The sequence below is a fragment of the Pseudoalteromonas sp. ATL1 genome (assembly GCF_058933015.1).
The window spans coordinates 2,183,089-2,240,759 of sequence record NZ_JBZYXL010000001.1 but is presented as its reverse complement, the minus strand read 5'-3'; the positions used below and the strand labels follow the sequence as shown (position 1 = coordinate 2,240,759).

Sequence of the window (57,671 nt, the reverse complement as noted above, 5' to 3'; positions counted from 1 at the left end):
TTATACGGTGTATATTGCTTTAGATCACGACGCTTGATATCACCATCAAATTTCTCGCCAATGCCATAAATCACTGTTGGATCGGTTTGCAGTCGCATATTGGCTTTTAAGCGATTGACAAAGACAGAAGCGATCTTGCCTCTCTCTGGCGCATACCCCGTCTCTTTTTCGATAATAGAAGCCAAAATCAGCACTTCGTAAGGTGATTTAAGGGGGAGATCAGACGCACGGCTTTCCCATGCCTGATCTAACGCCTGCTGCATTTTTTGCTTGGCACGACTTAATAAAGTCACCGCATGTGTATACGCTTCATAGTGGTATGTTTCCGGTAAGAACCAGCCTTCTGGTTTATTATCCACCTCTAATGCCGCGATTAATGCCTCATCATTGTCTGGAAGTTGCAGATAAGGGCTAGTCTTAAGTTTTTCGAGCATATCTTTGAAAGTTTCACCTTCGATGATGGTAAAACTAAATTGTTGCTGCTTGCCGCTATGAATTTTATCAATCGCACTTAATACCGTTAAATTTGATAGGTCATATACACCCGCTTTCAGTTCAAAGCGCTCAGGCATCAATTTGGAGTATATTTGATAAGGTAAACAAGACTGTAAAAAACCTCGTTGCTGCCAGTCACGGCACAAACGATGAAACCCACTACCCACACTGACTTCATACAACGCAGCTTGTGCGCGCAAAGGCTCTTGTAACATCGCATTATAGCGCTGGTGTATTAAAACACTGCCAACGATGGCAATAAACAAAAATAAAATAAGGAGCTTTTTTATCATAACAAACCAGACTCTAAACGAGACTTGAAGTGTTTTGCAAGCGATACATCATAATGGTGCTGCAATACAGAAGCGACATGTACACACCCTAACAAGCTGTTGCAAACAAACAGTGCATCTAAATTCTTTAAATCATTGGCTTTAAGTTCTATGGCTTCAATTTTATTTATATTCGCCAAATGCGCTAAATACACCCCTGAAATGCCGCATTTATCAAGTAACGGTGTATAAGCAAGCCCATTTTTAATTGCAATCAAGTTGCCTACTGAAGTCTCTACAATGTGCCCTTCAATATCGCTGACCAATACATCGTCACAATCATAATGCTGTGCATCAAGTTTAATCATGACTTGTTCCAAACGATTCAGTGTTTTTAATCCCGCGAATAAAGGCTGGTGCCCAAGTTGGACTGCACTGTGATGTAGTTTGAGCCCACTTTGCTGTAATTGATGATATTGGTTGGGGTATGGACTCGTTTTGAGCATGATACGTGGCTGAGCTGACGAGTCTGGCAAGTATCCTCTTCCACCTACACCACGGGTGATCATCACCTTCAGCACCCCGGATTCTATGCCAATACACGCTTGCTGTACGTCCTCGGCTAGCCGTTCAAAGTCAATTTCAGGAAATAACAAACGTTGCTGACACGTCTGAAGTCTCTGTAAATGTAAACTCCAAAACTGTACTTGCCCTTGTTGAATTTTGGCCGTGGTAAAAAAGCCATCTCCATACGACAACCCTCTGTCTGCACTTGATATAAATTCTGACTGCTCAATATCCATGTATCACCCACAAAAAAGCCCGGCATTGCCAGGCTTTTTTAACTTTGCCTAAACGGCATTATACCTTTTTAAATAGTAACGAGCCATTGGTACCACCGAACCCAAAAGAGTTACACAGTGCATACTCAAACTTAGCGTCTCGAGCTGTGTGTGGTACATAGTCTAGATCGCACCCTTCGTCTGGGTTGTCTAAGTTAATCGTTGGTGTTACTTTTTGCTCTACTAGCGAAAGCGCAGTAATAATAGACTCAACAGAGCCTGCTGCCCCCAGCAAGTGACCCATCATTGATTTAGTCGAACTCACCATGACTTTGCTAGCCGCATCGCCAAATACAGATTTAACCGCTTGTGTTTCGGCCTTATCACCTGCATGTGTTGACGTACCGTGCGCGTTAATATAACCGACCTGATCGGCATTAATACCGGCATCGTTCAACGCATTACGCATTGCAGCGGCTGCACCAGCACCATCTTCCGGTGGCGAAGTCATGTGATAAGCATCACCACTCATACCAAAACCGACAAGTTCTGCATATATTTTCGCACCACGTGCTTTGGCATGTTCGTACTCTTCCAGTACCATCACACCAGCACCGTCTGCTAGCACAAAACCGTCACGGTCTTTGTCCCACGGACGAGATGCAGCTTGTGGGTCATCGTTACGTGATGAAAGTGCGCGAGCGGCGCAGAATCCACCCATACCAATTGGAGTTGATGCTTTCTCAGCACCACCAGCAACCATTGCGTCCGCATCGCCATAGGCGATCATGCGTGCCGCATGACCAATATTATGAAGGCCAGTTGTACATGCTGTGACGATGGAAATGTTCGGACCACGCAAATTATGCATAATAGACAAATGACCTGAGATCATATTGACGATAGTTGAAGGTACATAAAACGGCGACAACTTACGTGGGCCACTATTTAGCAATTTGATGTGGTTTTCTTCGATCAGCGTTAAACCGCCAATACCAGAACCCACTGCTACACCAATCCTATCGGCATTTGCATCAGTCACTTCCAAGCCTGAGTCTTTAAATGCCTGAGAACCTGCCGCAACACCATATTGAATGAACAAGTCCATTTTTTTGGTTTCTTTTTTCGGCATGTACAAAGTGGCATCAAAATCGTTGACTAGGCCCGCGAATTTGGTTCCAAAAGAAGATGTATCAAAGTGAGTGATGTTTTCGATGCCACTACGGCCATCTAATAAGCCCTGCCAGGTTGATGCAACATCATTACCCAGCGGCGTCAACATACCCAAGCCAGTTACTACGACTCGACGTTTAGCCACGGTTTCCTCCAAAAAGGGATTATTATTTTATGAGGGGGATATAAAAAACGAAGGGCAGCGTGCGCTGCCCTAAGTGTATACTTCGCTAATTACTCAGCGTGAGCAGTAACGTAATCGATCGCTGCTTGAACAGTAGTGATTTTCTCAGCTTCTTCGTCAGGGATCTCAGTATCGAACTCTTCTTCAAGAGCCATTACAAGCTCAACAGTATCTAGTGAATCAGCACCTAAATCGTCAACGAAAGACGCTTCTGATTTAACTTCTTCTTCTTTAACACCTAGTTGCTCGATAATGATTTTTTTTACGCGTTCTTGAATATCGCTCATTCTTCTTTCCTTTATTAAAACGCATTTGCGTTATTTTCAGATTGCGGCGTAGTTTACGGCGCATAATACTGTGATTCAAGGATTTGCTCAGATATTTTTGTCTGGTCAAACCTCTTTAGTTAAATTTGTTACTTTTATCGCCTATTTTAATAGCAATTTCAAGTAAGTTTGCAGCAAGATCACAAAAAATTAAAAGCTAGGATTGCGATCTTTGCAACTTTATACCATGTACATAGCACCATTTACGTGCAATGTTTCACCAGATACATAAGCGGCTGCATCCGATGCCAAATAGCATACCGCTGCCGCTATCTCTTCTGGTTGTCCAAGACGACCCGCAGGAACATTCGCAAGCGTTGCTGCTTTTTGCTCATCAGTCAACTCATTTGTCATATCTGTTTGGATAAAACCAGGTGCAATCACATTCACTGTAATACCACGAGATGCAACCTCACGTGCTAAAGATTTTGAAAAACCAATCACACCCGCTTTGGCTGCCGCGTAGTTTGCCTGGCCTGCGTTACCCATAGTACCAACTACAGAGCCAATGTTAATAATGCGACCACATTTTTTCTTCATCATAGGACGTAATACGGCTTTAGACAGACGGTAAATTGAACTTAAGTTCGTATCTATGATGTCGTCCCATTCAGTGTCTTTCATGCGCATCAACAAATTATCGCGCGTAATACCCGCATTGTTAACAAGCACATCAACATCACCTAAATCAGCTTTAATTGCTTCAAGTGTTTGTGCGATAGACTCAGCGTCAGTCACGTTCAGTGCATAACCTTTACCGTTCTCACCAAGGTATTCGCTGATCTTTTCAGCGCCACCTTCACTTGTCGCGGTACCCGCAACTTTTGCACCTTGCGCAACAAGCGCATTGGCAACTGCCTTGCCAATTCCACGACTTGCACCGGTCACTAAAACGACTTTACCTTCTAATGAAAATAATTTGTTCATGATCCTTTTCTTCTCTTATTTTGCCGCTGCGAGTGAGTCGCTGTCATTAACAGCACCACATGCAACAGATTTATCAATTCTTTTAGCTAAGCCCGTCAATACCTTACCTGGGCCAAATTCATATGCCTGAGTGATGCCTTGCTTGGCTAACGCTTGAACTGTCTCCGTCCAGCGCACAGGGCTGTATAGCTGGCGGATAAGTGCGTCTTTAATTTCTTGTTCAGTTGCAGCTACAGCAACGTCAACATTGTTGATCACATCACACTTAGCAGCATTCATTGGCAACGTGGCTAAGTCTTGTGCCAACTTATCCGCCGCTGGCTTCATTAGCTCACAATGTGATGGCACACTGACAGACAAAGGCATTGCGCGTTTCGCACCGGCTTCTTTACAAGCTTCAGATGCACGTTCAACAGCTTCTTTGTGACCAGCAATAACGACCTGACCTGGTGAGTTATAATTAACCGGAGAGACGACCTGACCTTGTGCTGAGTCTGCACACGCTTTAACAATCGCTTCGTCTTCTAGGCCAATAATGGCAGCCATTGAGCCAACGCCCGCTGGCACGGCTTCTTGCATGTACAAGCCACGATTCTCAACAAGCTTAACTGCTTGAGATAATGACAATACGCCTGCACATACCAATGCAGAGTATTCACCTAAGCTATGCCCTGCCATCACCACTTCTTGCTCTGCGTTGCTTGCAAGCCAATGACGATAGATAGCAACACTTGCCGTTAATAATGCAGGTTGTGTGCGGTGAGTTTGGTTTAATTCTTCTTCAGGGCCATTTAGCACTAACGCTGCTAAGTCGTAACCCAGTGCTTCTGACGCTTCAGCGAAAGTCTGTTTTACGATATCTGATGAATCTAGTAATTCTGACAGCATGCCAACGGCTTGAGACCCTTGGCCAGGAAATAAAAGTGCAATTTTCTGTGACATATTGTGCTCTTCTAGTAATTGTTACGCCACGTAAAATCGGTTACGACACTATGTTAGTTGCCGATTGACGATGGCGGGTGTTCTGATTTTGCTGCTATTATCTGCGCAAAAGTAGCTTGGATCTTTTCAGGAATACGACGTTCAACTTCTCTGGCGGCTTCCTCTATCGCTGCAAGAAATGCTTTATTCGAAGCATTTCCATGGCTTTTCACTACAATACCCCGCAATCCTACCAGACTTGCGCCGTTATACTGGTCGGGGTTCACCCTTTTATATAGTTTTTTTATTACAGGGCGTAATGCAATCGCTAATAAACGATAAAATAAATGCTTTTTCAACGCTTTTGTAAACTTATGCATGATAAGTTTAGCAATTCCTTCACAGGTTTTAAGTGCCACGTTACCAACAAAGCCCTCACAAACAATCACGTCGGCTTTGCCCGAAAACATATCACTGCCTTCACAATAGCCTTGATAGTTTAAATGGGGAGATTGTCGCATTAATTGCGCTGCTTGTTTTATATCTTCGTGGCCTTTAATGTCTTCTGAACCGATGTTCAACAAACAGACTTTTGGTTGTTCAAGTTGCAAAGCTTGACCAGCAACAATAGAACCCATAATGCCAAATTGGAACAAAGTTTCCGCATCACAGTGCACGTTCGCTCCAAGATCGAGTAAATAAACGGGCTGTTTCTTTTCTGTGGGTACTGAGGAGATGAGTGCTGGTCTTTTTATTCCGGGCAGCATTTTTAACACATGATGTGCCATGAAAAATAATGCACCTGTATTACCTGAACTAACGCAAGCCTGTGCCTGACCCGATTTAACTAAATCGAGGGCAACTCGCATAGAAGACGATTTTTTATTGCGCACCGCATGTGCAGGTTCACAGCAATTAGTGACAACCTCATCACAGTGTTTGATGACTAATCGAGGGTGATGCAAAGAATCAAGCTTAGTCAAACCTTCGCTGATAACAGCTTCATTACCGCACAAAAGCAGCTTAAGGTTTTGATGCTTGTTTACTGCAGCGACAGCTGCGGGGATAGATGAACGGGGGCCGTAATCGCCCCCCATCATATCTAACGCTATGGTTAGATGAGTCAGCATAAAGCAATCTCTTAGTTAGAAATTACTTTAACGCCTTTGTAGTAACCATCTGCAGTCACGTGGTGACGACGGTGAGTCTCACCTGAAACTTGATCTACAGTTAAAGCTGGTCCACTGATCGCATCGTGTGAACGACGCATGCCACGACGTGCGCGAGACTTTTTGCTCTTTTGTACTGCCATTAGCCTTCTCCTAAGAATCTTTCTTAAGTTGTTTTAAAATTTCAAATGGATTTGGTTTGTTCTCTTGTGTGTCTATTTCTCCGAAGCTGGCAGGCTCCTCAGAATAGGCACATGATGCTTCGTTGTGCATAGGAACAATTGGAAGCGCTAAAATTAATTCGTCTTCTATAAGTTGACGAAGATTAATTTCACCCTCTTCATTTAGCTCCACCACATCGTAGCATTCGGGAAGATCATCTGACTCTGAACCTAATCCAACTGGAGAGTAAGCAAAGTCTTGTACCAAATCCAACCCTAATTCATCATTACATCGCTGACAAATAACAGTAAGGTGTGCGCGAATGGTTCCGCTCACAACAACCAACCCTTGCTCGTCATTCTTGCAATGAATGTTTACCGCTATCTCACCCGATTGATCTTGTACAACTTGCTCTAAACGAGAAAGTTCTTCAAGCTGAACAACTCCGTCATAACTTAGACGACGCTGTGCGGCTCTACAAGGATCAAGGGTGATGGGAATTTTCACCTTTTGCATAGGGGCTGCATCATATAGATAGTTAGTGCCTTAGTCAAAATAAAAATCAAACTTTCCTTTGTTTTTCGCGTTATTGCGCCCTATCCTAGCTGCAAGTTTAAATTGACCCTCGAGTATTTATGAAAACCCCACTCATTTTAGCGTCAAGTTCGCCATTTAGGCAGCAAATTTTGAAAAAACTCAACTTACCTTTCGAGAGCTTTTCACCCAATGTTGATGAATCAGCTTTACCTAATGAAGCGCCAGAACAACTTGTTTATCGTCTCAGTGAACTTAAAGCAAAGTCAGCCGAGCAGTTTTTCTCCAAGGGACTCGTGATTGGCTCAGACCAAGTTGCGGTGTACGACAATACGATATTAGGTAAACCGCATACTAAAAAGAATGCAGTGGAACAATTAACTCGCTTCAGTGGCAATAAAGTCACCTTTTTAACCGGGCTTAGCTTATATGATATTGAAAGTGATTATGTCACAACGATCGTAGAGCCTTTTTACGTGCATTTTAGAACGTTAACCCAAACACAGATCGAAGCTTATTGCGATGCTGAAAAGCCATATCAGTGTGCGGGTAGCTTTAAAAGTGAAGGGCTCGGTATTTGCTTATTTGAAAAATTAGAAGGAGATGACCCGAACTCTCTGATTGGTCTTCCCCTTATAAAACTGACTAAGTTACTCGCAGAACGCGGGCTCGACGTGTTGAACGCGCAAGCTTTGCGCTAATTGCTGAAAATTAGCACACACAGCCAGCGCATTGCTTTGCAACAACTGCTCTTCGCTGGCAGCGCCACAACTCATGGCGATTGCATCCACCCCTGCATTCTGTGCCATTTGCATGTCTAAAAGTGAGTCTCCAATCATCACTGCATCTTCAGCCATTACATTAAGCTCTTGCAGTATTTGTTGGATCATATCTGGATGAGGTTTAGAAGATGCTTCATCCGCTGTACGTGTGGTTGAAAAATAATGGCCCACACCCGTTTTAGACAGCATCGCATTTAATCCCGAACGCCCCTTTCCTGTCGCTACTGCCAAATATGCACCACGATGTTTTAAATTCTCGAGCAGTGCTTGTGCCCCTTCAAAAAGTGGTGTTGGGATGTCATCCCCATATTTGTACTGGTGTTGATAAGCAGCCGCCAGTTCATTCCACAAAGGGGCATCGTTTGGAAACAAGGTCGCTACTGCAGTATCTAAAGATAAGCCAATTATTGATGCTGCTCGTGTTTCACAAGGTACCTCAACGCCAACCTGTGCTGCTGCCAGTTGCAACGTATTCACTATTTTTGGTACAGAGTCCATCACAGTGCCGTCCCAATCAAAAATAACCAGCTTATATTTCATTTACCTACTCCTTAAGGTTTTTAAACAATTCGTTAGTGCATTATCTAGTGGCGCTTCTACATACATGGTTGTTTCTGTTTTAGGATGTAAAAAGCGTAGATCATGAGCATGCAAAAATAGTCGCCCTAACCCTTGGTTGCGCATTTTTGCATCAAAAACCTGATCGCCATATTTATCGTCACATGCAATTGGATGACCTTTACATTGAGTATGCACACGAATTTGGTGTGTACGCCCCGTTACAGGTGACGCTTGCACTAAAGTACAACCTTCGAAACGCTCTAGCACTCTGAAACGAGTGTGCGACGGTTTGCCTTGCTCCTCGTCAACACGCACAACACGCTCTCCCGATTGCAGTGTATTTTTACGAAGCGGCTCAGTGACATTTTTGATTTTCGCAGCCCACTCACCCGACACCAGCGCCCAATAATTTTTTTCCATAGTCTTTTCGCGCAACTGCTCGTGTAAACCTTTTAAAATTGAACGACGCTTTGAAATCAATAAGCAGCCTGAGGTATCTCTATCAAGACGATGCACCAATTCAAGACTTTTCTCATCAGGCCTTAATACGCGCAGCGCTTCAATCAAGCCATAACTCAAGCCACTACCACCATGTACCGCCATCCCAGAAGGCTTATTTATAACAATCAGATAGTTATCTTCGAAAATAATGGCATCTTCAAGCGCTGAAATTTTATCAAGATTGCGCGGCACAAACTCTTCACGCTCTGCCACTTTAATCGGAGGAATACGCACCTGATCATCAATTTGCAGTTTATAAACAGGTTTTACACGCTTTTTATTTACACGCACTTCACCCTTGCGCAAAATTTTGTACACGGCGCTCTTGGGCACCCCTTTTAAATGGGTAACCAAAAAGTTATCAATACGCTGACCTTCTTGGTCTTCGGTTATGGTAACAAAACTAACTTTTAAACCGGACTTTTCTGACATTGCCTAATCACTGATTTGAGTAATAATTTAGTTGCTATCACAAGGGTATTAGTGGGATAATCGGCTCGCAAATTTTGCGTAACTGCTTTTTACTCGCAAAATACTAATCGTGATGCACATCATGGGTGACAGATCATACAGATTGAAGCGTGGATTTCCAAAGCTTTTGTCACACCCAGAAAAAACACGTGCGTTTAACGCCTTTCGATGCGCGTAATAGATCGTAAGCGTAGTTAAGCACGATTAATAAAACGAAAAAGCAAGAAATAAATATATTTGTCTGATAGTTAGCCACGTTGAGCAATTTAGCCCGTGCGACGAACCGAAATGCGAATGCATTGCCCAACTTTTGCGCTTGAACAGTTAGAAAACTAACTCAAGTGCAGCGGCAGGTTACTGTAAATTGTTCCTGTTTTCCCCAGTCGTGAGACTGCATCAATACCAATGGAACACTAAGTTAACTCAGTGTGTAAACAGTCAGACTCGACTAATTTGAAAGTAGAGTAACAATATGAAACGTATGCTGATCAATGCCACGCAGCAAGAAGAAATGCGCGTAGCACTGGTTGACGGCCAAAGGCTATACGATCTAGATATCGAAAGCCCAGGTCACGAACAGAAAAAAGCTAATATTTACAAGGGTAAAATTACCCGTATCGAACCATCACTAGAAGCCGCTTTTGTTGATTACGGCGCTGAGCGTCACGGTTTCCTTCCTTTAAAAGAAATTGCCAAAACATACTTCCCTAGTGGCTACACGTTCAATGGCCGCCCAAACATCAAAGATGTAATTAAAGAAGGCCAAGAAGTTATTGTTCAAGTTGATAAAGAAGAACGCGGTCAAAAAGGCGCAGCGTTAACTACTTTTATCAGCGTAGCTGGTAGTTACTTGGTATTAATGCCGAATAACCCCCGTGCAGGTGGTATTTCACGCCGTATCGAAGGCGACGAGCGCATCGAGCTTAAAGAAGCGTTGAGCCGCTTAAACTTACCTAAGGGTATGGGTTTAATCGTTCGTACTGCAGGCGTAGGTAAATCTTTTGAAGAACTTGAATATGACTTGAAAGCACTTTTGGTGCACTGGCAAGCAATTCAAGAAGCTGCAGATAGTGGTAAAGCACCATTCTTAATCCACCAAGAAAGTAACGTTATTTTCCGTGCTATCCGCGACTATTTACGCCGCGATATCGGTGAGATTTTAATTGATAAGGCCCGTGTTTTTGAAGAAGCCAAAGCGCATATTGAGCGTTTCCGCCCTGATTTCATCAACCGCGTAAAGCTATATCAAAATGACGTACCGCTGTTTACGCATTACCAAATCGAAAGCCAGATTGAATCAGCTTTCCAGCGTGAAGTGAGATTACCATCAGGCGGTTCAATTGTTATCGACCCGACAGAAGCCCTAACTTCGATTGATATTAACTCGTCTAAAGCAACCAAAGGCGGTGATATTGAAGAAACTGCGTTAAACACCAACTTAGAAGCAGCAGATGAAATTGCGCGTCAATTACGTTTGCGTGACTTAGGTGGTTTGATAGTGATCGACTTTATCGACATGACTCCTCCTCGCCACCAGCGTGAAGTTGAAAACCGCCTAAAAGACGCTGTTCGTCCTGACCGAGCTCGCGTCCAAATTGGCAAAATCTCACGTTTTGGCCTGTTAGAAATGTCTCGCCAGCGCTTGCGCCCAAGTTTAGGTGAAGCGAGCCAGCACTCATGTCCACGTTGTAGTGGTCAAGGAACAATTCGTTCAAATGAGTCTATCGCCCTGTCGATCCTTCGTTTAATCGAAGAAGAGGCAATCAAAGACAATACAGCACAAGTAAATGCTCAAGTGCCCGTGCCAGTTGGCGCGTATTTATTGAATGAAAAACGTAAATCAGTGCACCGCATTGAAAAACGTCATAACTGCGATGTTGTGATCATTCCAAACCAGCACTTAGAAACACCACACTATGAAGTGTTACGTCTTCGCAAAGATGAAACTTCGGAAGCCGCTAGTTACGAGCAAATGACTATTCCAGAGCCGGAAGTGATTGAAGTATCACGTACACCGACTATCGTGAAAGAAGAGCCAGTGCTTAAAGGTGTTGTTATGCCTAGTGCGCCTGCGCCAGCACCTGTTGCAGAAAAACCAAAAGCAACAGTGGCTGAACAGTCAGAAGCTGGATTACTAACCAAAATCGGTCAATGGTTGAAGGGGTTATTTAGCTCAGAACCTGAGCAAGAAGAAGAGAAAAAACCTGCGCCTCAAAAGCCGCGTCGTAATAATGACAATCGTCGTAAAAATCAAAATCGCCGCCGTAATAATACGAAAAAGCGTGAAGATCAAACTCAAGACGAAAGTGTTGAACAAGAAATGCGCAGCAATGACAACCGCGAGAAAGGTGAAGGTCGTAACAAACGCCGCCGTCAAAATCCGCGTAAACGTACAGACAACAAGGTAACGAGCACTGATGACAACAACGAAGCTGTTACTAACACTGTCGAAACGGAAACAAAAGAGGTTAAATTAAAACCTCGTCGTCAACGTCGTAACTTACGTAAGAAAGTACGTATTGATGAACAATCGCAAGATACGGTAGTTGAAACGTCTAATCTAGATGTGGCCGAAGCCGCTGAAAAAGAAACGAAAGTTGCAGCGCAACAAGGCCAAGCAAATACTAAAGAAGCTCAACCACTGGTAACCAACAAACCAGAACTTGCGGAAGCGCCTTCAGAGGCGAAAGCCGAGACGAAGCAAGAAGACAAAACTGAAGCAAATGAATATCTACAAGCTGACGTTCAAGCGAGCACTGAAAAAGGTGATGAAGAGACAACTGACGAAACACCAAGAACTCGTTCTCGTCGCTCTCCTCGCCATCTTCGTGCTGCAGGTCAAAAACGTCGTAAGCCAGAAGGTAGCAAAGATGCTGAACCTGCGTTTATTCCAGTTGCTGATCAAGCCGCTGCTGAATACGAAGCTCAGCTTAAATCACAAGTGCAACCAACTGAAACTGGTGTTGACTACAAAGACACTGAAGAAAAGCTAGGCGCAGAAGAACCAACTGTTGAAGCCGAAACAAAGTCTGAAGCACCAGTTGTTGAAGAATCAACTGTTGAAGTGGAAACTCAGCCTGAAGCACCAGTTGCTGAAGAATCAACTGTTGAAGTGGAAGCTCAGCCTGAAGCACCAGTTGTTGAAGAAGCTGTTGAAGTAGAAGCTCAGCCTGAAGCACCTGTTGCTGAAGAAGCTGTTGAAGTGGAAGCTCAGCCTGAAGCGCCAGTTGCTAAAGAAGCACCTGTTGAAGTGGAAACTCAGCCTGAAGCACCAGTTGTTGAAGAAGCTGTTGAAGTGGAAGCTCAGCCTGAAGCACCAGTTGCTAAAGAAGCACCTGTTGAAGTGGAAACTCAGCCTGAAGCACCAGTTGCTGAAGAAACTGTTGAAGTGGAAGCTCAGCCTGAAGCGCTAGTTGCTAAAGAAGCTGTTGAAGTGGAAGCTCAGCCTGAAGCACCTGTTGCTAAAGAAGCTGTTGAAGTGGAAGCTCAGCCTGAAGCGCCAGTTACTGAAGAACCTGCTGTTGAAGTAGAAACTCAGCCTGAAGCACCTGTTGAAGCTAAAGAGCGCTCTGCTGTTAACGGTAATGGTCCTAGAGTCCGCTTTACGCAAACATCAAGCTCGCCTATGACCAAAGCAAGTAGTGTTGATGAAACCACAGAAGTCGTGACACCATCAGCGATGCCACATGAGGCACGTGAAGTTGTCGCAAATTCAGGTCTATCTGCTGGTTCAAAGGCACCTGTAGGGCGAGCAAGTTCAGCCATGGCATCAACTATGGCAATGACAGAAGCTGAGCCTAAGAGCGAAGCGAGTCATGCCGAGTGATCTCTGACTGAATAAAAAAGGCCGCTTTCGCGGCCTTTTTTATTACAAATTATTTGTTTTCAAATTTAATACCATTAATTCTCTTTCCGAAGTGGTCTATTTGAGACAAGACTACCGTGCCGGTAACAAAACAAAAATTTTGTGAGTTAGGCCGTGTTGATCTTTAAGGTATGATTTTTGTTCAAATCAAAGGTTTTCAATACCCGAAATGCGCTATGACGCATAGCGATCTATGCGAGTAGCGCATAACGCCGTGGTGGAAGCCTTTGGTTGAACTCTATAGGCAGCGTCATTCGGATATTTTTCTACGTTATCGCCAGACTTACATAGAATAACTATGCGACGCAGGCTTTGCCTTGCCAAAACAACCGAATGACTGCTGCAAAAATACACAGAAAAGATCAACACGCCCTAGCTTTATCTAAATTAAAAATTTTAACGCTGCTATCACTAAGTTTATCCACAAATGATTAAGTGTGATTGCTGACTGGTACCAGAACCAAGACTCATCGCTAGATTGCTTGATAAAGAGACTCCCGCTCTAAAACACGTTTCAAATAATGCTTAGTTTCATCATAAGGTAGCCCAGCTTCCAATGCCTCTAATACACGCTCTGGTGTCAACGAGTTGATAACACGGCTCGCGTTCTTAATATTACGTGAGCCGTCACTGTTAAACACCCTAGCCACATTTCCCGCTCCTGTATTGTATGCTGCTATCATGCAATATTTACGACTCAAGGGGTCGTTAATATGCCGCAAATATCGTTTATCTAAAATATGAAGATACGCCGCACCCGCCTCGATATTATTTTCGGCTACATAAAGGTATGGACTAGACATAGGCTCATCTATTTTGTACAAAAAACGGTTAACATCTACACCGGCACTGGTTGGTACAATTTGCATCAAACCAAACGCAGGGATAGCCGATTTAGCCAAAGGGTTGAAATGGCTTTCCGTGTGCATCACGGAAAAAATCAAACTCGGCTCAATATCAAAACGCTGGCTCTGCTTTGCAACATCAGTTTTATAAACCGCTGCACGCGCGGGTCTTAACTTATTTTTGGGCAAACTGATAACATACTCACTGACCTTCTGGGCTTGTTGAGGCTGGCCGGCAAGCTTTTTAATACTATTTTTTAACTTGTTCAAGCGCTCAGTTTCTAGCTGTTTTAACTCTGCGTTCTTTTTAGCAAGTTGCTGATTTGCAGTTTCAACATCTTCCGGTGAGCTTTCTTGCGCCAAAGATTCGTCAAGCTGACGCTCTATGAGTTGTTGTTGCTGCACCGTTTGTTGTTTGATTTGTCGCTTAGCATCAACCAGAGCTTGCACTTTATGGCTTAAATCAACATTGTGTACGTTTTGCTTAGTTAGCACGTCTCGTTGCTTCTTCAAATCTTGATCTTTGAAAAAAGCATCAAGCAGCGCGCTATTCGATCTCAAAAAAGCGTCAAAGGCATGTTGTGCTTGTTCTTGGCTGGGCGTATCTGATGAAGCGTGCTTAATAGCAACTTTGAGCGTATTGTTCTCAAAATCAACTTCTAAACGCGCATCATTTGTTTCACTGTAACTGACATACTTTACATTGTCGGACATTTTCGCCTCGCCCCACTGCTTGATCAGTTGGTCACGATAGGCATCAAACTCGGCAAAGTGCTGCGCTACGAAGTCTTCATACTCTGTGAGATGTTGCTGTTTATATTGCTCAAACTCGTCTTTGTTTTGCGCTTTATCATCATCGCCTTGCCATTGCTTCATGGCTTTATCTAGCTCTTGGAATAACGTATTTTGCTCAGTGGCGGTGGCGGTGGCTATCAATTGAGAGGTAACAACGAATGCGATCAGCTTTTTACTCATGCTGTGCTCCTATCTAGTCGATGTGCGACAAGAAGTCATGTGAGGTAGTGCAAAATACCTACCTCACTAAGTTTATCCTTAACTAGCAAATCCTTAGTTAGTTAAGCGTGCAATTTCTTTTTCTAGGTCTTGCTCGGCTTTAAATGCCTTAAACTCTTGATATAAAAATTGCTCGTCTTTTGGATTTATGCTTGGTTTCGCTTCTTTGATCAAATCTTTAAATAACGTTTTGGTTAACTCTGGCGATAGTGTTGTCAGTGCGCAAAAATAATCTTTACCCCCAATTTCAACCACATCCGCCTTAACAACGCGAGACCCATTTAGTGTTTGTTTGGTTAACTGTTTAGATACCGAGCTAAATGTGCTGCCAACAGTGGTTGCGTCATTCGCGTCAGTACGATTAGCAAACGTTTTATCTAATCCTTCAATACGCACTTCAATTTGCTGAGCTAATGCTAAGCGCGCGTTGGCAACCGCCATTTTTTGATCAACTGAAATGTTGCCTGAGTATTTGATACAGTCCGCCGCTGCGATACCGTTTTCAATTGTTGGGTTCAATACCCAATCAGGGATATTCACGCTTGAACTAGACGCACTGTCTTCTTTTGTCGAACTACAGGCTGATAACATCCCTGCAAGTACTAGTGTCGTGATCAGAGGTTTAAGTTTCATTTTCTTTCCTTTTGGCCCGAAGTATTTCTTAGGGTGTAATCTAGCAAACAATTTTGTGGCTAACAGTAATAAATTGTAAAAACGATTTTTAACATTTTATTGCTTTTAAAGTGTTTTTTATTTCTTTACCTTTGTCACATGGCTAATATAGAACACCCTATCACTAACAAGCAAAGGATGCCTCATTGAGTGCTAGCACACATAAATTTTTAATGTTGATTGTTGTTTTTATTCAACTTTGCTTACTTAGTGCATGCAACATTACACAGTTCAACCAACTCTCTCCTGCCCAATTAGCGCAGCAGGGTAACTTTGCGCAGGCTAAACAGCGCGTTACACAAAATTACAGTAAAACCGGCAACGAACGTCTACTCTACCATCTTGAAATGGCAAGTCTATTTCATCTGGAAAAAAACTATCAACAAAGTAATGAACACTTAGATCAAGCGCTTATGCTAATCGAATCTTTTTATACACAGAGTATTTCAGAGTTGACAATGGTACAGTTCAGTGGGCCTAGCTATTCAACATTTAAGGGCAAAGCCTACTACTTACCGCAAATACATGTTCTTAAGGCTCTGAATTACAATGCCTTGGCACAGCTTGAGCCGAATTTAATGCAACAACATTTAGACGCAGCCTTGGTCGAAATGCGTCAACTCGATGTATTTTTAGGTAAACTCAAAACTGAAACTGGTGGTTACACACAACCACAAAGCTCAGATTCACTCGCCAATCAGATTTATCGAATTTTAACGCCAATTTTTGCGCCCAGTGGCCTTTTAGAAAACATCGATTACAAAGACGATGGCTTTGCACATTTTCTAAGTGCCGTGTTTTTTGAACAAAGTGGTGAGTTTGACTCTGCACGAATTCAGTATCAACGCGCCAAAGATATTTATGAAAGCGGTTTCGCAAAACAATACAAACTACCAGAACAAACGGTTACAAGTGCGACATTCGGTCTAATGCGGGTAATGCAAAAGTCAGGAGGATATGACAACGAGTTGCGCGCTTTAAAGAAACAAATAAGTGCCAATGCTCCTTTGAATTCCAATTTAACGGTGATTCAAAACATGGGCATTGCACCACAAAGAAAACAGCTTAACTTGCTGCTGCGCGCTGACAGTGACGCCAAAGCTTTGGTTATGACACCGGTTCTCTTTGGCTCACATCGTGAAAGACAAGCGCAAATGCGCTGGTTTCAAATGCTTCACGCGGATACCAGTATTTTCGATATGATCCAAAATTACATGCTTGGTGATTTTGGCGATGTTGCAATGGGAGCGCTTACAAAACGACTCCCGTTAGGCCCGCTTTGGGATGAAGCCGTCAAGGTGGGCATTGTTGATGCACTCCAATATGGCGCGAGGATCTCAGTCACTTACTTGGAACCGCTTAATAATCAAGTGAGTAAAAGTGAGTTATGGATAGATGGTGAGCGTAAAATACAGCTACAACCGTTTCATTCCATTAGCTTGCTAACTCTACAAGATGCGTTAAAGCATGCAAATAGTGAAATTCAAAGTGCACTCACACGAGAAATACTGAAAGCGCTTTCTGCGAAAAAGCTATTAGACAAAACAGGCTTTGAACAAAATAACTTATTGGGAAGCTTAGCAAAGTTGACTACATCCGTAGTAAATGCTGTAACCGCTTCCGCCGACACGCGTCAATGGCAAACATTGCCAGCGCAGATCCGCGTGGCACAGTTGCCAGTCACAAGCGGCAAGCATACATTAACAGTCAAAACTTACTTACGCTCGGGTCAGATCGTTGAAAAGTCGGAAGAGATCACAATATCCGATACGATGAACCTATGGCATACACGCACATTTTTAAATAATACGAGTGAGCGTGCATCGCTCTCAAGCTCAATCTTGAATATGGAATAATGGTATGAAATACAATCGCAAATTAATTAAGCTCGTTCCTCTTGCTGTGCTATCGACCGTTGCATTAAGCGCCTGTCAAAGTACGACTAAAGTTCAGCGCGTCGATGCGAATCAAGAAATTGCATTGTCAGACAAATGGAATGGAAAAGACTCACAGCTGGTTGCGGAGGCCATGATCAGCGACATGTTGAGTTTTCCTTGGGTCAATGACCATTTAAAAAAAGAAGGCACACGCCCTGCTATCATCATTCAATCTATCCGCAATAAATCACATCAACACATTGCGGTTGATACATTCTTAAACGACTTAAAACGTTCAATTTTACGCTCTGGGCAAGCTGACTTCGTGGCAAACAAAGAAGTCAGACAGGAGATCCGTGACGAGCGTAAAGATCAAGAACTGAACTCAAGTTTAGAAACGCAAAATGAAATGGGGCAAGAGCAAGGTGCTGATTATGCCCTATCAGGCACAATCAACTCATTTGTAGACGAGCAAGGCGGGACGCGTGTTACTTTTTATCAAGTAGATCTGCGTTTAATTGATATGACAACCAACCGTGAGGTGTGGAATGGTCAGAAGAAGATCCAAAAACTACAAGAGCGTTCAGGTTATGGCTTCTAAAAAACTGTCAGTCGCGTTACTTGCGATCACGGTAGCGATCACGGGTTGTAAATCAACGGCTAAACAACCAACAATCGTACAAATACCTGCGTGGGTGAGCAGTCTACCCAGTTCCGACTATCTGGTTTATGGCGTAGGTATTGCTGATAGTGTAGGTGATATGCAAAATGCCAAGCTCGCGGCGCAAGAATCCGCCAGGCTAGCGCTTGCTAAGCAATTGAACGTGACAATTTCCGCACATACCTCGGTCGCGCAAACTGCCGATAATAAATCCATGCAGTACCACGTTGATGAGTTGATCACTAGCAAAGTCCCTAACATCACCCTACAAGGCGTAAAAATTGAAGACGAATACCAGCAAGGCAATACGGCCTACGCGCTAGCGTCGTTTAATCGCACCGAAGCAATTATGCAAACTGAGCTAAGTATCAGTAGTATCGACAGCGAAATCATGCTAGTAGATCTTAGCTCGTCGAACAAATCACAACGATTGAAGCGTGCGATATCAATACGTACCTTGGCCGTTAAACGTGAGAAGTTAAACAATTATCTACAAATGCTGCAAAACCCAAAAGTCGCTATCCCGAGCGATGTGGCTAAACAATTAGATAATAGCGAGTCAGTACTTAATAGCTTAACGTTCAGCATCGTGCCCGACACAGCCCAACATAAAAATATTCGTGACATTATGGCAAGTGCCTTATCCAGTAATGGTATTGCTATCTCCGCCAATAATGCCGACTTTGAGCTGGCATTTCGCGTGAACTGGCAAGAAATCGCTAAAGCTGGTACTTTTTATAGCATTGCTGACAGCTATTTGGTGGTAAAAGAAAACGGCTTGGAAAAAGCGCACTTTAATAGCAAAGTAAAAGCAGCGTCTTCCTATGCACAAACCGCTAAAAATAATGCTATGCAAAAACTCGCGAACAAGCTTTCCACTCAGCTTGCAGAGTTTATTGTCTCTGGCGGGGTTTAAGTAACCTAAACTAGGATAAATACAAAATGCCGCACAACTGTGCGGCATTTTTTCTTACTCGCTTTCTTCGTAAAAGCGCTGTAATTGATCTTTCAGATTCGGAGGTACCCCTTTTATGGTTAAGGTATCCGTGCGCGCATCATAAATGACTCTTTCGCCTAAATGCTTGCGTTCAAAGCCCACACTTACACCACCACCTAAGCCTGAAAACTTAACCATGGTACTCACGGTCTTTTTATCAACAGGAAACGATTCTGCTAGGTCGTAGCCCTGCTCTTTGTAAAATTCTTCAAACGGCGCATCAGCGGACTTAGACAACGTATCAGAAAGTGTCTCGATGTTGGCATCTTCACCCGATGCTACACAGTCATTACAATAATCAAAAACTTCTTTTCTTAGATCATCTTTCTCTTTTTTATCAAACTGTTGCTCACTTAAGTAGTCTTCTACCGCATTCAGCATCACTTGTGATTGTTGCTTCGGGTCAATGCCCTCTTCACAACCCAAAAAGTCTAAGAAAAAGTCAGCCACTTTACGCCCTGCGCGTCCTTTGATAAAAGATATATATCGAGCATCATCAGGTTGCGTATCCCAGGCTGTTAAATCCACTCTGGCAGCAAGCTGCATGCGCGAAATATCTAAATGGCGCGACGCGGATAGGTCCAGTTCTGAAGTAATTGAGTAGTGCTCTTTTATGTTAATCAATGCGATTAATATATAATCCGTTGCCACGTACTGATAATGACAAAATGCCAAATAACCCGTTTCGTTAAATGCGTACTTATTTAGCTCTTCTTTAAGCACTTCTGTGGCTTGTTGCGTCAAATGCCAAAAACCAAGTTCATTATTACGGTAACTTTGCATGCCCGCAGACACTTGGCTGTTTTTATCTGGGCTAAATGCACAAAACCCTTTACCTGGTTTGCCATTGTATGCGTGATGTAATTGCTCAATGAATACGCCAACTTTATCGTTTACTTGCATTTCATCTTCGCGTAGGTGGATCTGCGTATCGTCGTCATGCTTGTCTACATAGTGTACAACAAGCTTTTTCACCTCAATGCTCATCTTTGTTTTTCACGCCTCTAGTGTTAAAATAGAAAAATTATAACTCTTTAAAATTGAACCAACTGATGCCTATCCAATCAAAATATTCCAATGAACAAGTTGAACAAATTGTTGACCAGCTAATTAATGTACTTACTGCGCAGCAGGCACCAGTCGATTTAAGCCTTATGTGTTTGGGAAATTCTATCACGCATATTTTAAAAGAACATGTGCCTGAGGCGAAAAGACAATCTGTAGCTGACAACTTTGCAAAAGCGCTCGTACAATCGGTAAAGTAACTGGATGAACCTAACCCCACAAAGCCCGTTTTCGTCAAAAGCCAGCCAACTGCTTAGTTGGGGTCACTGGTTTACCTTCGCAAACATTGGCTTGGTATTACTTATAAGCGCCAGCTATTTATTTGCAGACAAAGCGCCGGCCACGGCGCTTGGTGGCTTCTACATGCTTGTAACTTGGCTGAGCCATACCAGCTTTATTACCTTCTGCGCCTTCGTATTAACGATTTTTCCACTTAGCTTAGTCTTTCCCTATCCTCGCCACATACGAGGTATGGCGGCTGTCATCGCCACATTTGGGATCAGCGTACTTAGCTTAGACGCATTTGTGTATTTTCAATTGGGTTATCATTTAAACGTGCAATCCCTGCCGGAAATCGTGTCCTTGCTATGGGGTAAGTTTAACGGCTCACCCGTACTCGTATCTTTGATAGCTGCTGGCTTTATCGCACTGGTGTTGATATTTGAACTGCTTGCAGGTAATCGTGCTTGGCGACACCTTGAAGAACTCAAGCATTTTAAATTTCCAAGGTACGCAACGGCACTATTAGTCGGTTGCTTTGCAACAAGTCATAGTATTCATATCTGGGCGGACGCAAACGCTTACTTCGATATCACCAAGCAAGATAATGTGCTGCCTTTATCTTACCCTACGACGGCAAAAACTTTGCTCGCAAGGCATGAGCTTCTTGATATCAAGCAATACGAACAAGCGACGGATATTCGTGTAGCGCAAGCGCAAACACAATTTGCCCTGCAACAGCCCATTAAACAATGCACTGTTGCACAGGTTGAGCCAGCAACCGTTTTGGTGTTTGAAGATGCAGATAAATTAAGAAAGTTTGCAAAGCAACAAGCACTAAATGAAGTTAAACAACTTTTGCAACCCACCAATCATGATGATGCAATATTTAACCTCATCTATGGTTTGCCTGCATTTTATCGTTCAGCCATGGCTGATACACCAGTGCCACCTTGGAGTTCCGCGCAGTCTCTCGTAAAAGTCCAAGGATTTGATGCTTACCAAGATATTGTTGCCGATAATGCGCTAATTCATATCATAAATGTGCAAAATCCGTCTGTAATTCCAGCTTTGCAAGGCCCAATTGTTGCGTTTGCGCTTGCTCCAGCAAGTAGTGAAGTAATTTACAACAGTGTGTTTTATAGCAACCTGCTTTCTAGCTCTGACACATTAAGCTTCAAACAACCGCATGACATTATTTACACGCTTGTTGCAGAACATTTGAAATGCCCTAACCTCGCGCAAACGGCGATGTTAGGCCGAGATCTAAAGCACAGTACAGGTATTGAAGGGGTAAACTATACACAAGGTGTTTTAGTTGCGTTTAGAAAAGATAGGATCACGCTAGTTCGCCAAGATGGGAGTTATAAAAACGTCTCTGGGGCCGAAGGCTTTGCCATTGATCAAAAGCTCGATATTCCTTTTTTGATCAATAGTATCAAAGTATTGAAGAAATTTTCTAATCAAGATGATGCCAGATAGCTTGCCATTTTTTAACCTTTGGCTATCTTTTGAAGTTGGAGTTTTAAATTAAGGAAATCACATGGTTCGTGGCGTTATCTTGTTTTTGTTGTTATTTCACTTCCCCACTCACGCAAAAGTTATCGTTAACTACTACAAATGCGTAACTGAACGCGGCACCTTTTACAGTAAAGTGCCTTGTGGAGGAAGAGGCACCCAACATGTGCTTACTAAAACAACGCCTGACTCAGAAACTGATGCAGCTTCCCCTCAGCAATATAAATCACTCAATAGAATTGAAAGAAAACAAATTGTTCGAAATCTAAAAAACGAAATCAGAGCAAAAAAATATGAAGCCGCCACACTCAATCGTGAGCGGGACCAGAGTACTCGCGACCAACAAATGCGCGTCAGCCGACCGATGACGGAAAGTGAGCGTACAGAAACGATTAAAGACATTAAACGTAAGCTTAAAGACATCAACAAGCGCTATTACAAACAAGCTCGTACCCTTAACAAACAAATTTCGACACTCGAAAAACAGTTAAGACGTTACGAATAAGTGACACCAAAATAAAAATCCGTTAACCTAGGAACAGGTCCGATGACTTGGAGAGCAGAGTGTCGCCATTTTCAGTAGCCGAACTGATCCTCGCAGGGTTTACAAAACATTATCAGCTATTTCAATCAATTACCAAAGAGGCCAGTTGTGCTTTTGCACAGCAAGACGGGGCTAGAACACAACAGATCAGTAAGTCTCGCATTAGCCATTATGATGAGCGTGTAGAAGAAACCATTACGCAACTAAAACAAGCACTTCCTTGCAAAAACTTACAAGAACCACTTTGGTATCAAGTAAAACAAGAATACTTGAGCTTACTCAGTTTCCACCCTCAAGCCGAGCTGGCTGAAACATTTTATAATTCCGTGTTTTGCAGATTGTTTCACAGGCGATATTTTAATAACGATTTTATTTTTGTAGAAACCACACTAAAAGATGCCCCCGCACTGCCAGTTGAAGCGGAATATCGCAGCTACTTCCCTGTTGTGGATGGCTTAAAGCCGACAATAAAAAAAATCATCAATCACATGGACTTTAAATGTGAGTTTAATGATTTAAACAAAGACATAAAATTACTGACTAAGGCTTTTATTCGCCAAGCACCGGATACGCATCATCAAAGTCATCAAATGCGCTTTGATATATTGCAATCCCCTTTTTATCGTAATAAAGGCGCCTACATTATCGGCCGGGTTGTTTCCACCAGCGGCATACAGCCATTTATCATTTCAGTCTTACACAATGAGCATAACGCATTATATATTGACGCCTTGTTGACTAACTCATCGCAAATGAGGGTAATTTTTGGATTTGCACGCGCCTACTTTATGGTTGAAACTCATGCGCCTTCAGCGCTGGTACGCTTTCTTAATCAGCTAATGCCAAACAAAACTCCCGCCGAACTCTACAATGCCATTGGCTTTCATAAACAAGGCAAAACGGAATTTTATCGCGAGTTTTTGCATCATTTGAACCATAGCAAAGACAAGTTTTCGATTGCACCGGGCACTCCCGGCATGGTCATGATGGTATTTACGCTGCCCAACTTTCCGTATGTGTTCAAAGTGATCAAGGACACATTTGCAGAGAGTAAGCCATTTGGTAGAGATACGGTTCTCGCGCGCTATCAATTAGTTAAAAACCACGACCGTGTTGGCCGTATGGCAGATACCATAGAATATTCGAATGTGGTCATCCCCAAAACACGCCTAGAGCCAGAGCTTTACGAACAGCTAAAGCAAACCATTGCTGGCAGTATGCAAGACGAGGGGGACGTACTCGTTATCAAGCATTTATACATCGAACGACGGATGATCCCACTCAATCTGTATTTACAAAAGGCAGATAAGCGACAAACCGAAGCGGTCATAAGAGATTACGGCAACGCAATTAAAGAAATGCTTCAAGCGAATATTTTTCCTGGAGATATGTTGCTCAAAAACTTTGGTGTGACGGCGCATCAACGCGTGATATTTTACGATTACGATGAAGTTCAATATTTAACAGACATGAATTTTAGGTCTTTACCGAAAACAGATCTATTGGACCTTTACTCTGGTACAGACGAACATTCAGCGGCACCACAAGATGTATTTCCAGAGCAGCTGTGTACTTTTGTACTCACAAACCCTACACTCAGAGCCGTATTTGAAAAAGCGCATCCAGAGCTACTAAGCGCCAGCTATTGGCAACAAGCGCAAAAGGATATAAAAAATAAGGTTGTAAAACATGTATTTCCTTATCCTCAAACACAGCGCTTTAAACAACTAAATAAAACAAAGGAACGCCGTGAACATCAGCAAAATTGATTTAAACCTGTTGGTTTACCTAGATACCTTGCTCCGCGAGTGTAATGTGACACGCGCCGCAAATCAGTTAAGTATCACCCAACCTGCGATGAGTAACGGTTTGAAAAGGCTACGTAACTTATTTAATGATCCGATTTTGGTGCGAACCAGTGAAGGGATGGTACCCACCGAACGTGCTCTAGAATTACAGCCTGTGATCCGTGGTATTTTGATGACGCTGGAAGAAACCTTAGCGCCAAATAGAGAATTTGTTGCCAGCCAAAGTAATCGCGTATTTCGCATTATGGCCAGTGATTATGCTGCCAGTACACTAGCTCCAAAGTTGCTGAATAAGTTACATGAAGAAGCCCCAGATACAACACTTGATATTCTCACACCAAGTGATGTGACATTCCATGACGTTGAAAATGGCAAAGTGGACATGGCCATTAACCGATTTGAGAATTTGCCACAGTCGTTTCACCACAAACAAATATGGAAAGACAGCTTTTGCTGTTTGATCAAATCAGATAACCCAATCATTGATAACTTCACCCTAGATGCCTATTTAAAAGCACGCCATATCTGGGTAAGTAAAACCGGGTTTGGTGTCGGTGTGGGTATGGACCCTGCTGATGTACAAAAGTTGGGCTGGGTAGATGAAGCCTTAGCGCATTTTGGCAAACATAGAAATATCGCCACATTTACGCGTAACTATCATGTAGCTATACATTTAGCGAAAGAGCAAAACTTGATAGCAACTTTGCCGTCAAAAGCAGCAAATATCTACAAAGATGATCCAACCTTAGCTGTTTTGGAACCTCCGTTCCCTATCCCGCCTTTTGAGTTGGATATGATATGGAGTCCGTTGCTGCACCGAGATGCAAGTCATATTTGGCTTAGGCAAAAAATTGCGGAAGTTGCACAAGAGTTGAAATGATATTGTGGAAGGAGGCCAGAGCCTATACAAAAACATAGGATGGCCTGAGTTGGAGAAAGGAATCGTTGGTAGGATTTATATCAATCCGCAATAACACTTAATCATTTTGAGGGATTAAACCTGACGATAGCTGCGTTAAAAGTTTCTCATTTAGAACAACTAAATAACGAAATTTTTGCCTAGCTACCGACAAAGTTTTCTTGCCTCAAAATAGACAACTTAGTTAAGCGGATTGGTATTAGGAAGACGAAAAAAGCCCAGACGGTATTGCACCAACTGGGCATTAATTAATTGAATAGTAAGTTTAAGTTTTTATTTATAGGGTCTAGCGCTTAAGCGAGCTGCTCACACAATAAGTGAGAGCGAAAACCTTGGTAGTTAATTTGGTGCTCTACTTCACAGACAAACCACTTACCCAAGATTTGTTCAACTTTGTTTGTTTCTGTGGTGGATTTATCAACTACCTTGATCACCGCACCCGCCACAATTTTCGCATCACCAATCATAGATAAAGCCAGTGTTTTGGTCGCACGTTTTAAACGGCTGTGTTTTGCCTTCGCGGCCCGCTTAGCGGTTGCTTCATCAGCATACACATAGGGCAATACCAGCGCGGGGCCGCCCTCACCTTCTTTAACAGGCATACGGGTAGCCGTCTCTAAGTCGTGGTAAAATGCGGTCACTTCACCCACTTGGCGATAAGCGCCTTGCTCATAATGCCAGTCGAGTATTTTAAAGTTGCTCACTTCAACTTCCGTTAACGACTTACCAGACAGTGATTTGCCTGTACCACGCGCCATAAAGATCAGCTTGTCGTAGGCTATTTTCAAAATGGCATCAAACTGCTCAGCCAATGAACTCAGCAGCTGGGCATCACTCTCATTTTGCTCAATATGGGGTAGCTCAATGTTTTTGAAAACGTCGCCCACTCGCGGATCTAAGCCATGTTCACCAGCAATGTCCGACACCAGCTCTCCGAGTTTTTTGGGCTTTTTAGGATCTTCCGGCCATGAGCGCTGTTTTGGTGTTTTCAGTGTGGTGTGCCAAAACAGCTTATTACCAAACAGTTCCATAGAGCGATGGGGCCCTCGTAAACTGGTTTCACCCACTTCAAAAATACCAAGTGGTTGCAAAGTGGCGGTTTTATCTTCGTTTCCTTCTTTGTAGCCCATAGCAATTTCAACGGTATCCGTTGGTTTTGACACTTGAATAGGTGCAGGCTCTAAGTTATCAAAACGCACATAACAACTGTCGCTCATCAATCCAGTTTTTAAGCTCACTCTTACGTCAACAATACGGTCAACTAATCGCTTTGCGACTTCCTTACCGTTGGTTTTAATTGAAAACTGAGGTTGAATATTCGTGTTGCCACTGTCCATTGTTTATACCTCAATCCCAAATATTGATTACGTTTTGCGCAATTGGTTTTTCAATCACTTCTGGCAAGAATATTTCAATATTTTCTTTGTAAATCGCGCCAAGTTCTGCTAAGCCATGGTTGGCTTCTAATACCATTTCTACCATGTCACTGCTGCGTCCATAATGACGCCAGCAGATGTTGTCTAAGCAGTCACCATCGCGGGTAATATAGGTAACACCATTCATCGTATTCACCTCGTTACTTTGTATTGCCGTCATAACTCTCTAAGGTCATTTGGAACTGAATTTCTCTTGGAATACCATCGTTTAAAAACAGCTTGCGCTCTTCATTAATCGACTTGATGATCCATTTACCCATAACGCGACCAACTGAAGGGCTCGATTTACCGCTTTCTTCTACGTAACCCAATGTAAGAGGCTTACCTTTGGCAGCCTCCGCACGCATTTTATCAACCTGTACTAAGCCCCCTTCTACCAGTTGCGGATAGATGGTGCCATCGAGGTTAATACTTTGCCTGCCAACCCCAATAAATTGTTGAACTGGGCTGTTTTTTTCCGTTTGCGAGTCTTGGGTTTTCCAACGATATTCCGTTTCGTAACTTAACTTACTAAAAGCGGCACTGCTGACTGAGAATTTGTAATCACCCAGTTGCATCATGTGCGATGCACTACTTACTTTTGCCATTAGGCTACCTCGTCTATATATCTCAGGCGCATATCGCGCTGTGCTTGTTGCTGCTTTTGCTCAAGCACTTGTTTAATTTGTTCAGCAATATCTACAGCAGACATTTCAGGCGTGGCGTTTACCGTAATGTTGGCATTAACCGTCACACTGCTATTTACATTCGGTTGTGAAGATGCTGCTGACTCTGTATTGGTAATTTCATGCAATGCATTTGGGTCATTCTCAAGTGTTGATGACAGTACAGCCGCATCTGGCGATTTAGCCGCCAGCTCTGAGATTGGTTTTGCATTAGCCTGCTCTTTACCCAGTACTTTTTCACTAAACCAACCGCTAACACCGCCAACTGCTTTGCCTACTGCACCGCCACTGAAAAAGCTCAACATCGGTGCGGCTGCTGCCAATACCGGATTTTTAGACTTTCCTAAAGTGCGACTGATTAGCTCCCCCGCCACCCAGCCACCGCCTGTTTCTCCGATGCTCTGTGCTTTTTCTTTGGCTGATAAAGCATCGTTATTCGCCGTATTGAGTATGCTTAAACCGTTCACCGCATGACCTAAAGCACCAGTGGCATTGGCCACTTTGCTCATTTTACTGCCCGGCTTATTGGCGCTGGGCTGCGTCGCCATAATCGTGCCCGTGATGGCACCCATAGGGCCGAGCACATTACCCGCTAAACTCAAAATGTTGCCAAATGTATTTGAAGTACTGGCAGATTGTGATTGCGCCGTATTATTGGCGGTACTTGTCACTGACGTACTTTGATTTGAAGTATTCTGACTCGATGTGCTTTGTACCTGCGAGCTAAGCGTTTGATTGTTACTCTGATCTGTTTGCTGAGTATTACTGGCCACTGACTTAACAATGGCGTCATTTGCTGCGGGTCGACCAAGCGTTTGGTCTACTTTGCCGATACTCAAAGGTTGTGCATTGGCTAATGATGCCGGCTGGCTTTGCGAGCCTTGCGCCACACTGTCCGCGGCATTACTTGTCTCTGGAGAGGTTGGCGCTTCATCGTCAATCTTGCTACCAAACCAGTCGCCTAAAAACCCACCCAGTGACTCACCGCCAAACGAGCCGATTGCTCCGCCAATCGCACCACCAATAAGGGTACCAACCCCCGGAATGATGGAGCCAATGGCTGCGCCCGCCGCGGCACCCGCCATGGCACCACCGACACCACCGGCAGCAGTGCCAATTTGCTGAGACTTTTCACGTTTGCTAAGACTGTCGTCTGACAAAGTGGAAGCAACATCAGCCGCGCCCATAATGCTACGCAATGGACCAGTAAATCGGCCGAGTGTTTTTGCAATTGGGCTGCGTACTATGCTCTTAAATAAACCACCGGCTTTAAACTTAGGTTTATTCATCTTGCCAAAAATAGGGTCATTGGCAGCGCCACTTTGACCAAGCTTTAGCTTGCTGGTTTGTTTAACCGGCTGCTTTGTTGATAACTTATTTGACGTTTTTGATGACTGCTTACGAGGCTGCTCATTTAAGCCACCATCCAATACTTTTAAAGCTGGCTTTGCTGATTTTGGCTTTGCTTTTGGTTTGGCTTGGGTAACATCTCTGCCCTCTTTAGCCCACGGTTTTTTGTTGCTGCGATATTGCGCTTGATTGCGCTTACCACCGCGACGCTTACCTCTACGATTCTTAGCTGGCTTTTTCTTCTGCTGCTTTTGTGATGGTTGTTCATCATCACCAAGCGATGATAAAAACTCCGTCGCGGCATCACCTACCGATGATAAATCACCGTTCAAAATCCCCTTAAAGTCGAGTTTACCAATGGCAGCACCATGCTTTTTAAGCACAGACGCCGCATCGCTAAACCCAAAGGAGTTAAGCAGATCAGGACCCGCTTTCACCAAGGACTGTAAATCGCCCTCCATGATCCCTTTCATATCCAGCTGTTTTAAAGCTGGTAAAGCGCTTTGTAACGCTTTGGCTGGGCCTTTAAAGTTGGCGGCTTCCATCAACCCCGGCGCAGCATCCAATAATGATGAAATATCACCACTGGCAATACCTTGCATGTCGAGCTGTTTAAGTGCTGGTAGCGCGGTTTTTAATACCTTTGCAGGGCCTTTAAAGTTGACCGCTTCCATTAAGCCCGGCGCAGCATCCAATAATGATGAAATATCACCACTGGCAATACCTTGCATGTCGAGCTGTTTAAGTGCTGGTAGCGCGGTTTTTAATGCCTTTGCTGGGCCTTTAAAGTTGACCGCTTCCATTAAGCCCGGCGCAGCATCCAACAATGAGGAAATATCGCCGCTGGCAATACCTTGCATATCCAGCTGTTTTAACGCGGGTAACGCGGTTTTTAATGCCTTTGCAGGGCCTTTTAGATTGGCCGTTTCTAAAATGTCGGGCGCAAGATCAATTAATGAGGAAAAATCCCCTGCAGCAACACTCTGTAAATCCAATTGATTTAACACACTAACTTGCTTTGCAGCTGGCTGTTTATAGTTACCTGAATCTACATTTTTAGCTTTGCGTTGATTTCGCTTAGTCGCATTTAATGCCGAAGGTACTGAACGCTTATTGCCTTTTTTACCGCTGTGCTTTGTGGCGTTGCCATGCGTGCCGTTACGCTTTACTTGGGATGGGGCCTGCTTTTTTTCAGCTTTTGGCTCTAATGCACTGACCGACGGCGCTGCGCTTTGCAACGTATCAGACAAACCAATTTTATTTTTATCAGGCTTTGCCTGATTGCCTTTTGGTTTTGCCGTAAATTGGTTATTTATTGTTAGCTGCTGTTGAACCGTTTTAACGTTGACAACTTTTAAACTGGCTACCGTGTTAAGTAAGCCGCGAATGGCATTACCAACACTTTGTTCAAGAGTTTTAGGTAAATCTTTGCCAAGTCCAAGTATGGCGTTTTCCACCGCGCCGATAGACCAATTTAGTTGCGTAAAGCTTTCGTCGAGCGATGAAACATCAATGGCATTGAGCAAATTCGCCGTGCTGAACTGCACTGATGATAGGCTGTCGCGCATCACACTTTGTGCATCCAATTGTCGCACTGCCGATTCTTGCGCACTCAGCAAGCTGCTTTCAATTGTAGCGCTGCCATTACTTGCAGGGCGCTGTGCTAAAGCAACGGTTGGTGCTTGTTCTTGATGGCCTTCACCTAGCAGATCTGCTCCTTGAGAACCTTTTCCTTGAGGGAATGCACTGGTTTGTTCAGCAAGCGTTGCGTTGAGATCCAACAAATGCGCACGCAACTGCGTAACGTGGCTTGCCAAAAGTTCATTAACGTTAAATTGAGATAAAAGGCCAAGTAATAATTCTAGCGGCATAGTGTCAAACGCAAGTGCTTCATTTTGAAGTTGCGCAATTACCTGCCCAAGTACTTCGGCACTGACGCTAATGTCTTCATATGGCTGAACGCTTGGCAGCTTGTTTTTCACCTTGTTTTGGGCAGTTCCCTGCTCAGTCGAAGCGCCCTTAGTTTGTGGGCGAGTTTGATCAGAAAAGTCCTGATTTGTCATAGCAATACCTAGGAAATACAAAGAAATGAGCGACGTGCCTGTGTTGGAAGTGCCTTGCAACCAAAGGAGATTTGGCTAGCACAAGCAGGCGTGATGTTTATTTTTGTAGCGCGAATCACACTGCATAATGCGATTTGCGCTACAAAAAAGGCGGGATTAACCCGCCTCAGTCGATTGTTTATAGTCTACGGCTGCCTCAAACCATTCGCATAGCTCAGGTTCGGTCAGCGCGTTTAACTCGTTTAAGCCCCACCCAGTATATTTAGCGAGGGCAATAACCATGGCTTTTAAGCGCTTGGGCGGGATACGAGAAAAGCCTGTAGCTTCTCGCGTAATTTGACAAAATCACTCCAGTCTAATTCTTCAATTACATCCGGAGAGACCTCGCACAGATTTGAGAAGTAACGAATTTCGCTTTCTGACTCACTCAAATCTGTTTTGTCCACCATTAAACGGTCACGTACTTTTGGTCGTCTCATTGTCAATTGGGCATACTCATGCGCGTCGACCGTTACTGGGAAGTTCAGTTTAATGATATCTGTCATAATTTATTACGCTCCAATTGCAGCACGTAGCAGTGCCATTTGATCTTTACCGTTGATGATACGAGTGTCGTTGTATAGGTCGATGTCGTAGATAACGTCTTGACCAATCTCTAATTTGTACTTTTGAACAGCGTATTGAAGCGTTAGTTTAGCTTCTTCGCCGTCTTTCCAGTTACCCATATCTACTTCTTTGAAGAAGCCTTCAAGTGTTACTTTTACTGGCACTGGCTCTTCGCCTTGTGCTTGAATTGCACCACGTGCAGTAAGTGGTGTAGTTTTACCACTCCAGTCACCTAGTAGCTTCATCATGTCAGCGTTGTACTCAAGTAAAGTCACTGAACCTTCAAGCTTTTCAAGCTGGCCTACATCAAGCTCGATTGGCGCTTGGAAACCTGACGTGACTTCACGTGTTTTTACCGTTACTTTTGGCAACGTAATTTCGTCTGCAAGACCTAGGTAGCCTTTACCATCAACGAATAACTTGAACTTTTTTAAGATTTTAGGAGACATTGCCATTATACGATTTCCTCTAGGTAGTTGTTGGTAAGAATGCTCTTGAAGGTGATGTGCTCAGCCGGTGTTGGTGGTGTAAAGTCAAAGCTAAAGAACACTTTACCTGCTTGAATGTTTTCAGGGGTATTTAGGTCTTCATCAGCCCAAATTTGGCCACCTAAAATCGCACCTTGTGCTTTTAGTGAATCAAGGTAAGACTGAACACTTTGCGTTACATCTTCGATGTAAGTTTTAGTGATGTTGCGGTCCACTGCCCACATGTGTGCACGTAGTAGTGAATCATTAATCATATCGGCAGTACGAACAACTGATAGGAACGCCCATTTAGGGTCGTCAGAACACGTACGGTTACCCCACAGTTTAAAGCCGTTTTGACGAATAATTGTCGCCACTTGGCTTTCGTTAAGTAAGTTAGCTCGAGCACTCTTATCACCTAACTGGAAATCGATAGCACGTGCAGTACCAATAATACCGTTCATATTGGTATTACTTGGGCTCCACCAGAAACCTCGGTCGTTATCTGATTTTGCAATCATACCGGCAACACGCGCACTAGCAGGCTCAACTACCGATTTGCCATCTTTGAATACCTTAACTGCTGGGTCAACAACAAATACACGACGTGAACCAAAGTCTTTACGGTATGCAATTGCGTCTGCATCGTTAGTATCTGGGCCATCAGCGATTATTACCGCACGTAAACGCTCAGCTACACCAATCATTTCTTTAACAACTGGGTTTGCATTATTTTCTGGACGTTGATGTGCATAGCCAGGAGCAACTAAAATACGCGGTGTAACACCCAACACCGACTCAGCACCTAAGAATGCCTGAACACCTTCGTAAGTACCATCTGTAGCAACACCGCCAACCATGTTAGACATAATTGCAGCCTCATCAGCACCTTCAACACGTACCACTACAACCACTGCACCAGCTTGGTCAAAAATACCGTCCATTGCTGCTGGCAATGTACCTTCTGTACCTAAAGGTGCGGCTTCAGCTCGTTTACCTGCAATTAATACAGGTGTATTAAGTGGAAATTTATCTGCATCTGCAGCTGGTGCTGTACCAATAACACCAATTACTGAGCTTTTTACTGTTTTGATTGGACGAGTGCCTGATTGCGCCTCGATCACCTCTACACCATGTAGAAATTGTGACATATGATTCTCCTTTAAGGGTATGTCAGTTAGAAACAAAAAAACCACGCATAGCGTGGTTTGAGATTTAAAAAATAATTGGGAGATTAAGCCCAGTTTGTTTGTCGTTATACCTGAGGTATTAAACTTGAATGCCTTCGATTAAAACGGGTTCGCCGTTAATTAAATACAGGCCATTTATATCAATTGATAATTTGCCGCTGCCAGCAGGTTGTACTGCTACCGACTCTAGGCGAAAACGTGGCTCCCACTTTTCTAATCCTTCAGAAATGGCGAGTGTAATGTCCCCAACCAAAGAGGTAGAAAAGGGTCTGTCGAGCAAGTCGAATAAACCACAGCCATAGTCACGGCGCATTACTCGACTACCGAGCGGCGTCGTCACTATGTCACGAATACTTTGTCTTAAATGGTCAACCCCAGATAGTGGTCGACCCGTTTGTGCGTTCATACCAATCATTGCGCTTCCTTTTTGTTAACCGCCCACAGTAAAACTGCCTTCACCCAGTGCCATCGCACCACCGCAATTGGTTGCATCACCTATGCGAGCCACAGCTTTACCTGCAATGGTAAAGCTCCCTGCGCCTGCCGAAATGGTTTTGCTAATATGCTTGGTTTTTGGGTCTGCAATCATACTGTGGGTACTGATCTTATCGCCAACGCGAAGTACGGGTTTACCAGCCACCGTAAAGGTGGTTTGTGAGGCGCTGACGCTACCCGGTAAAAAGCCCACATGCACGTTGGTAATATGACCATCCAACGAAATAGCTGGCATAACTTACTCCTGCGCACTGATATGGCTACCATTGAGTTTGAGCGTTGCTGCCGCTTTGACTGCCACGTTGCCGTCAGTAGATTCGATATTCACTACCGAACCTTTTAGATTCAACGCATCCTTCGCAGATACCGAAATTTTTCCTTTATTCGTCGTCAAACTGGCATCGCCATTTTCAACCGTGATACTGGCGTTTTCCGTGACAGTGACATTGGCATTGTTTTTCACAATTACGTTCAGGTCGTTATCACACTCTAAGATAATGTCTTTGGCTGACTTGAGTTTAATTACCGCGGTATCTTGCTTAACATCAATTAAGTATTGGTGCTTGTTGCGGTCATACTCGACCATTGAACCATCTTGGTACTTGGTGCGCTGTACATTAATACGTTCTTCCTTGGCAACATCGCTTACTACCTTGTCGATGTTGTGCTCTTTTTGATACACACTGCCGAGCACTACGCCTTGAGCTAAGTCGCCACAGGGAGCTAATACCATCACTTGTTCGCCCACTTCGGGCGCTTGCCAAGTCATATCGTTAAACGCTTGATTGGTTAGCCATGGCAACCAAGTGGTGAGCCAATCACCAATTTTGACCCGTACCTTGGCTGTTTCGTAATCCACCTCATTCACAGTGCCAAGCGATATCAGCTTTGCCAAACGACTTTGCATATCAGCCTGTGCTAGATTACTTTGCAAAGGATTAGCCAGCATTGTCTACCTCCGCGATCACCACTTCACCTTGTGCATTGACGGTTGCCACATGATGATGCTCGCCGCCTTGTGGGCCCAAATACACATCGGTAATAGTTGGCCCCGGCAACTCTTCTGGCGGCTCCACTTGATAGTAAAATTCCCAAATAAGTTTGGCTTTGCCTATCATGGAGTCGCTTTGTTTGGTAAATGCAAACTCGGCGTTTTGCGCCACAAAATGCTGCCAAGGAACGGGCACACCGTCTGCCTGCATCAAAGCTTCACTGGAATCTATCACGGTATCCAAACGCTTCAGTAGCGCGATACTATCGGCATCTTCCGCTTCAATGTCTAGTTGCAGTTTTAACACTCGTCTGTCGAGCGGGTTTGGGCTTAAGTTCTTATTCGACGTAGGCCCATAGGTAACGCCTGATGCGCTCCCGGTACTTTGCAACTCACTGGCTTGACGTTCTGATATCAGCGTGACACAAAGCTGCGCCACTTGCGTTAAATCTGGATACGGCAAGGTGTGTTTAATATGGCCAACTTGAGCCATACCTTGTAATCCAGACGTCAGGTACTCAAGCACCTTTTCAACTAGGGTACTGCGATGATTCATAGTGATTCTCTGATAAAATGCTCAGCTTCTAAAAAGAATAAGAGGCTGTAGGATTAACGGCGGACAGCGTGCCCGAAGAGGGTTAGATAGCTGGCTTTTGTGGCCACACTACTTCGTCTGGGTTATCGAATGTTTGTGGTATATCACGAAGTGCTTGGCGGTAAGCTACAAACTCTTCAGGTAAAGCCTCTCCCACTTCTTGATGTTTTACCACAACCCAGTCTGTTGCTTTTAGGTGTGCATCGCGAATAGCTTTGACCGTTGCCCACTTACTTTCTGCTAACAATTGCTCTACGGGCATTTGGTTTTCAAAATCGGATACTTGTGATTCCATGATTAGCTCTCCCAATGAGGTTTTTCTTGTGTAATGCGATTCGCTGACGGTTGTCCATTCACTGACGTGTATTCTGAATTCACCCTAAACGCCCTTGTTGAGCCACAGTGTGGACGTGTGTCAACCTTGAGAGTGATTCTAGCTATTCCTTTATGACTTCCCTGACCAATTGCGCGAAATGCAACAGGAAGAACTGTCCCTTCTAGTTCATTGGTTAATTGAATTTCCTTTTCAGGATTCTCTGGCTCAGAAATAAAAACTGACACAGACTTATCATTAGCAACCTTCCGAATTTCTAGTTGACCAGCCACTGAATCCTGTGTAGAGGTTCCTGTAAATATTAGGTGATCCGTATACCCATCAGAGGCAAACATACCTCGGTGAGTCATCAAAAATTCAACTTTAAAATAATCTCCGTGACCACCAAACGACGATGAGGAGATGAACTCTAGCATATTAATATAGTAAGGAGGCTGAGGTGTAGAACAGCGAGGATAAGCTGAATCAGGGCCATCTGTATCTCTTGTATAACCACCAGAGCTTAAATATTCGCCAAAGCCAAATCGCTTTACTTTACCTTGATGGTAAACATCAATGTCATTAATGTTTTCTACAAAGGACTCCTTCCAAGAGTCAAAAGTATTCTCTGCGACTGCAACTTTTGCATCAACCTCTCCCATCTTAGTACTCACCGTACTATTAATCTCGCCGATTTTATCTTGTACCGTTTGGGTTAGGCCGTTGGCTGCGGTGACCACATCGGTCAACCGCTGCGTCATGGTTTTATTTTGTTCTGACATGAATATTCCTTATTTAAAATAAGTACTTTGCTTGTTGGTTTGCAATACAAAAAGCCTGCTACTAGGCAGGCTTTAGAATGTGTTTTCAACCGTATTATCGTCTATAAAAACGTTTGGGTTATTCGTTCAGTGTATGTGTATCTTACTGAATTTTATGATTTAAAACAGGTCAACTCTGACCTCTAAAAAGTATTTAGAGTCATGCGTTTACGCTTGCTCTAGAGCGACAATACGCAGCTCCTGCTCAATTTGACGCTGCATGGTATTGAGCTGCACCAAGGCCATGTCTGCCAGTTCTCTATCAACAATAATATTGAGGTTATCAACGCCGACTTTCACTTCAACACTGTTAGACGGTATTTGTGCCAGTGATAAGGTCAACCACTGCAATACTTTTACATCGGGTGTGCGGTAGCCAAGGGTGGTATCTGGTTGTGAATACACGCCCAGTAAAATAAGCTCTCCGGTGTCATCTGGTGACTCGATATAAACACCGATTTCACGAATCGCATATTCTAACGGCGCATCAAACTTAGCAGCAATTTTTAGCTCGCAGGTTTCACCATCACTGTAGTCAGTATCAACAATGGCAACACGCTCTTTTTCGCCTTTTAATGCGGTTTGTGTTTTGCTTGGTGTATAGGCTGCATCACCAAACGCCATATGACTAATTTTGCCTTTAAAGCCTCGCTGAGTTGCGCTAAGTAGCGCATTTAAACCTGCTTGGGTAAATTGCAAGGTAAGTGCTGACATTAAGTCGCTCCTTGTAAAGTTAAATGATTAAATTGAATACGTGTAAGCAAAGCCGCAATACCTTGTGAAATTGCTGCAGGTTCAGGCTTTACCCCTAACCACGCAGCCTGATATTCGCAGTTTGCTATGGCACTTTTACCTGCCAACGCACAGCCCAATGCAGCTGCTGAGCTTGCAGGCTTTATACCTTTAAACTGCGCATCGTTATCAATCGCTGCAATGCCTGCCTTAGCGCCAAAACCTGTCACTAAAAACCCGTTTGAACCGTTGGGCCTAACGCCCTCAAACTGAGCCTGTTTATCGCTTGCACCAACGCCTTGTTTGGCACCCAAAAAAGCCCCCGAGAATAACGCTCCATTATCGGGGTGTACGCCGTTAAATGCCCCATCCTTGCTGGCAAGTCCAATCCCTGCACCACTAAACAACCCGGTTCCAAATTGTTCTTTTAAAGAAATGCCCAGTTGCACTTCAACATGCACTGATGCGCGTTTGGCCGTCTCTACAATGCGTTTAACCTGCTGCAACATCGCTTTGGTAAGCAGGCCCTGCGCGTTGGTGTCTAGGTTTTGATTCACGAGCGCCTGTACCACCACCGTGCCACGCTGTGCACCTTCGCTTTGCCACCACTCTTGAATGTCAGTTTCAATGCCCAAACTATCGAGGGCCTTTTCAAGTGCGTATGGCGTGGCTTTATAACGATGTACTTCAAATGCATCAGCAATCACTTGGCGTTTGTTTTTTTCGCTCCACGCGTCGTTCCAATCATCAACCGATAGTGACCATGCCAACCAAGGTAGTAACTGGGCTGGGCACTTATGTGGGTGCCAAATGTCATGTAAAAGCCCAGTTTGGTCTGGATAAGTCAGTAACTGGGTTAAAGCCTGGAGTAATTTGCTCGCATTACTGGGCAGCAGCTTAGGTAAATTTGCAAAGTTATCCATTACGCCTCCGCCACAACCGACACATCCACTGTAATACTGTTGCACTGAGCCACTTCATTGGCCGCTATGCTTAAATCTTGTGCTGGGCTAATAATTTGACCACTTTGTACGCCTGGCTGATTTAATGCGGCAAATAGCCCCATATGATTAATGTCTCGGCCAAGTAAAGTTTGCTGCGCGACATATTTTGCCAGTGCTGCTTTAACGCTGTGCTCCACAACTGACGCTGCAGGCCCTGCTAAAACTTGTATATGTACTTGAATATCAAATTCTTGCACCAGAGGGCCCGAAATAGTCACCCTATCCCCTAACGGCCTTATTTTTGATGCATCAGCGCTGATAGTGCCATCTGCTTTTAGGCCAAAGTGTTGATGAATTTTTGCCAGTAACTCTGCTGATGGCATGCCATTTTGTTCATGGCTTAAAATTGTTAAATGAATATCACAAGGTTCGGGGCTGGTGACATACACGTCTTTTATACGTGGATCTGCCGATAGCGCATGAAATTGATAAGCCTGTTTACTACCAGCGGTGTTTAAGCCTTCAAACACCATTTGAATGCGACGGCGAAAGCGCTCATCATTTTCGGGTTTTGCCAGTTCACCCTCGCCGAGCGTTTGTCTTTCTAGGTTGTAGCGTGCAGCAATGGCGTCTAAATCATTACCTGTTGCGCTAGCTAGCATATTGCCTTTAATGGCATCGTTTAACTTGCCATCAAATAAAAGTTGTTGATAAGCCATCATTTCAAGCATGACTTGCATTGGCTCTGATTCTAAATTCAAAGCGTCTTGATATTGTGGGTATTGAGACAATAGCTTATTTTTAAGTTCACTCAGCTTTTGTTCAAAATCTAACTCCGTTATGGTGTCAGGTAATGGCACCTTAGACATATCTAATAAATTAAAAACGCGCATATGCACCTCTGACGGCCAATAAAAAAGCCCACTTGAATCAAGCGGGCTAATTGGTTGGATAATGGAACTGTTATAGTAAATGCTCGTGTTTAAGCATTTAGTTAATCATTCAGTATATGTGTATCTTACTGATTTTTAGTGTTTAAAACAGGTCAACTCTGACCTTATAAAACAACTTATGTTTACGCTTAGTTTTAAGCTCAACGTAAATATAAATTATCTAGTGCGGCGGCAAATCTTGAGTGTCCTAAGTTATCGTCATTCTAACGAAGAGCAGAATCTTGCTGCATGCTAACCCACGTTTCTGTGTTCTAAGATCCTGAATCAAGTTCAGGATGACGATTTTGAGTTTAGGGCCCCTCTCCTGTGTCATTCTGACGAAGGTCAGCATCTTGTTCTATACAACCGCTTTGATTGGCTAGAAGATCCTGAAACAAGTTCAGGATGACGAGCAGCAAATCTAGGATGATAAGAGACGAGTCAATGAAAATAAAAAAGCCTACCCAAATGGGTAGGCCAAAAACACAAAGATGGGAACCTAAGCTTTCAGCTCAATCAATTGCACTTTCAATGAGAAAACGCTTTTCAGTTGATTTGTCAGCTTATGTGTATCTTACTGATTTTTAGGTTTTAAAACAGGTCAATGCTGACCTCTAGGCAAAGAAAGAGCCTAAGCGATTAGTTTGCTGTTTGCGGTTCGCGCACTACATAGAAGGTCGTATTACTGGCACTAAAACGCGGCTCTGTAAACTCTTCATTTAACAATGAAGCGCTGACCTGATAACGGCCTGATGTTGGAAAGTTGAAGGTTGCGCTAAATTGCCCGTCTTGAACCTCAATAGGAAAGTACACGCGACGACCATCGTCCCGAAGCACTGGCACCAAAAACGATTCATCTTCGATATCTAGTTGACCTGTTAGCATCACATTCTGCCCTTCGGCAACCGTGACTTTTATTGACTCTAAATCTTGAATGTTACTCGGCACTTTTAATGCGCCAGTAATTGTTTGCAATTGTACTGCTTTTAGCTGAGGCGCTGCTTGTTGCGCAAGTGCCTCTTCGCGCGCTTGTTCTTGAGCTTGATACTCGCTATACCAAAGCTGCGCTTGCTCTTTTGATTCCCAACGTTCACCAGACTCAGGGTGCGTTAATAAATAAGTGCCATGCAAATGAATGGCTTGTTTTGTATTACACCAGTTAAACATATTAGCTCCTTAAGCAAAGTAAACACGAGATAATGCAGTTTCAAGAATGCTACCGCCACTGTGATAAGAACGTAAATATTGAAAAACGACTATTGCTCGATGAATCGGTGAAAAGCCAAGCAATTGGGGATGAAATTGCACATCATATTGACTGTGGTTTGCATTATGGCCATTGAAAGCCCCCACACTTTCAAGGGTAGCTTTTATGTTGGCACCTTTATTTGGTAAGTTGACTTTACTCTTAAAGCTTTTAGTGTAGTGCAAGTTATCTCCGCGGCTATTGTAAAAGCCAACTCGATGTCGACCGAGATTCTGTGTTGGTATGCTAGGTAAGCGTTCATACAAACCATTCTCGTAGCTTAGCTCACACAGCACGGGCGGTCGCTTCACTTGTAAAGCGATATTGTTTGTTGAATAACCCGTCGCATAATCGTACCCAATGCCACCATATAACGCTAAATTACTTGTTCCATTTGGTGCACAACCATAACTATGTAGCGCAACTAAGCCCTGTTCAAGCGCCCACTGGTCAAATGCACTTTCTGTATTAAATGATTGATTGATTTCTTTATGCCACGCAGCGCCATCAAATGTATGCAATATTTCTGAGTCTACAACATACAGTATTTTACTTTGCGGCGACTGATATACCTTCAAGTAATCCACGTTATGGCTAGACATTGCATTCAATTCATTTTGCTTGTAGACGGATATCAACTTTGAGTCGTCTCGATAGCTAAACAAATGAGTAGTTGCATTTTTACTCACAAACATACCAATAAAATTGGCATTGTCTGAAGTAATTAATGAGGTTGAACGTTTAGATTGGATCACCGCGCCATTTTTATCGATCTCCAAAACAACTGCAGGGTTGTTGGCATTGGTTTGATTACCACCGTCATAATAAAGATGATATGTACCTGCATCATGATTGACCAAACTGACCACATTGTAAGCACCATAGTTTTGTTTCTGATCCATGATTAGTGCTGCCGTATTATCGTAATAATCAAGCACAAAATGCATTTCACCAAGCTTACGGTGGGGCTCTTCTAGTTTGCTCGGCAAATTCGCTAAGCTTTGCGCAACATTAGTCACCAAACTTGCACTGATCTCATTAAACTTCGTCTCAAGCTCTGGCAATAAACTTAAGTTATCACTTTGCTCCAGCAGCTTTGCTTGCAGGTCTTTGACCAGCGCGCTGGCATCTTTTATTTCACCGGTCGCAGTATCCAAATGCTGCTCTGCCACCGCAACAAGTGCAGCTTCTAAGTTTGCACTACTAGAGAGCTTTTGAATCGCATTGCTGACTAGGGTTTGTTCTTCCGCAGTGAGCTTATTACTGCTTTGCATTTTATCGACTAGGTGGTCGACCATTTCCTGTACGGCATTATTGATTGTGGCCATAACATCCTCTTAAAGTGGGTAAAGGGTTTCACCAAGTAGGTGGTTAATTTTTTGCTTGCGATGTAATTCTTTGTGGGCATTACGCTCGGCTTGCAATGTGGCTTGCAAAGCGGCGAGTGAGCTTGATAACTTGCTTTCAAACGCCTGTGCTTGTGTTTCAAGTGCATTGATTTGCGTGTTCATATCGTTATCGATACTGGTGAGCGCGGTAATAATGCGAAGTACATCTTGTTCAAGTAAATTACTGGGGTGTGGGAGTGGGTAATCTCGATGTGGCGTGTTGTTCTCAACGGCCATAAGGGCTCCTTATGTTGAAAAGGCGCGTAAGTTTTTAAGCCTTGGGCGATGTGCTTCCGTGCCGTTTAGCACCAGCTTTAACCTTACGCGTTTGAGTGGATCGGGCTGTGGTGTATTGGTTGGCTCAGAAAAGTCATGAATGTAATCAAACTGCTTCCACCCATCGTCGTTTGACTTGGAACGCGTTAATGCAATTTCTGTTAGCTGTGAGTCTTCTAACAAGTAAACAGAAACAGACGCGCTACCTTCAATAATGCCATCAAAACTCACGGTAAACTGGCCGTTACTGTGGCAGGTGATCTCACGCGTGATGTATTCGGCACTTGGCTGCAAAAGACCCGTCGCACACTGAGTGCCTGCAAACAGCACCGGACTTAACAACTCAGAACCTTTTAAGTGCGCCGAAACATTGATGGTTTTATTCACTAACTTTTGCTTCAGTTGTTGTGGCGACCATTCTTGCGCACGTGTGAGCGGCGTATCACTGCCAACTACTTGGAAGGTAAAATCAACATCAGTCTGGGCGTCAGGCCTTTGGATGACTGCCAGCGCCATTAAATCTGTGACACTTTGAGCCTCTACCGAACCTAACTCTATCGTACGCGTGTTGCTGGTGAACTTGGCGGCCTTTAAATTAAAGGTTAAGTCTTTATTTTGATGCGGCGTCCAAGTACTGGCGTTACTCGATGATAACAACACGCCGACTTGATAAGGCTGGCTAGTTACCCACCCGTGCTGCTGGTCAAACTTACCCAGTTCTGCAATCGCCACCTCATGCTCCGCGCCATCGGTGAGTACCACAATGGCGTATTCTTGCCCGCCTTGTAAGAAAACTGGCGTAAAGCTAAAACGCGTTTTATCACTGGTCGAAATATCATCACTTTCAACGGTGCTTTGCGCTAGGATGGTTTGCGTTGGTATGCCCTGCGCTACTTCACGAATTTGTACCCGTACTGACTCTTCACCTTTTTTAGTAAAATACAGCTCAACCGCCGCAATAAAGCGGCTTTGCGGCAAAGTAAAAGTTTGCGCTAAAGGGTCAAAGCGCACATTGGTGATCGTGGTTACTCGGCGCAGAGTTTCGGTGCGAATTTGTCCGCTTCCTGTGTAAGTGGCAAAACCACGTGTGCCATTTTCCTCTTTACCAATAAACACCACGGTTTTTTCACCCGCGGGGATGGTGCCGCCCGGTATATCGAAATATCCGGTGATCACCTTTTGCTGCTCATTTATTTGTTTACTCACTGGTCACCTCTGGTGTTAATTCAATGCCATCAAATATCACCCTGCTCAACTGCTCTTCGTTAGCAAACCCTTTAACACTAAAGTGCACTCTTTTTGCTCTTAAAAACTCAGCTTGTTGTGTTTGTGTGCTAACTAGTTGAGTTTGTGTTGTACGGCGAATAGGCCCATTTCCACGGTTAAAACGGCGAGTAATTGGACTGCTCCAGCGCTGGCGGGTAACGGTCCAGTGGTCAACGCTTGGGGTCAACGTAACTTGAGCTGGCACAGGTTCAAATGCCTGATATGGGTTCACCTTCATTGAGCCCGTGCGTTTTGGCTGTGTAAGCACGTCTTCTAGTTCAAATGGCAGTAATTGATTTTGCGTTGAGTTTAATTCAATCACTGTTGCGTCAATGGGGAGCGTTAGTTCACCCTCAACAATTGCGGCATTTTGCTCTAAACCTTGATCGCGTAAATCATCATCTAAGAAAGGATCAACAAACACCCCATATTTGCTGGATGACTCTTGGCTGTTGGCGTCATTTCTCAGACGCTCAATGGCAAGCAGTTGGTATAGGTCGTAGATTTGTCGCTGCATAGTATGCAAATCGAGCATACTTAGGGCGTTTATCGCAATCGATTCAACCCTGGGAGCTTCATCCCCCCATTGCTGATACACATAGGCCAGTGGTAAATGCTGCTCTGGGGCATGAGGTGGCTCAGGATATTCAAGTGCAGAAGCACCTTTAATGCGCTGCACAATCCCTTGTTTATCCAGCACAAACAAATCAACGCGTGGCGATAAGCGTTGATAATCTGCCTCAATTTCATTGGTGAGGATGCTATCCCCTTCATTTAAAAATGAGTCGTCTATTTTATAGTGTGTTTGAGTATGCTGAGCCGACACCACCTTGCCATACACATATGTGACTTCATAACTATGGCCAGCAGGTGGGCGCACTTTTGTGGCATCGAGCTGCCAAACAATATGGTTGTCTTCGTGTTTATAGTCTTCTCCTTCTACATACACAGTGCCATCAAATTCCACTTTTTCAATATAGCTGACACTGGTGTTGGGAAAACTATCTTTTAATTGAGCTGCCGTTCGTGTGATTGTGCTCGTGGTACGTACCTCCACACTCACTCGTTCAACACTTTTTAATGGCGGAAAATCAACTTTGATCCAAGCGGTGGCATCTTCTCCCTCAGCTAGCTGCGCTCGCTCTGCTTTGATGGTGACAACCTCTGGGTCGGCTGCAAATTTTACCGGCAGTGCCATCGCATAGTTAAGCTCATAACCGCCTATGTGTGCCTTGCCTGACTGCAAGCTAAAATGTTGCTGCTCGTTCTGTGTTTTAATGTAGTGTAAGCCTAAGCCTTCAACCACATAATGACCACCATTAGACTCTCTATCGTATCGAGCTAAAGCTCGGGTAATAGCGTCTTGCTGAGGTGGCGCTTCTTTCACCACCAACACACCTTGGTTGATTTGATAAACTGGGTAAAACTCACTATTGGCAGGTTGTTCACCTTCTAGTACCCCCCAACGACCAACCACTTTTAAGCGGGCAGCGCCAGCTTCGTCATAGTTAATATGCACCATTGGCGAGTCTTTACCTGCAGGATCTCGCAACGTGCCATCTTCAAGCTCGGTGATCACGGTAGACTCTAAAAATACGCCAATGATAGCGTCTTTCTGAGGATTAAAACTAATACTGGCCTCGGCGACTGGACGCACCGCGCCGTATAAATACACCGATGCGGCAGCAACTTTGGCTACACCGTCTTCGATTTTAACTCCGCCACCAGCAACAATATCGCCGTCTTTTAGCAGTGCATCAGCCACACTTTTAATTTGATGGCTGACTTGTCCTTGAACATCGTTTAACTCTCTACTTTGTAAGCCTTTTCCCGCTCTAAACAGTATTTGCTCATACTGTTTAGTGGCGTCAAATCGTCGAAAATAGTCGGGATGTTCCGCCATGATCTGTTCATAAAGTTGATCTTGCATCGCACATCCTTAAAAACTAATTACAAATTCAAAAGACTCTCGTACCCCTTGATCTCGATAAATAGCGGGTCGATGTTCAAGCAACATAAGCGTGCCTTTTTGTTGCACTTCGTGTGGTTCTAAATACAGCTTGCCCGCTGGCACCTCTGGCTTAGGCAATGTACCTACCATTAAACCCAACTCACGAATGGTTTTTGATAGGCCATCGGCGAACTCGTAGTTAAACTGGCAGTACAAATTCGGTGTGGGATAATTGACTATATTGTAGCGCCCGTTAGGTACTTGAATTTCTCCCTCGTTGTCACTTTCACAGTACAGTACGCGTGTGGCTTTTCTGTAACCCAAAATAGCTGACAGTTCTGTGCTAGAACTTGGCTCTGGGGGGAGCTGTGAATCCCACTCGATACTGCCTTGCCCCCAAGCCAAATAAATGGTTTTTCGCTCAACGGCTTTGGCCAGCTCGATACGGCCAGCAGATGTTAATATGGCCACTATGACCTCCTCTGAAGTTAAAAAGTTTTATTTCTTTGGCGCACAAAAAAGCCCACATAAGTGGGCGTTTTATACTTGCAACAAAACAACTTATTCGCCTATCCAAAGCGCGGTTTGACGCTCGGCCGCTAATTTACACGCAGCAAATAACTGCGCTTTTGTCACTGCCACAACTTCGTTATCGGCCAGCACCCAAGGTATGGTTTGCTGCTCATCCATCACCAAAATGGCACGGGCCATACGCTGTTGGCTAAGCTCATCTGCGTCAAATTCAAACTCATCAACAACCACAGTTTGACTCGCAAGCTGCGCGCTGCGAGTCTGCTTAAAGCGCTCACGTTTAACTTGGGCAATTTGCTGCTCGGTATGAGCCTGTGTGGCTGGGTAGACTTTTGCCACCAAAGCATTGTCATCAAACTCGGTGCGCGCTGGTGTCGCTTCTGTTGTTAGGGCAAGATCAACCTCAACATACTCTGTACGGTAACATTGACGGCGCAGTGATAAGTCTAGTTGTGGTTGAGCTGGTAATTCAGGGACTTCCATCAATTCATCGCTATCCGCATCTAGGTTGGCATTGTGCGCTAGCGCTGCTTGACGCTCAGCCTCTACTTCAACCACCTCAAGCTCCCACGCTTGGTAAGCTGCAACATGGGCGGCTTGCTCTTGCTCAATGGCCGTTTTTAATGCTTGCTCGATTTGCTCTTGTGGGTGACGGAGTGCCATTTTTGTTAGCACATCGTCATAATTGATGCTTGGCTGCTCAAACAATTGCTGCGCACTGTCAGTGCTTGCTTGTTCATTAATCGCTTGTGTTTCAGGCACAGTTGAGTCGACCGCTAGCGCAGTCTCATTATTTGTTTGTTCCATAATTTGTCCTTAGTGGCTGGCAATACCCAGCGGCAGTTGTGTGTGGTGGCAAAACACTTTTACCGTGTTGCCGTTTAAATCTGTTTTGGTGTTTTCACCGTTGATGATTGGGATGGTTTGGTCGTCGCCCCAAGCGCTTGCCCCCCAAGGTGCATCGACAAAGTAAATATTATTTGGGATGGTTCGATATGAATAACCGTTTTGAGTATGTGCCCAACTCAATGAACCAAAGGGCTCATTACCAAACTTTACGCAACGTAAATACTTGCCAGCCAATGCACCACCTACTTCAGGGTGAACCCAGTAGAGGTTTCCAGCATAAAAGTCGTCGTTTACATTCGCTGAATTAATAGTGATAAATTCGGTGTTATCCCATTTCAGCTCTGCGCCATTAAACTGCATATACAGCAAGCCATTTTTTTCAACAATAGATGGCAAGGCTTTTACACCGCCAGATTGATTCAGTGGCTCACGCAACGTAACTGGGCTGTGAGAGACCTTGTTTGAGTCCCATAAATAACCGTTACTATATTTGGGCGCATTCAGTACCGCTAAATCACGTTGCTGATTTCCGTTTTGGTTATCTTTGCCAATAACCCCGCTTAACGAGCTGATGAGTCGATTGCCTTGGGTGATAAATCTGTCGGCAGATGCCCATATCGAATTGACCGTTGACTTTAACGCCGTATTGTTTGCCGGCACCGTTAAATTTGCTGACGACTCATAGCTTATCATTATCACACTCTCGGGCTGATAAATGGTGGTATCAAGCGTGAGTGTATTGGCAACAGTATTAAATTCTTGTGCTCTGCTCTCCCATATTGCGCCATTATCGGTGGTGTACAGCACCGATGGCGTTGCATTCGCTTTGCGGTTTAAGTCAAGAGTTCGGTTTTCTTCCGTAAGTGATTTGGGTATCAATTGCCCTATCACGCCACTTGGAAATGCGGCCGTAATACTATCTGGTGAGCCCACAATATCAACCCAAGGGAGTGAGTCAAATTCACCACCCTGCATTTCGGTTGGCATAATGATTTGTGCTTTGATTGTTTGAGCTCGGCCTTCGTTAAACCAATCATTATTAGCCGTATTAGGGTTGATCAACGCAATAGAGTTTTGGCTATTTAGAACTTGAAAGCGCGATACGGCTACCCATGAATTAAGTGCATGACCTCCAGCAAATGTAGATGCATTGGTATCCCCAAAGTCGAGAAACTTGATCCACACCAAAGGACCATCAAACTTGGTATGATCTGGTTGAGATAGGTAATCTTCTAGACCATACAAGTGCTGGTGGTTTGTTAGTGGGTTTTCGTAATTAGCTGCCCATCCTACATAAATAGTCATCCCTGAATCTTTACACAAACCTGTATTCACGAGAGTAAAGGGCACTTTTTCTTTGCCTCGCAATTTACCCGTTACTGCTTTTTGCATCACCCTTTCACGCAGTTGATTCACGTCGAGCTTATTAGCATTTATGCGTAAGTCTTCCACTTGCCCTGCGTAGATGGCGTCGTAGTTTTTATACTGGTCAGTTCTTCCCGACCATTTACCAGTTCCTGAAATATGACCAAATTCGTTTGAATTTGTTCGAGCACCGCCCTGTGCATACGGAACAAAACAATCAAGAGTACAATATGGGCTGCGCGCAATATGCTCTCCATGCCAATAAGCAGCATAGGTGTTTAAATTACCAATGTGCGCAAATCCATTACAACCCATTGGATTATAACTTGGATGATATGCCCCTTGGTTTAAGCGCTGAACAAGGGCGATTGGAATGGCGAAACACAGTCCATGATAAGCAAAATCAGTGCGACTTCCTTCCGAACCATCTTTTGAAGCCGCATATAAACCTAACTGAGGGTCGATGCTCATCTGAGCATGATATCTATATGGTAAATAGTTTCCTTGTTCAGAGTAATTCATATAGTTTTTAGGACTAATTAAACTAGCACCTTGGGGCGGAACTTGGTAACGAGTATTTGCATTGTCATACCTACCTCCAAACCCCCTTGTATCTGCTTTATTTGATACAAAACTCCTATGTCCGTCGCCCACCCCTTCAACCACTCTCACCCTGTAGCGCACCTGAATATACGCTTTGGCTTCTGGGTCGTAGTAAATATTATGTTCGGGATTTTTTAAAAACTTAACGCGATTTGCGGCGGATAGCGTTGACCATTTAACACCATAGCCTTTGGTATCTGTATCCCATTCACCAAAGGCTGAATAACCTTGTGCAACTAGGTTATTGGCAAGGCCAATGCCCTCGTAAGTACTAGCGCCAAATTGCACGTTACCGAGCGGGTAGACCACATCTTTATCGGCGATTTGTTCATGCCACGATTCTAGGAACACAAGATCTTTACGTGAGGTGATCACTTGTTCGGTGGCTGGTAATGTTTGCCAACTGTGAATCGTAATTTTTTGATCAACTTGTGCTTCAGGAGCACGCAAATACACACCGCCATTTCTAAAAGTATGATTAAAAGTCACAGTGTGTTTTATATTGGCACTCGCCTGAAAAGACTTTATGAGTGGATCGGCACCAATAGCGCCAGTTGCATCGCGAAATTCAATATTTGTATCAACGCTACTAGTAAAAACAATGTGGACCTTATGAGATCCAGTATTGGCCTTATTTACAAAGTAAAGTCCACCAACCCCTGTTTGCTGAAAAGTAAACTCCCCCAGTTCATTGTTATAAATGCCCGCATAAACCGCATCAGGGGCTTTATGTCGACACTCATTAAACGCCTCAGCGGCACTGGCATGTTGGGTGACTTTGCCCGTTGCAGAGTCATAGGTTTTAGTTCCGTCAGGGGCTTCAGGGAAACGAATCGGAAAAGCATAATCCGCTGGCGCTATATTAATAGGTGCTGATATAGAATGAAGCACACCATCAACATTGACCAAAGGCATATTTTCGTTAGATATACCTTTACCATCAAGTGTTCGTCCAACTTGCAAGCTTGTCATAATTTCAGGCCTTGATTTATGAACCCAAAGACCTTCATTTATAACATCGGCAAACGCACCGCCAGCCTTCCCCCACTCCACAAACCCTGATCCCGCATACTGTTGCTTGCGCATTTGGCGCAGCGCATCGAACTGGGCTTTGGTCATGACATCTGGGTGTGGGTTGATTTTTTGTGTGTCGTTAATTAAATCCGATAGGCTGTCTACTTGATAACTTTGACCGTTTAAGTCTTTGAGCGACACTTTGCCGGTTTTAGTTTGCCAATCGTTAATGGCTTGGTGGTTTGCTTTGATCAAATCATGCGTGCTGTGCATATCCACTTTAACTTGATCAATTTCATTAATGCTATCGGTTACATCGGTTGCCAGTTTGACACTGGCATCGGTTTGCTCAGTTACCGCTTGCTGCAACTGAGCCAATTGTGCTTCTATTGTCATTTTCCTTTCCTTTACCTACATTTTCGGCGCACGCTCCTATCCAACAAATAAATTGCGCGTTTAAATGAGGTCCAACGAGTAAATAGAAGGCGGAGTTTGGCTTCCAACAGACCAAAATCCGCCATTGAACGGCACGCGAATGCGTCACGTATTGCGTTGCGGAAGAAGCGTACTTATACGCGTTTCCCACAATACGCATACTGTAACCAGATTAAGGGCAAAATATCGGTCAACTTTGCCCTATCCTTGCTGGGTTTTACCCCACCTGCTGCATGCCCGCGTTTTTACTCGTTGTTTTAAAAGAAAGCGGTTTGAAACAATAGCTAGCTTTTAGTGACTGGCAATACCCAGTGGTAGTTGTGTGTGATGGCAGAACACTTTTACCGTGTTGCCGTTTAGGTCGGTTTTGGTGTTTTCGCCATCAATAAATGGGATTGTGTTATCATCTCCCCAACTTGAGCCATTGTACTTGAGTTCAGCTCCCTGACACTGCATATACAACAGACCGTTTTTCTCAACAATGTTGAGCAGCGATTTAACGGCGTTGCCCACATTTGTGCCCTTTAAGCTAACATCTCGATGCTTAATATTAGAGTCTCTTACGGAGAATATTTCTCCAGATAAGTAGGAATGCCCACTGACTGGTATCAACTCGTTTATCGGATGGTCATTCCCTTGCAAAATTTTACCAGTGAGGCTTGGTGCTAATCGGTTACCAGATCTAATTAACAGATGGTGCATAGCAAGCACGCTGCCAATGTCAGACACTGGTGTTTGAGCATTCTCAGGTTGAGTAAAGTTAGACTGAGCTTCATAATGAATCAAACGCACTTCATTTTCTTGGCTTACATATTCCCACGTATTCGTCGCTTGATAAAAAGCCGAACCAGCTCCTCCCTTAGACCATTGTGCACCATTATTAACAGTCACTTCACTTGACAACTCACCTTTAAGCTTTTTGTTTAGCTTAAACAACGTTGTTCCATCTTGCGGCAAAATTGGTATCCATTGACCAATTACACCATCAGGGAAAGTAGCCACAATACGCTCTGGGTGGCCGACAATGTCGGTCCATGGAAGAGAGTCATATTCACTAGATAACTCTGTCACCTTTGCAAAATAACAAATGTCTGTGGTTGTTAACCCGGTTAAGCTAATCGGATGTATATGCTTTTGTTTACCCAAGTTTTCAAGGCTACTTGTCAGCATCATATGCGAGTTAGAAGTTGATATTTGCCCGTAAAGGGTCGTATTTGTTGCAGGCTGCCAAACCATAACAGGTGTATTAGCCGCAAAGCCATTATCATAAAAATTCAGCGATGTGCCATTTTCAAGAGCATCAACAAAACTTGCATTCCACTGGTTTGATTGATGCAGATACCCTTTATGAAGCGCTTTAAATTGAGTAAACAGTACTTTGCCCTTACCCCGCAATGTCCCTGCCACTGCTTTACGCATGGTGTCTTCACGTAGTTGATTTACATCCAGTTTATTGGCGTTTAAGCGCAAGTCTTCTACTAGGCCTGCGTAGATGGCGTCGTAATATTTGTACTGGTCAGTCCTTGAATGGCCATGACCACCAATATACCCCATACCCGGATGTCTTCCGATACTTGTTTCTGTTGGCGGGATAAAACATCCCAAAGTGCTCATATGCAAAGATGTAGGAAGTTCACACCAATGGTAATTGCGTACACCCGTCATTGTATATTGCGTTGTTCCCATAGGGTTGTGCACGGGGTGATAAGCCCCTTGGTTTAAGCGTTGAACGAGCGCTATGGGCACCGCAAAGCATTTGCTTTGATAAGCATGGTTAATTGTTCTATCGGGGTCTGCGGACCCATATTTGCATATGCCATATTGACCAGCTATAGGCTTCGTCCGTGCAATAGCCGCGTTATTGGCTTGTACAGACTCACTACTAATATAGCCAATACGCGTTGGGTCTTCGATAAAGGTGTAATCTGCAACGTTGACTTGGCTACCCCTTGGCTTAATCGCGTCCCCAGATTGATACGTTAAATAGCCATGAGTTTTTATGCTATTGGCACCGACACTTTGCCAGTTATCCCCATGTCCCTCAACCACTCTCACTCGATACCGAACTTGAATATACGCTTTGGCTTCTGGGTCGTAGTAAATATTATGCTCGGGATTTTTTAAAAACTTGATGCGGTTTTTGGCGGACAGCGTTGACCATTTTACGCCATAGCCTTTGGTGTCGGTGTCCCATTCACCAAAGGCAAAATACCCTTGTGCCACTAGGTTATTGGCAAGGGCTATGCCCTGGTATGAGCTTGCACCGTATTGCACGTTACCCAGTGGATAAACCACATCTTTATCGGCGATTTTCTCATGCCAAGATTCTAGGAATACAAGATCTTTACGAGAGGTGATCACTTGTTCGGTGGCAGGCCTTAAAGATGCTGAGTGAACTTGCCATTCAAGTTCGGTATCACCTCCTGATGCATGGTAACAGCGAATATTAGTCCCTAACATATCGGCGGTGGGTTTATAGGTCGCTCTGTATACTGTAGGCTTGCCCGTGCCAACATACTTTGTGATTTTCTCATTGTCCGTCGCGTTATAAAAACCCAATACAAAGTGCTTGCCTTGTGGATAATTAATTACCCACTCGGTAACGTATTCAACATTTTTTTGTAGCGCCATTCCATCGTCGAAATACGTTACACCATCAGAAGGATTCGCTGTTTTCACTTGAGCGATTTGACCTTCAAGGGCGAGCGTACCACCACCCCAAACATTCCAACCTGTCAGTCCATCACTAAAATTATTATTAATGACCAAACCACCAAACGCCTCGGCGGCACTGGCATGTTGAGTGACCGTGCCAGTTGCTGAATCATAGGTTTTGGTACCGTCGGGGGCGGGAGGAAACCTAATGACGCTGTGCTCTGCTATTAAATCAACTCCAGATTTACTTATTGTAATCTGAACGCCATCAACGACAACTACAGCATTTGGTGATGAAGAAACCCCCATTCCATCAAAAGCATAACGACCGAGACGCAAAGAATTAGTTTCTAAACTGTCCTCTGGGGCATCATACATCCCATCATTTATGGGATGATGGTTACCTGACATCATATGCTTCCCCCACTCCACAAACCCACTGCCCGCATACTGCTGCTTGCGCATTTGGCGCAGCGCATCAAATTGGGCTTTGGTCATGACCTCTGGATGAGGGTTGATTTTTTGTGTTTCGTTAATCAAGGTTGCGAGGGTATCAACTTGATATTCTGCGTCGTTTAGGTCTTTAAACGTGACTTGGCCGGTTTTGGTTTGCCAGTCGCGTGCGGCTTGGTGGTTTTGCTTGGCAAGCGCGTGTACTTTGTCTATTTCTTGCCAACTGTCTTCAATGGCGGTTTTTAATTCGTGTGATTCGTTGGCTTGTTCGGTAACAATTTTACTGATCTCGGCCAATTGTGATTCAATCGTCATGGTAGCTCCTTAAATGCCTGCTTTTCGTAACCTTTGCTGTAGCAAAAAGTTTTGGTGCGCTTGTTTGATCAAGTTTTTGCTTTGCAGGGTTTGTGCGTATGTCATGGTGAGTAACTCTTGGGTTAAAAACACGTTGGCGTTATTTACCCCCACCTGACAGGTGATGTTTTGACTAGGCAAGGTGGCGACGTTAAGAGTAAACACTTCAAGCCATACCGCGTCGGCCGATTTAAAGTTCAACTGCTTATTCGGTACGCTGTAAACCGCCACGAGGGTGTCGTTTGACCAAATGCCTATCTCTTTTACCGAATAGCTTTTAGGGCCATCAAACAAGGCACTAAAACGCAATTGTTTGTTGCCGTCATCGTCGTCAAGAATTTCGGCACCGCCGATCAGCGCCTTTTGCTGCTCATTGCGCAGCGCGGTTTGCGTGGCCGACGGCGCGTAGGCTTGATCGCCCGCCGACACATGGGTAATAGCCAGCGCTATGCCAGCTTGTGAGGCACTGAGCAGTGCATCAAGCCCTTGCTTAGTCCACACAATGGGGGTAAATGTGCTTGGGTAGCTCATAGTTTATTCCAGTAATCATGGCAGCTAATGACGTTAGCTGCACCAATACAAAGGTAAGAAAACCTAAAGAAATGAATGTGTTGAATTAAGTGCTTAAGTTATTCAGGTAACTTAGGGGTTAAATTAAGCCTGCCTAGGTTCACTCGGCCACTACTTGCACCGCTGAACAACAATGGCGTGGTATGCCTGAGCTGTTCATGATCAATCGATACGCTGCATAATTGCTGGGTTTGCCAGTTGCTATTTTGCCAACGGTCATGCCATGGGCCGAGCCACACGCGTTGTGCCAGTGTGCGTTGTTGACTATACAAACGGCTGCGAATAACCTTATTCGGCAAGTGAGATGGCAGCTCTGTTGTCAGGCAGTAACGGCTTGCGTCATACACATCTAAATGCTTGCTCACTTGACTGCGTTTACGCAGGTGGCCAAAGCCAATACGTGTCACCGTGGCTGTATTGCTGTGCTTTTGCGTGCGACCAAAACTGGCTTTTACTTGTGTTTTATCGGGTAGCTTGACTAACACACCCGAGTAGTCGCTCAGTATATGACCAAAACCACACCCTTGGCTCGACAGTGTTTGCTTACGCACATCGTAACCATGGTAAACCCGCGTAAGTTGGCTACTCACCGGGGCCGACAACTGAGCCAGTTTGGCTACTTTGGCTAAGCGCTCGTCGCCTGGCACTTCACCACTGTCTATTTGGTAGCTGTAATGGTGGCGACCCGGTGGGGTGTTTTCAATGCTTGCCTGTTTAAGCTCAATCCAACCCAGCGCGGTGGTTAAGCTTTTTGGGGTACCACGAATACGCTGCCAAGCTAGGCCCTCTTTTAAGGTTTGCCGCACATCTTGGCTGTAGGGCAATATGCTTTCCAAGCCATACTCCCATACCAGCCACATAAGTTGCGCGTCGTGCGGGTTGGCTTTCATGTTGGTTAGGTTGCTAATTGCACTATCAAACACCGTGGATTGATCTTCACTTTGCAACCCTTTTAGCAGCAGTGGGCTGTGATTAGGGGGTAAGAGTTGTTGCATTGCTACCTCATTCGCGTAGTGTAAGTTGAATATTTCCCGGTACGGCGCATTGCTCAGGGCTAATATCCACTAGCGCATTTGGTTTTTTAATGTCTACATGGCGCACGCCACTTTTATGCAATTGCGCGCTTATCCAACTGGGTGCTAAATCCCAACCCAGTTTTGATTCACTACGCCATGCTTCACGAATTAACGGCGCTAGTTCATTAAATACCTCCACTGAGGTGTTGGGCTGCAAGTAAATGTCCACCAGCACGTCTACCTCAATAAAGTTGGCCGCTTGCACCGTGACCTTATCGGTGAGCATCTTCACGCCCTCGTCTAACACTTTGTCTCTAACGCGTTCAACCGTGGTTTTACTCGGTGGTGCATCTTGCGGTTGTGGCTCTGGCGTCTCGCCAAGGGTTTTATCATCCAGCGCTTGTTTGGCGAGCACGGTAACAATCACTTTACCGCCTTCTTTGCTTATTACCGATACATCGGCAATCTCGCTAGGCGCAGCATTAATGGCATGATTGCGATAGTGTTCCGCGCTGCCCGCGGTACTGGCGGCAATGGTATTGTTACGAATGCGCTGACGGTAGTCGTCATCTTGCTCATCGGTTACGCGCTCAACACCATAAAAGGCACCAAGGTGCTCAAGGTCGGCCCCTTTGGCAAAGGCCAATAAATTGGATTGCGCCGCTTGGTTGATCCGCTGGCGCAGTAGTAGTTCTTGATAGCTTTCTACCTGAAGCCACACAGTTAACGGGTCACTCTCAAGCTCCAGCGCATGCGCGTAATCTGGCGCAAGCGCTACAAAGCGCGCCTTGCGCGCTTCATAAATGGCTTCAAAAGAGAGAGATTCGATAATGTCAGGCTCAGGCAGTTTGCTTAAATCGATATAACTGGTCATCGATTAGGCTCCTGATTGAGTAACCAAAACTTAAATAATCAAGTCTGTGTAGAAATGAAATAACTTAATTGGTGAGGCTATGATTAAATCACTGAAAAGCGATATTCACTCATCTCAAACGGCATATCAGGAAAGTCGGTGTTAAACAATTCTTGGTTAACGACCCAAATACCATTTGTTTCAAACTTTAACGGTATTGAAAGTTGACCATCTACTACTTGTGCCGGCATTAACTGAATGCGGCCGGTATCGATGCGTTTAAATGGCACTTTAAACTTGCAATCAGCAATATCTAATTGAGCTGTTGCAACCACGTCGTTTGATTGTTGAGAGACGGTAAATTCATTGTCATGATTCACGTAACCATCGAGTTGACCCGATACGTCACTAAACTCAATATGATGAATATCTATTTCATCTAACGAAAAGTACGTTTGCTCTACAATCGCCCCTATATCGTCAATTTCCCTATACACTTGCCCATTTTCTGTGGGTTCACCTTCGACCCAAATACCATCAACTAAAATACATGTTTTCATAGTAGCCTCTCGTAATGCCAAGCCAGACCGAAATCTCTCAGTGTGCCATTTTTAATCGTTACTCTCTCGTTGACTAAAAATCGCATAGGCTCTTTTTGAGCATGTATGTTTGGACAAATTGCAAATCTATTCAAATCAGTCGTACCATCACCAATCATCAGTGAATGAGAACGCACCACCTCCCCAAAAGAGGTACTAATACTCCACCTTCTAGCATCGGAATCACTTAGCGTACTGCTATTAATTGCATAAAGTAAATCTATAACCACCCTGCACCCAGAAGGAGGTGTGATGGTTATATCAGCAAAGTTATAAAGTCTTTTATAACCTGAAGCACCAACAAAAACATATGATTTATCCTCGATATAATGCTCATTAACTTGTTTTAATGCCATTATTTAATCCTCACATAACGACGGTCATTCAGCGCACCAAACTCCCCTACACCAAAATATGATTTTGACACTGAATCTACCGATCCGGTAATGACACAGTCTCCATTATCTAATGCGGCAACGGCTCTGAAATATCGGTTAGACAATTGACTTTCTAACTCTTTTCGCCTTTGCCAAGTCAAACCCAAATCACTCGAAGTTATAAGCAATCCACCTGTAGGATCTGCGGTAAACAGCATCCATTCACCATTTCGATAGATAAAACGTCGAGTTCCGCTATATGATTCATAAATATTTACAATGCCTAACTGTTGTTGCAGTGATGGAAAATCAGCAGCCATTGTCCAAGACTTGCCGTCATCACTAGAACAAATAAAACATTTTCCATTTGAATTATCAGTCAATGCCAACCAGTGACCGTTATCATCCGTTGCAATTGCGTGCATTCGGCTTAATAGACCATTTGGCAAATTTGCTTTATGCCAAGTATTCCCATCATCTTGGCTATAAAATACTTCAGTATTCTGTGTGCTTGTAATCCAAGTGCCTGTTTTGCTGTAGGCAATTGTATCCGCTCCGCCTGTCACATCAGGCAAGTCTATACGTTGCCATGAATCACCAAAGTCTTTTGATTTAAAAACTCTTTTTGCTGGGTTATAGTCCCCCCCAACCGCCATTAATATATCAACACGATTAGATGCAAACATAACCATTGATTGCCCAACACCCTGTGTTGTACGTAAAAATGTCTCGCCATCATCTGTTGAACGGTGAAAATAACTTGCTGGATATTGCTCGTCAGCCATCACCCACACATGGTCGGTACCATTATGCCCACAGTAAGTGACTGTACCTGACGCTCTTACATTTGACTGTAAGTCAATTTTTCGCCACGTTTCTCCAAAATCCAATGATTTTGAGTAAGTTTTTGTGCCGTGAGTACCACTTACCAAAACTACGTTGTCACGATGATCCGCTGCATTAGGTTGCGCTGACCAATCAACATTGATTGGTTTAATTAATCTCA

Annotated in this window: 55 protein-coding genes (2 of these 55 only partly in view); 10 read left to right on the top strand and 45 right to left on the bottom strand. The window is 44.1% G+C overall.

Annotation, left to right across the window (positions count from 1 at the left end; translation table 11 throughout):
- The 9 genes from mltG to yceD all read right to left on the bottom strand — a co-directional run.
- On the bottom strand, window positions 1-785 hold the 5' portion of the coding sequence (gene mltG / locus AC5FX4_RS10155; protein WP_493607802.1) for an endolytic transglycosylase MltG. It extends 202 nt beyond the left edge of the window; only the first 785 of its 987 coding nucleotides appear in the window; the start codon lies at window positions 783-785; its stop codon lies beyond the left edge, outside the window.
- Entirely contained in the window at window positions 785-1,570 is a 786-nt protein-coding gene (gene pabC, locus AC5FX4_RS10150; protein ID WP_493606289.1) for an aminodeoxychorismate lyase, read from the bottom strand. Before pabC ends, mltG begins: the two co-directional genes overlap by 1 nt.
- Window positions 1,571-1,628: 58 nt before the next feature.
- Window positions 1,629-2,867, bottom strand: coding sequence for a beta-ketoacyl-ACP synthase II (gene fabF, locus AC5FX4_RS10145; protein WP_493606288.1), 1,239 nt, complete (start codon window positions 2,865-2,867; stop codon window positions 1,629-1,631).
- A gap of 89 nt (window positions 2,868-2,956) precedes the next feature.
- A complete protein-coding gene (gene acpP / locus AC5FX4_RS10140; RefSeq protein WP_070985135.1) occupies window positions 2,957-3,193 on the bottom strand; it encodes an acyl carrier protein in 237 nt (78 codons plus the stop codon).
- Between the two features lie 219 nt (window positions 3,194-3,412).
- On the bottom strand, window positions 3,413-4,159 hold the full coding sequence (gene fabG, locus AC5FX4_RS10135; RefSeq protein WP_493606287.1) for a 3-oxoacyl-ACP reductase FabG: 747 nt from the start codon (window positions 4,157-4,159) through the stop codon (window positions 3,413-3,415).
- Between the two features lie 15 nt (window positions 4,160-4,174).
- The gene (fabD, locus tag AC5FX4_RS10130) at window positions 4,175-5,101 is read right to left on the bottom strand and encodes an ACP S-malonyltransferase (protein WP_493606286.1); all 927 of its coding nucleotides are present in this window, start codon (window positions 5,099-5,101) and stop codon (window positions 4,175-4,177) included.
- 53 nt (window positions 5,102-5,154) lie between these two features.
- A complete protein-coding gene (plsX, locus tag AC5FX4_RS10125; RefSeq protein WP_493606285.1) occupies window positions 5,155-6,210 on the bottom strand; it encodes a phosphate acyltransferase PlsX in 1,056 nt (351 codons plus the stop codon).
- An 11-nt stretch (window positions 6,211-6,221) separates the two neighbouring features.
- Window positions 6,222-6,392, bottom strand: a complete 171-nt coding sequence (gene rpmF / locus AC5FX4_RS10120) for a 50S ribosomal protein L32 (RefSeq protein WP_070985127.1) — start codon at window positions 6,390-6,392, stop codon at window positions 6,222-6,224.
- A gap of 10 nt (window positions 6,393-6,402) precedes the next feature.
- Window positions 6,403-6,927 carry a 23S rRNA accumulation protein YceD gene (yceD, locus tag AC5FX4_RS10115; protein ID WP_493606284.1) on the bottom strand — a complete coding sequence of 175 codons (525 nt, stop codon included), beginning with the start codon at window positions 6,925-6,927 and terminating at the stop codon, window positions 6,403-6,405.
- 119 nt (window positions 6,928-7,046) lie between these two features.
- On the opposite strand from yceD, the gene AC5FX4_RS10110 reads away from it, so the two are divergent.
- Window positions 7,047-7,646: a Maf family protein gene (locus tag AC5FX4_RS10110; protein ID WP_493606283.1), complete on the top strand. Its 600-nt coding sequence runs from the start codon at window positions 7,047-7,049 to the stop codon at window positions 7,644-7,646.
- Here AC5FX4_RS10110 and AC5FX4_RS10105 read toward each other — a convergent pair.
- Window positions 7,596-8,267: an HAD-IA family hydrolase gene (locus tag AC5FX4_RS10105; protein ID WP_493606282.1), complete on the bottom strand. Its 672-nt coding sequence runs from the start codon at window positions 8,265-8,267 to the stop codon at window positions 7,596-7,598. The genes AC5FX4_RS10110 and AC5FX4_RS10105 overlap by 51 nt on opposite strands.
- Window positions 8,268-9,221, bottom strand: coding sequence for a 23S rRNA pseudouridine(955/2504/2580) synthase RluC (gene rluC / locus AC5FX4_RS10100; protein WP_493606281.1), 954 nt, complete (start codon window positions 9,219-9,221; stop codon window positions 8,268-8,270).
- 511 nt (window positions 9,222-9,732) lie between these two features.
- Here rluC and rne point away from each other — a divergent pair.
- Window positions 9,733-13,086 carry a ribonuclease E gene (gene rne / locus AC5FX4_RS10095; protein WP_493606280.1) on the top strand — a complete coding sequence of 1,118 codons (3,354 nt, stop codon included), beginning with the start codon at window positions 9,733-9,735 and terminating at the stop codon, window positions 13,084-13,086.
- A 512-nt stretch (window positions 13,087-13,598) separates the two neighbouring features.
- Here the strand turns inward: rne and AC5FX4_RS10090 are convergent.
- Window positions 13,599-14,945: a transglycosylase SLT domain-containing protein gene (locus AC5FX4_RS10090; RefSeq protein ID WP_493606279.1), complete on the bottom strand. Its 1,347-nt coding sequence runs from the start codon at window positions 14,943-14,945 to the stop codon at window positions 13,599-13,601.
- A gap of 93 nt (window positions 14,946-15,038) precedes the next feature.
- Entirely contained in the window at window positions 15,039-15,617 is a 579-nt protein-coding gene (locus AC5FX4_RS10085; protein ID WP_476292788.1) for a hypothetical protein, read from the bottom strand.
- A 212-nt stretch (window positions 15,618-15,829) separates the two neighbouring features.
- Between AC5FX4_RS10085 and AC5FX4_RS10080 the strand changes: the two genes are divergently transcribed.
- From AC5FX4_RS10080 to AC5FX4_RS10070, 3 genes are read left to right on the top strand one after another with little or no spacing between them, the layout of a single operon-like run.
- Window positions 15,830-17,512: a COG3014 family protein gene (locus AC5FX4_RS10080; protein ID WP_493606278.1), complete on the top strand. Its 1,683-nt coding sequence runs from the start codon at window positions 15,830-15,832 to the stop codon at window positions 17,510-17,512.
- A 4-nt stretch (window positions 17,513-17,516) separates the two neighbouring features.
- Window positions 17,517-18,134: a penicillin-binding protein activator LpoB gene (locus AC5FX4_RS10075; RefSeq protein WP_493606277.1), complete on the top strand. Its 618-nt coding sequence runs from the start codon at window positions 17,517-17,519 to the stop codon at window positions 18,132-18,134.
- Window positions 18,124-19,110: a hypothetical protein gene (locus AC5FX4_RS10070; protein WP_493606276.1), complete on the top strand. Its 987-nt coding sequence runs from the start codon at window positions 18,124-18,126 to the stop codon at window positions 19,108-19,110. The genes AC5FX4_RS10075 and AC5FX4_RS10070 overlap by 11 nt, the downstream gene beginning before the upstream one ends.
- Before the next feature lie 54 nt (window positions 19,111-19,164).
- On the opposite strand, the gene yejK is transcribed toward AC5FX4_RS10070, so the two are convergent.
- On the bottom strand, window positions 19,165-20,178 hold the full coding sequence (gene yejK / locus AC5FX4_RS10065) for a nucleoid-associated protein YejK (RefSeq protein ID WP_493606275.1): 1,014 nt from the start codon (window positions 20,176-20,178) through the stop codon (window positions 19,165-19,167).
- A 65-nt stretch (window positions 20,179-20,243) separates the two neighbouring features.
- Between yejK and AC5FX4_RS10060 the strand changes: the two genes are divergently transcribed.
- The 5 genes from AC5FX4_RS10060 (at window position 20,244) to AC5FX4_RS10040 (ending at window position 25,225) form a co-directional block, all read left to right on the top strand.
- Window positions 20,244-20,456, top strand: a complete 213-nt coding sequence (locus tag AC5FX4_RS10060) for a YejL family protein (RefSeq protein ID WP_476292793.1) — start codon at window positions 20,244-20,246, stop codon at window positions 20,454-20,456.
- 4 nt (window positions 20,457-20,460) lie between these two features.
- Window positions 20,461-21,957 carry a DUF3413 domain-containing protein gene (locus tag AC5FX4_RS10055; protein WP_493606274.1) on the top strand — a complete coding sequence of 499 codons (1,497 nt, stop codon included), beginning with the start codon at window positions 20,461-20,463 and terminating at the stop codon, window positions 21,955-21,957.
- Window positions 21,958-22,018: 61 nt separating this feature from the next.
- On the top strand, window positions 22,019-22,498 hold the full coding sequence (locus tag AC5FX4_RS10050) for a DUF4124 domain-containing protein (protein ID WP_493606273.1): 480 nt from the start codon (window positions 22,019-22,021) through the stop codon (window positions 22,496-22,498).
- A 59-nt stretch (window positions 22,499-22,557) separates the two neighbouring features.
- Window positions 22,558-24,306, top strand: coding sequence for a bifunctional isocitrate dehydrogenase kinase/phosphatase (gene aceK / locus AC5FX4_RS10045; protein WP_493606272.1), 1,749 nt, complete (start codon window positions 22,558-22,560; stop codon window positions 24,304-24,306).
- On the top strand, window positions 24,287-25,225 hold the full coding sequence (locus tag AC5FX4_RS10040) for a LysR family transcriptional regulator (protein ID WP_493606271.1): 939 nt from the start codon (window positions 24,287-24,289) through the stop codon (window positions 25,223-25,225). The genes aceK and AC5FX4_RS10040 overlap by 20 nt, the downstream gene beginning before the upstream one ends.
- Window positions 25,226-25,557: 332 nt before the next feature.
- Here the strand turns inward: AC5FX4_RS10040 and AC5FX4_RS10035 are convergent, their stop codons facing one another.
- The 31 genes from AC5FX4_RS10035 to AC5FX4_RS09885 form a co-directional block, all read right to left on the bottom strand.
- A complete protein-coding gene (locus AC5FX4_RS10035; protein WP_493606270.1) occupies window positions 25,558-26,601 on the bottom strand; it encodes a phage late control D family protein in 1,044 nt (347 codons plus the stop codon).
- A gap of 10 nt (window positions 26,602-26,611) precedes the next feature.
- On the bottom strand, window positions 26,612-26,860 hold the full coding sequence (locus AC5FX4_RS10030; RefSeq protein ID WP_246239855.1) for a tail protein X: 249 nt from the start codon (window positions 26,858-26,860) through the stop codon (window positions 26,612-26,614).
- Window positions 26,841-27,287 (bottom strand): phage tail protein, encoded by a 447-nt coding sequence (locus tag AC5FX4_RS10025; RefSeq protein WP_493606269.1) that lies wholly within the window; start codon window positions 27,285-27,287, stop codon window positions 26,841-26,843. The genes AC5FX4_RS10030 and AC5FX4_RS10025 overlap by 20 nt, the downstream gene beginning before the upstream one ends.
- Window positions 27,287-30,778: a hypothetical protein gene (locus AC5FX4_RS10020; protein WP_493606268.1), complete on the bottom strand. Its 3,492-nt coding sequence runs from the start codon at window positions 30,776-30,778 to the stop codon at window positions 27,287-27,289. Before AC5FX4_RS10020 ends, AC5FX4_RS10025 begins: the two co-directional genes overlap by 1 nt.
- Before the next feature lie 287 nt (window positions 30,779-31,065).
- Window positions 31,066-31,323 carry a phage tail assembly protein gene (locus AC5FX4_RS10015; RefSeq protein ID WP_476292802.1) on the bottom strand — a complete coding sequence of 86 codons (258 nt, stop codon included), beginning with the start codon at window positions 31,321-31,323 and terminating at the stop codon, window positions 31,066-31,068.
- A gap of 6 nt (window positions 31,324-31,329) precedes the next feature.
- Complete coding sequence (locus AC5FX4_RS10010; protein WP_493606267.1) at window positions 31,330-31,839, bottom strand: phage major tail tube protein; 510 nt, start codon at window positions 31,837-31,839, stop codon at window positions 31,330-31,332.
- Window positions 31,839-33,002 carry a phage tail sheath subtilisin-like domain-containing protein gene (locus tag AC5FX4_RS10005; RefSeq protein ID WP_493606266.1) on the bottom strand — a complete coding sequence of 388 codons (1,164 nt, stop codon included), beginning with the start codon at window positions 33,000-33,002 and terminating at the stop codon, window positions 31,839-31,841. The genes AC5FX4_RS10010 and AC5FX4_RS10005 overlap by 1 nt, the downstream gene beginning before the upstream one ends.
- 118 nt (window positions 33,003-33,120) lie before the next feature.
- Window positions 33,121-33,456 (bottom strand): GPW/gp25 family protein, encoded by a 336-nt coding sequence (locus AC5FX4_RS10000; protein ID WP_493606265.1) that lies wholly within the window; start codon window positions 33,454-33,456, stop codon window positions 33,121-33,123.
- A gap of 15 nt (window positions 33,457-33,471) precedes the next feature.
- Window positions 33,472-33,771 (bottom strand): PAAR domain-containing protein, encoded by a 300-nt coding sequence (locus tag AC5FX4_RS09995; protein WP_493606264.1) that lies wholly within the window; start codon window positions 33,769-33,771, stop codon window positions 33,472-33,474.
- A gap of 3 nt (window positions 33,772-33,774) precedes the next feature.
- The gene (locus AC5FX4_RS09990; RefSeq protein WP_493606263.1) at window positions 33,775-34,485 is read right to left on the bottom strand and encodes a phage baseplate assembly protein V; all 711 of its coding nucleotides are present in this window, start codon (window positions 34,483-34,485) and stop codon (window positions 33,775-33,777) included.
- Entirely contained in the window at window positions 34,475-35,083 is a 609-nt protein-coding gene (locus AC5FX4_RS09985; RefSeq protein WP_493606262.1) for a hypothetical protein, read from the bottom strand. The genes AC5FX4_RS09990 and AC5FX4_RS09985 overlap by 11 nt, the downstream gene beginning before the upstream one ends.
- An 82-nt stretch (window positions 35,084-35,165) precedes the next feature.
- Window positions 35,166-35,417: a tail fiber assembly protein gene (locus AC5FX4_RS09980; protein WP_493606261.1), complete on the bottom strand. Its 252-nt coding sequence runs from the start codon at window positions 35,415-35,417 to the stop codon at window positions 35,166-35,168.
- A gap of 2 nt (window positions 35,418-35,419) precedes the next feature.
- The gene (locus AC5FX4_RS09975) at window positions 35,420-36,217 is read right to left on the bottom strand and encodes a hypothetical protein (RefSeq protein WP_493606260.1); all 798 of its coding nucleotides are present in this window, start codon (window positions 36,215-36,217) and stop codon (window positions 35,420-35,422) included.
- 207 nt (window positions 36,218-36,424) lie between these two features.
- On the bottom strand, window positions 36,425-36,970 hold the full coding sequence (locus AC5FX4_RS09970) for a phage tail-collar fiber domain-containing protein (RefSeq protein WP_493606259.1): 546 nt from the start codon (window positions 36,968-36,970) through the stop codon (window positions 36,425-36,427).
- Window positions 36,970-37,911, bottom strand: a complete 942-nt coding sequence (locus AC5FX4_RS09965; protein ID WP_493606258.1) for a phage tail protein I — start codon at window positions 37,909-37,911, stop codon at window positions 36,970-36,972. Before AC5FX4_RS09965 ends, AC5FX4_RS09970 begins: the two co-directional genes overlap by 1 nt.
- Window positions 37,911-38,825: a baseplate assembly protein gene (locus AC5FX4_RS09960; RefSeq protein ID WP_493606257.1), complete on the bottom strand. Its 915-nt coding sequence runs from the start codon at window positions 38,823-38,825 to the stop codon at window positions 37,911-37,913. The genes AC5FX4_RS09965 and AC5FX4_RS09960 overlap by 1 nt, the downstream gene beginning before the upstream one ends.
- A gap of 678 nt (window positions 38,826-39,503) precedes the next feature.
- Window positions 39,504-40,031, bottom strand: a complete 528-nt coding sequence (locus tag AC5FX4_RS09955; RefSeq protein WP_493606256.1) for a hypothetical protein — start codon at window positions 40,029-40,031, stop codon at window positions 39,504-39,506.
- Between the two features lie 9 nt (window positions 40,032-40,040).
- Window positions 40,041-41,438, bottom strand: coding sequence for a hypothetical protein (locus tag AC5FX4_RS09950; RefSeq protein ID WP_493606255.1), 1,398 nt, complete (start codon window positions 41,436-41,438; stop codon window positions 40,041-40,043).
- Between the two features lie 9 nt (window positions 41,439-41,447).
- Window positions 41,448-41,735 (bottom strand): hypothetical protein, encoded by a 288-nt coding sequence (locus tag AC5FX4_RS09945; RefSeq protein ID WP_493606254.1) that lies wholly within the window; start codon window positions 41,733-41,735, stop codon window positions 41,448-41,450.
- Between the two features lie 9 nt (window positions 41,736-41,744).
- A complete protein-coding gene (locus AC5FX4_RS09940; protein ID WP_493606253.1) occupies window positions 41,745-42,980 on the bottom strand; it encodes a hypothetical protein in 1,236 nt (411 codons plus the stop codon).
- Window positions 42,973-44,970, bottom strand: coding sequence for a DUF4815 domain-containing protein (locus tag AC5FX4_RS09935; RefSeq protein WP_493606252.1), 1,998 nt, complete (start codon window positions 44,968-44,970; stop codon window positions 42,973-42,975). The genes AC5FX4_RS09940 and AC5FX4_RS09935 overlap by 8 nt, the downstream gene beginning before the upstream one ends.
- A 9-nt stretch (window positions 44,971-44,979) precedes the next feature.
- A complete protein-coding gene (locus AC5FX4_RS09930) occupies window positions 44,980-45,462 on the bottom strand; it encodes a BW3TFN family phage tail fiber component (protein WP_493606251.1) in 483 nt (160 codons plus the stop codon).
- 90 nt (window positions 45,463-45,552) lie between these two features.
- Window positions 45,553-46,329: a DUF4376 domain-containing protein gene (locus AC5FX4_RS09925; RefSeq protein WP_493606250.1), complete on the bottom strand. Its 777-nt coding sequence runs from the start codon at window positions 46,327-46,329 to the stop codon at window positions 45,553-45,555.
- Window positions 46,330-46,338: 9 nt separating this feature from the next.
- Window positions 46,339-49,749, bottom strand: coding sequence for a hypothetical protein (locus AC5FX4_RS09920; RefSeq protein WP_493606249.1), 3,411 nt, complete (start codon window positions 49,747-49,749; stop codon window positions 46,339-46,341).
- A gap of 330 nt (window positions 49,750-50,079) precedes the next feature.
- Window positions 50,080-53,211 carry a hypothetical protein gene (locus AC5FX4_RS09915; RefSeq protein ID WP_493606248.1) on the bottom strand — a complete coding sequence of 1,044 codons (3,132 nt, stop codon included), beginning with the start codon at window positions 53,209-53,211 and terminating at the stop codon, window positions 50,080-50,082.
- Window positions 53,212-53,220: 9 nt separating this feature from the next.
- Window positions 53,221-53,781: a phage tail-collar fiber domain-containing protein gene (locus AC5FX4_RS09910; protein WP_493606247.1), complete on the bottom strand. Its 561-nt coding sequence runs from the start codon at window positions 53,779-53,781 to the stop codon at window positions 53,221-53,223.
- Between the two features lie 98 nt (window positions 53,782-53,879).
- The gene (locus AC5FX4_RS09905) at window positions 53,880-54,815 is read right to left on the bottom strand and encodes a phage tail protein (protein WP_493606246.1); all 936 of its coding nucleotides are present in this window, start codon (window positions 54,813-54,815) and stop codon (window positions 53,880-53,882) included.
- A gap of 7 nt (window positions 54,816-54,822) precedes the next feature.
- Complete coding sequence (locus tag AC5FX4_RS09900) at window positions 54,823-55,710, bottom strand: baseplate assembly protein (protein ID WP_493606245.1); 888 nt, start codon at window positions 55,708-55,710, stop codon at window positions 54,823-54,825.
- Between the two features lie 83 nt (window positions 55,711-55,793).
- Window positions 55,794-56,249 carry a hypothetical protein gene (locus tag AC5FX4_RS09895; protein WP_493606244.1) on the bottom strand — a complete coding sequence of 152 codons (456 nt, stop codon included), beginning with the start codon at window positions 56,247-56,249 and terminating at the stop codon, window positions 55,794-55,796.
- Window positions 56,246-56,644: a hypothetical protein gene (locus AC5FX4_RS09890; RefSeq protein WP_493606243.1), complete on the bottom strand. Its 399-nt coding sequence runs from the start codon at window positions 56,642-56,644 to the stop codon at window positions 56,246-56,248. Before AC5FX4_RS09890 ends, AC5FX4_RS09895 begins: the two co-directional genes overlap by 4 nt.
- Window positions 56,644-57,671, bottom strand: the 3' portion of a protein-coding gene (locus AC5FX4_RS09885) for a WD40/YVTN/BNR-like repeat-containing protein (RefSeq protein WP_493606242.1). It continues 181 nt past the right edge of the window; the window shows 1,028 of its 1,209 coding nt (coding positions 182-1,209); the start codon falls outside the window, past its right edge; its stop codon occupies window positions 56,644-56,646. Before AC5FX4_RS09885 ends, AC5FX4_RS09890 begins: the two co-directional genes overlap by 1 nt.

Coding starts and splice junctions, on each gene's coding strand:
- AC5FX4_RS09890 (WP_493606243.1), bottom strand. CDS start 56,644: ATGGCATTAAAACAAGTTAATGAGCATTATATCGAGGATAAATCATAT.
- AC5FX4_RS09905 (WP_493606246.1), bottom strand. CDS start 54,815: ATGCAACAACTCTTACCCCCTAATCACAGCCCACTGCTGCTAAAAGGG.
- AC5FX4_RS09975 (WP_493606260.1), bottom strand. CDS start 36,217: ATGTCAGAACAAAATAAAACCATGACGCAGCGGTTGACCGATGTGGTC.
- AC5FX4_RS10080 (WP_493606278.1), top strand. CDS start 15,830: ATGTTGATTGTTGTTTTTATTCAACTTTGCTTACTTAGTGCATGCAAC.
- yejK (WP_493606275.1), bottom strand. CDS start 20,178: ATGAGCATTGAGGTGAAAAAGCTTGTTGTACACTATGTAGACAAGCAT.
- rluC (WP_493606281.1), bottom strand. CDS start 9,221: ATGTCAGAAAAGTCCGGTTTAAAAGTTAGTTTTGTTACCATAACCGAA.
- AC5FX4_RS10060 (WP_476292793.1), top strand. CDS start 20,244: ATGCCTATCCAATCAAAATATTCCAATGAACAAGTTGAACAAATTGTT.
- AC5FX4_RS10000 (WP_493606265.1), bottom strand. CDS start 33,456: ATGATTGGTATGAACGCACAAACGGGTCGACCACTATCTGGGGTTGAC.
- AC5FX4_RS09950 (WP_493606255.1), bottom strand. CDS start 41,438: ATGGCCACAATCAATAATGCCGTACAGGAAATGGTCGACCACCTAGTC.
- AC5FX4_RS10055 (WP_493606274.1), top strand. CDS start 20,461: ATGAACCTAACCCCACAAAGCCCGTTTTCGTCAAAAGCCAGCCAACTG.
- pabC (WP_493606289.1), bottom strand. CDS start 1,570: ATGGATATTGAGCAGTCAGAATTTATATCAAGTGCAGACAGAGGGTTG.
- AC5FX4_RS09925 (WP_493606250.1), bottom strand. CDS start 46,329: ATGGAACAAACAAATAATGAGACTGCGCTAGCGGTCGACTCAACTGTG.
- AC5FX4_RS09910 (WP_493606247.1), bottom strand. CDS start 53,781: ATGAGCTACCCAAGCACATTTACCCCCATTGTGTGGACTAAGCAAGGG.
- AC5FX4_RS09970 (WP_493606259.1), bottom strand. CDS start 36,970: ATGTCAGCACTTACCTTGCAATTTACCCAAGCAGGTTTAAATGCGCTA.
- AC5FX4_RS09900 (WP_493606245.1), bottom strand. CDS start 55,710: ATGACCAGTTATATCGATTTAAGCAAACTGCCTGAGCCTGACATTATC.
- AC5FX4_RS09920 (WP_493606249.1), bottom strand. CDS start 49,749: ATGACAATAGAAGCACAATTGGCTCAGTTGCAGCAAGCGGTAACTGAG.
- AC5FX4_RS10025 (WP_493606269.1), bottom strand. CDS start 27,287: ATGGCAAAAGTAAGTAGTGCATCGCACATGATGCAACTGGGTGATTAC.
- rpmF (WP_070985127.1), bottom strand. CDS start 6,392: ATGGCAGTACAAAAGAGCAAAAAGTCTCGCGCACGTCGTGGCATGCGT.
- AC5FX4_RS09915 (WP_493606248.1), bottom strand. CDS start 53,211: ATGACGATTGAATCACAATTGGCCGAGATCAGTAAAATTGTTACCGAA.
- AC5FX4_RS09995 (WP_493606264.1), bottom strand. CDS start 33,771: ATGCCAGCTATTTCGTTGGATGGTCATATTACCAACGTGCATGTGGGC.
- AC5FX4_RS10085 (WP_476292788.1), bottom strand. CDS start 15,617: ATGAAACTTAAACCTCTGATCACGACACTAGTACTTGCAGGGATGTTA.
- AC5FX4_RS10015 (WP_476292802.1), bottom strand. CDS start 31,323: ATGACAGATATCATTAAACTGAACTTCCCAGTAACGGTCGACGCGCAT.
- AC5FX4_RS10070 (WP_493606276.1), top strand. CDS start 18,124: ATGGCTTCTAAAAAACTGTCAGTCGCGTTACTTGCGATCACGGTAGCG.
- AC5FX4_RS10110 (WP_493606283.1), top strand. CDS start 7,047: ATGAAAACCCCACTCATTTTAGCGTCAAGTTCGCCATTTAGGCAGCAA.
- rne (WP_493606280.1), top strand. CDS start 9,733: ATGAAACGTATGCTGATCAATGCCACGCAGCAAGAAGAAATGCGCGTA.
- AC5FX4_RS10005 (WP_493606266.1), bottom strand. CDS start 33,002: ATGTCACAATTTCTACATGGTGTAGAGGTGATCGAGGCGCAATCAGGC.
- fabD (WP_493606286.1), bottom strand. CDS start 5,101: ATGTCACAGAAAATTGCACTTTTATTTCCTGGCCAAGGGTCTCAAGCC.
- AC5FX4_RS10105 (WP_493606282.1), bottom strand. CDS start 8,267: ATGAAATATAAGCTGGTTATTTTTGATTGGGACGGCACTGTGATGGAC.
- AC5FX4_RS10010 (WP_493606267.1), bottom strand. CDS start 31,839: ATGGCAATGTCTCCTAAAATCTTAAAAAAGTTCAAGTTATTCGTTGAT.
- acpP (WP_070985135.1), bottom strand. CDS start 3,193: ATGAGCGATATTCAAGAACGCGTAAAAAAAATCATTATCGAGCAACTA.
- AC5FX4_RS09965 (WP_493606258.1), bottom strand. CDS start 37,911: ATGGATAACTTTGCAAATTTACCTAAGCTGCTGCCCAGTAATGCGAGC.
- AC5FX4_RS10030 (WP_246239855.1), bottom strand. CDS start 26,860: ATGACGGCAATACAAAGTAACGAGGTGAATACGATGAATGGTGTTACC.
- AC5FX4_RS10020 (WP_493606268.1), bottom strand. CDS start 30,778: ATGACAAATCAGGACTTTTCTGATCAAACTCGCCCACAAACTAAGGGC.
- AC5FX4_RS09945 (WP_493606254.1), bottom strand. CDS start 41,735: ATGGCCGTTGAGAACAACACGCCACATCGAGATTACCCACTCCCACAC.
- AC5FX4_RS09895 (WP_493606244.1), bottom strand. CDS start 56,249: ATGAAAACATGTATTTTAGTTGATGGTATTTGGGTCGAAGGTGAACCC.
- AC5FX4_RS09935 (WP_493606252.1), bottom strand. CDS start 44,970: ATGCAAGATCAACTTTATGAACAGATCATGGCGGAACATCCCGACTAT.
- AC5FX4_RS10075 (WP_493606277.1), top strand. CDS start 17,517: ATGAAATACAATCGCAAATTAATTAAGCTCGTTCCTCTTGCTGTGCTA.
- AC5FX4_RS10090 (WP_493606279.1), bottom strand. CDS start 14,945: ATGAGTAAAAAGCTGATCGCATTCGTTGTTACCTCTCAATTGATAGCC.
- AC5FX4_RS09980 (WP_493606261.1), bottom strand. CDS start 35,417: ATGGAATCACAAGTATCCGATTTTGAAAACCAAATGCCCGTAGAGCAA.
- AC5FX4_RS09960 (WP_493606257.1), bottom strand. CDS start 38,825: ATGCGCGTTTTTAATTTATTAGATATGTCTAAGGTGCCATTACCTGAC.
- AC5FX4_RS09955 (WP_493606256.1), bottom strand. CDS start 40,031: ATGTTTAACTGGTGTAATACAAAACAAGCCATTCATTTGCATGGCACT.
- yceD (WP_493606284.1), bottom strand. CDS start 6,927: ATGCAAAAGGTGAAAATTCCCATCACCCTTGATCCTTGTAGAGCCGCA.
- AC5FX4_RS09990 (WP_493606263.1), bottom strand. CDS start 34,485: ATGCTGGCTAATCCTTTGCAAAGTAATCTAGCACAGGCTGATATGCAA.
- fabG (WP_493606287.1), bottom strand. CDS start 4,159: ATGAACAAATTATTTTCATTAGAAGGTAAAGTCGTTTTAGTGACCGGT.
- plsX (WP_493606285.1), bottom strand. CDS start 6,210: ATGCTGACTCATCTAACCATAGCGTTAGATATGATGGGGGGCGATTAC.
- AC5FX4_RS09985 (WP_493606262.1), bottom strand. CDS start 35,083: ATGAATCATCGCAGTACCCTAGTTGAAAAGGTGCTTGAGTACCTGACG.
- AC5FX4_RS10035 (WP_493606270.1), bottom strand. CDS start 26,601: ATGGACAGTGGCAACACGAATATTCAACCTCAGTTTTCAATTAAAACC.
- AC5FX4_RS10050 (WP_493606273.1), top strand. CDS start 22,019: ATGGTTCGTGGCGTTATCTTGTTTTTGTTGTTATTTCACTTCCCCACT.